Below are 57,671 nucleotides of genomic sequence, written 5' to 3'. Positions count from 1 at the left end.
TCCTGCGCCTGCAGCCTGCGCGCGCAAACGCCGACGGAAATGACCATTTCCGGCAGCCTGGGACGCATCCGACTGCCGAACCGATTTTACAAGCCCGAGCACCTGATCGTCGAAGCGATGGATGGCGCGCGTCGCGTCGTCGCCGCGCCGCACCTGGGCAATGGCTACGCGCACGAGGCCATCGAAGCGATGCGCTGCATCCGCGCCGGCCTGCTGGAAAGCCCCGTCATGCCGCACGCCGACAGCGTGGCGCTGATGCGCAACCTCGACACCATGCGCGGCCAGATCGGCCTCGTGTATCGCTCTGACCTTAACGCCGACCAAGCGTGAACAGGAACCCCATGACTTCGCACGCCTCCCGCCCCAGCCTGAAAACCGTCCTCATCGCCAGCGGCGTCGTCCTGACCCTGGCGATGGGCGTGCGCCACGGCCTGGGCTTCTGGATGCAACCGATCTCGCAAGCGAATGGCTGGACGCGCGAAACGTATTCGCTGGCGCTGGCAATGCAAAACCTGATGTGGGGCGTCTTCGGCCCGTTCGCCGGCATGGCGGCCGACCGTTTCGGCACCATGCGCGTCGTCATCATCGGCGCCATCAGCTACATGGCGGGCCTGGTGTGGATGGCGCTCGTCACGCAGCCCACCCTGTTCATCGTCGGTTCCGGCATCTTCATCGGCCTGGCGCTGGCCTGCACGGCCTTTGGCGCCATCAGCGGCATCGTTGGCCGCAGCGCGCCGCCCGAGCAGCGCTCGTGGGCCTTCGGCATCTCGTCGGCGGCCGGCTCCTTCGGCCAGTTCCTGATGATGCCGGTCGAGCAGCAATTGATTTCCGCCGTGGGCTGGCAAAACGCCTTTTACGTGCTGGCCGCGCTGGTGCTGCTGGCCATGATCCCGATGGCGTTTTATCTGCGTGAGCCGCCCGTCTCGCACGCCAGTGGCCCGCAGCAAAGCGTCGGCGCCGCCTTCAGCGAAGCCATCGCCAGCCGTTCGTTCTGGCTGCTGCTGGCAGGGTATTTCGTCTGCGGTTTCCAGCTGGTTTTCATCGGCGTGCACCTGCCGGCCTACCTGAAGGACCAGGGCTTGATGAATCCGAATGTCGCCGTCACGGCGCTGGCGCTGATCGGCCTGTTCAATATCGTCGGTTCCTACTACGCGGGCAAACTCGGTGGCAAGATCGCCAAGCGCCACCTGCTGTCGGCCATCTACGTGGCGCGCGCCGTGGTCATCACCGTGTTCCTGCTGGCGCCCTTGTCGGCGTGGTCCGTCTACCTGTTCGCCGCCGGCATGGGCCTGCTGTGGCTGTCGACCGTGCCGCTGACGAACGGCATCATCGCCGGCATCTTCGGCGTGAAGCACCTGTCGATGCTGGCGGGGATGGTGTTCTTTTCGCACCAGGTGGGCAGTTTCCTCGGTGCGTGGCTGGGCGGCTATCTGTACGAGCACCAGGGCAGTTATCACATCGTGTGGATGATCACCATCGGCCTGGGCCTGCTTGCCGCACTGATCAACCTGCCCATCGACGAGCGCGCCGTGAAGCGCGTGGCGGTGGCCGCGTAATGGCCAGCTGGCACACATGGCTGTGGCGCCTGGCTGGCGCCGCGCTGCTGGCCATCGTCTTCCTGGCCTATCTGCGGCCGGACTTCATGCTCGACCTGGCGAATCGTTTCTGGATGTGCATGTAGGTCAATGCGAGGATGGGCAAGTTGATTATTCCTTTTGGTGCGGCCGATGTCGCCGCCAGTTTTGATGCGGGCACCTTGAATCGTGGCCGCGATTATGTGCGCCGTGGCAAGGTGCTGGCCGTCACGACCGATGGCGATGAGATCAAGGGCCGGGTTAGCGGGAGTGGCCGCCAAAGCTACCGGCAAACGGTGCGCGTCAAGCCAGACAAGCGTGGTGTACATTTTGACGGCGAATGCAGCTGTCCCATGGATTACAACTGCAAGCACGTGGTGGCGCTCCTGCTGCGCTATCTGGAACTGACGCCATCGCAGCCTGCTGCCGTGCCTGAGGATGGGCTGACGCCACCTCTGCTTTCCTGGTTGCGCGGCCTGGCGCATGCCGTCGCACCCAAGCCCGTGGTCAAACGTGCAGGCGCTGCGGCGCAATCCATGTATCGCCTGGTGTATGTGCTGATGCCAAGCCCTTCGGGACGCCTGGATCTGTTGCTGTGTCGCGCGCGGCTGCGCGTCGGCGGCGCCATTGCCTCCGTGTCGGTGCTTTCCAGCCTCTACGATATCCGTCATCACCCGCCAGCTTATGTGACGGCCGCCGATCGTTACTCGGTACATCTGTTTTACCTGATGCGTGGAGGTTCCGAGTTTTCCACCGCCGTTGCCGACGTGCGCGGCGCCATCGGCGCCGAGTTGCTGCAGGATCTGCTGCAAGGGCAGCGGCTGTTTCGCGCCGCCACACGCGATGAATTGAAGGCCGGCCTGCTGACGCCGATGCAGGCGGCCGATGCGCGCCAGGCGCGCCTGGCCTGGGCCGTACAGGAAGACGACAGTGTCATCCTGCGCTGGGAGTCGGACGATGGCGCGCCGCTGGAACATGTGCTGGCGACGGAGCCGGCGCTGTTTGTTCGGGCTGGAGAGATCGGGCCGCTGAACTTGCCGGAAGGCTTGGCGGGGCTGGCGCTGAACGAATTGAATTTGCTGGTGGCCGGCGCGCCGCGCGTCGCCGGCAAGCAGCGTGCCGTACTGGCGCGTGAGCTGCTGGCGCTAGGACTGGATCGCATCGTTGCGCCGCCGCCAGCGCAGCGCAAGATTGTTCGGCGCGATATCGCGCCGCGTCCTTTCCTGCTGTTGGCCAGCATCGACAGCGATGCCGCCGCCGCGCCGCCGCACGACTTTGTCCTGCTGGCGTTCGATTATGACGGCATGCGCGCGCCGGCCGATGGCGGGTCCCGGCTGCAGCGGCATAACGCCAATGGCAACGAGATGATCGAGCGCGATATGGATGCTGAAAAAGCTGCCATGAGCGTCCTGCAAGCGCGCGGTTTTATCGCCCCCGACGCCAGCATACCGGCGCTGCGTTCGGTGGCCGGCGTTCTGCAATTGCCCAGTCAGGCTGCTTGGCTCGATTTTGCCGCGCATGGCGTGCCTGCCTTGCGCCAGCAGGGGTGGCTGATCGAATACGGTCCCGGCTATCGCTACGATCTGGTCTCGGTCGACGATTGGTATGCCGAGGTGGCGGAAGTCGGCGAAGGCGGCAATGCGTGGTTCGAGCTGGAACTGGGCATCGTCGTCAATGGACAGCGCATCCCCTTGCTGCCGGTGCTGCTGCAATGGATACGCGAGGCGCCCGACCACTTCGATCCGGCCGTGCTGGCCCTGCGCGACGATGACGAACATCTGATTGCCAGTCTGCCCGGCGGCATGCAGGTGGCACTGCCGTGGAGCCGCATCAAGCCGATTCTGCATACCTTGGGCGAGCTGTATTTCAAGGAACGGCTGGGTGCCGGCCTGCGCCTGCCGGCGCTCGATGCGGCACGCCTGGCCGAGCTGGAAGCGGCCGTGCAGATGCGCTGGACGGGCGGCGAGCGGCTACGCCAGCTGGGCGCCAGGCTGCGCGGTTTTGACGGCGTTGCGCCGCTTGCCGCGCCGAGCGGCTTGCAAGCGAGTTTGCGCCCCTACCAGGCAGAAGGCCTGGCGTGGATGCAGTTCCTGCGCGAATACCACTTTGCCGGCATCCTGGCCGACGACATGGGACTGGGGAAAACGGTACAGACCCTGTCTCACATCCTGCTGGAGAAGGAAGCGGGACGCTTGACGGCGCCGGCCCTGGTGGTTGCACCAACCAGCCTGATGGGTAACTGGCAGGATGAGGCATCCCGCTTTGCGCCTGGCTTGCGGGTGCTGCTGCTGCATGGAGCACAGCGCGCGCAGCATTTCGAACAGTTGGGCCAATACGACCTTGTGCTGACCACGTATGCGCTGCTGCCGCGTGACGAGGAGGCCTTGCGCGGCCAGCGTTTTCATCTGCTGGTGCTGGACGAATCGCAATACATCAAGAATCACCGGTCGAAGGCCGCGCAGACGGCGGGCCTGTTGCAGGCCACGCATCGCCTGTGCCTGACGGGCACGCCGTTGCAAAATCACCTGGGGGAGTTGTGGGCACAGTTTCATTTCCTGATGCCGGGCTTGCTGGGCGATGAAAAGAGCTTCAATGCCGAGTATCGCAAGCCGATAGAACAGCTGGGCGATCATGCGCGCAACGCTTTCTTGGTCCGCCGTCTCAAGCCCTTCCTGCTGCGCCGTACCAAGGACAAGGTAGCCAGGGAATTGCCGGCCAAGACAGAGATGGTGCGCGAAGTCGAACTGGCCGGCGCGCAGCGCGACCTGTACGAGACGGTGCGCCTTGCCATGGATAAGAAAGTACGCGCGGCGATTACCGCGAAAGGGCTGGCGCGTAGCCAGATCGTGATCCTCGAAGCCCTGCTCAAATTGCGCCAGGTATGTTGTGATCCGCGCCTGGTGGCGAATGCCGGCAAGAAGGGCGCCGCGCCATCGGCGAAGTTGCTGGAATTGATGGGAATGCTCGAAGCCTTGCTGGAGGAAGGGCGCAAAGTGCTGGTGTTCTCGCAATTTACCAGCATGCTGGCACTGATCGAAGCGCAGTTGCGCGAGCGCGGTATCGCCTATGCCTTGCTGACGGGCGATACCAAGGATCGCAGCGCGCAGGTCGACACCTTCCAGCAAGGTAGCGTGCCGCTATTTTTGATCAGCCTGAAAGCCGGCGGAGTTGGCTTGAACCTGACCGCTGCCGATACCGTGATCCATTACGACCCTTGGTGGAATCCTGCAGCGGAAAACCAGGCCACGGATCGCGCCTGGCGTATCGGCCAGGACAAGCCGGTGTTCGTCTACAAATTGATCGCCAAAGGCACGCTGGAGGAAAAAATCCAGGAAATGCAGCGTCGCAAGGCCGAACTGGCCGATGCCGTATTGGCCCAAGGTTCTGCGCAAGCGCTGGCGATCACGCAAGATGAGTTGCAGGCGATTTTCGCGCCCCTGAAAAGCGTTTAGACTTTTAAAAACTCTTCCTTGCCACCCAGCCAGCGCGCCAGGTGCGCTTCCACGATGGCGGCGGCGGCCGTCGTGGTGGCGTGCAGCAGATCGTGCGCCACGTCGCGCGCCTGGTCAACCAGCCACTGGTCCGTTTCCAGGTCGGCGAAGCGCAGCATGGCCTGGCCGGACTGGCGCGCGCCAAGGAATTCTCCGGGGCCGCGGATTTCCAGGTCGCGGCGGGCGATTTCAAAGCCGTCCGTCGTTTCGCGCATGGTCATCAAGCGCTGGCGCGCCACGCCGCCCAGCGGGCCCTGGTACAGCAGCAGGCAGACGCTGGCCGCCGAGCCGCGGCCCACGCGGCCGCGCAGCTGGTGCAGCTGCGACAAGCCAAAACGCTCGGCGTGCTCGATCACCATCAGCGAGGCGTTCGGCACGTCGACGCCCACCTCGATGACGGTGGTGGCCACCAGCACGTGGATATGGCCGGCGATGAAGGCGTCCATCACTTCCTGCTTTTCCGCCGGTTTCAAACGGCCGTGCACGAGGCCCACCTGCAGCGCGGGCAGGGCTTCGGCCAGCATCATGTAGGTGTCGGTGGCCGTCTGCAGCTGCAGCGCTTCCGATTCCTCGATCAGCGGGCAGACCCAGTACACTTGCCGCCCTTCCAGCGCGGCCGCGTACACGCGGGCGATGACTTCGTCGCGCCGGTTCTGGTCGATGGCGCGCGTGACGATGGGGCTGCGACCAGGCGGCAGCTCGTCGATCACGGACACTTCCAGGTCGGCGTAATACGTCATGGCCAGGGTGCGCGGGATGGGCGTGGCCGACATCATCAGCTGGTGCGGCACGGCCGCGCTGTCGCCCTTGTTGCGCAAGGTCAGGCGCTGGCCCACGCCGAAGCGGTGCTGCTCGTCGACGATCACCAGGCCCAGTCTGGCGAACAGCACGTTGTCCTGGATCAGCGCATGCGTGCCGATCACCAGCTGCGCTTCGCCCGATTCGATCAGGGCCAGCGCCGCCGTCTTTTCCTTTTTCTTCAGGCTGCCCGTCAGCCAGGCCACCTTCACGCCCAAGGGTTCCATCCAGGCGGCGATCTTGCGGAAGTGCTGCTCCGCCAAAATCTCCGTCGGCGCCATCAGCGCGGCCTGGTAGCCGCTGTCGATGGCTTGCGTGGCCGACAGGGCGGCCACCACCGTCTTGCCGCTGCCGACGTCGCCCTGCAGCAGGCGCTGCATCGGATATGGCTGGCGCAGGTCGGCGCGGATTTCCTCGAGCACGCGCGCCTGCGCGCCCGTCAGCTTGAAGGGCAGGGCGGCGCCGAAGGCCTGCGATAACGTCCCGACGATGGGCAGCGAGGCGGCGCCTTTCGAGCGGCGCGCGCGCTGGGCGCGTTTCAGCGACAGCTGCTGCGCCAGCAGTTCATCGAACTTCATGCGTACCCAGGCCGGGTGCGAGCGGTCCATCAGCGCGCTTTCATCGATGTCCTGCGGCGGATAGTGCAGCAGGTACACGGCGGCGCGGAACGGCGACAGCTGCATCTGGCGCAGCAGTTGATCGGGCAAGGTATCCTGCCAGTCGACGCGGCGCATGGCGTCGGCGATTTCGCGCCGCAGCACGTGCTGCGACAGGCCTTCGCCGGACGGGTACACGGGCGTCAGTGCCGTGGGCAGCGGCGCGCCCTCGTTGACCACCTTGTACGTCGGATGCACCATCTCGGCGCCGAAAAAACCGTGTTTGAGTTCGGCGCGCGCGCGCACCCGCGTGCCTTCGGCCAGCTGCTTGACCTGGCTGCCATAGAAATTCATGAAACGCAGCAGCAAATTGCCCGTTTCGTCGGCGATCGTCACCAGCAATTGCTTGCGTGGCTTGAAATTGACTTCGCACTTGGTGACGACGCCCTCGACCTGCCACGACTCGCCGCCGCGCAGGCAGGCGTCGCGTATCGTGTAGACCTTCGTCTCGTCTTCATAGCGCATCGGCAGGTGCAGCACCAGGTCCATATCCGTGCGCAAGCCCAGCTTGGCCAGCCGGCTTTCCGTGCTGACCACTTTTTTGGCGGCTTTCGGCTTCGCGGCCGGCTTGGCTGTGGGGGGAAGATCGGGCGTTGGATCGGGCATATCGGAGATTTTTGTGCCGCTAGCGTAAAATAGAGGGTTGTCCGGCACACCCTGTGCGTACCGCAGTCGTAGTGTTGCGGCGGATTATTGTAATGCCTGTATAGGCGCACAGTATAGTGCCAGATGTTCCATTGCGCACTCCTAATCATTTTTGACGTACTTTTGAAGCAAAACGCATGTATTCGCTTTCCGATTTCGATTTTAATTTGCCGCAAGAAAACATTGCGCAAACTCCGTTGGCCGAGCGCAGCGCCTCGCGCCTGTTGCATCTGGACGGCGAGGCCCTGCTTGACCGCCAGTTCGCCGACATCGTAGGTTTGCTGCAAGCGGGCGACCTGCTGGTGATGAACGATACGCGCGTGCTCAAGGCGCGCTTCTTTGGCGTCAAGGAAAGCGGCGGCAAGATCGAGGCGCTCGTCGAGCGCGTGCTCGACGACCGCACCGTGCTGGCCCAGGTGCGCGCCTCGAAGTCGCCGCCGCCCGGCTGCCGCATCCGCCTGGCCGACGCGTTCGACGTCACGGTCGGCCAGCGCGCCGGCGAATTCTTTACTTTGCACTTCGAGGCCGACGTGTTCGAGCTGATCGAGGCGCATGGCCGCTTGCCGCTGCCGCCGTACATCGAGCATGACGCGGATGCATTCGATGAAACGCGCTACCAGACCGTGTTCAACAAGGTGCCGGGCGCCGTCGCCGCGCCCACGGCCGGCCTGCATTTCGACCAGGCCCTGCTCGACCAGCTGAAGGCCAAGGGCGTCAACTTCGCCTATGTGACCTTGCACGTGGGCGCCGGCACCTTTCAGCCCGTGCGCACGGAAGTGCTGGCCGAACACAAGATGCATACCGAGTGGTACACCATGCCGCAGGAAACCGTCGACGCCGTGCGCGCCGCGCAACTTGCCGGGCGCGACGTGGTGGCCGTCGGCACGACCAGCCTGCGCGCGCTGGAATCGGCTTCGCAAAGCGGCCGGCTGGTGGCGGGCAGCGCGGATACGGCCCTGTTCATCACGCCCGGCTATGTCTTCAAGACGGTGACGCGCCTGATCACCAACTTCCATTTGCCGAAGTCGACCCTGCTGATGCTGGTGTCGGCCTTTGCCGGCTACGAACCGATCCGCAGCGCCTACGCGCACGCGATCGCGCAGAATTACCGTTTCTTCAGCTATGGCGACGCGATGCTGCTCACCACGCAATCGCGCGCTGCGCTGAACCTTGATACTCCCGTGAAAGAATAAGAATGCTGGAATTTACCCTCCTCAAGACCGACACGAGCGGCCTGACCAAGGCACGCCGCGGCACCTTGAAACTCAACCATGGCGTCGTGCAGACGCCGATCTTCATGCCAGTGGGCACTTACGGCTCCGTGAAAGCCATGTCGCCGCTGGAACTGAACGAGATCGACGCGCAGATTATTTTAGGCAACACGTTTCATTTGTGGTTGCGCCCTGGCAACACCGTCATGGAGAAATTCGGCGGCTTGCATGGCTTCATGGGCTGGAACAAGCCGATCCTGACGGATTCGGGCGGCTTCCAGGTGTTTTCGCTGGGCGCCATGCGCAAGATCACGGAAGAGGGCGTGCATTTCAATTCGCCCATCAACGGCGATAAATTGTTCCTCTCGCCGGAAGTATCGATGCAGGTGCAGCGCGTGCTGAATTCCGACATCGTCATGCAGTTCGACGAATGCACGCCGTACGAGATCCAAGGCCGCCCGGCCACCATCGAGGAAGCGGCCAAGTCCATGCGCATGTCCTTGCGCTGGGCACAGCGCTCGAAGGACGAGTTCCACCGCGGCGAGAACCCGAATGCGCTGTTTGGCATCGTGCAGGGCGGCATGTTCGAAATGCTGCGCGACGAGTCGCTGGCCAAGCTGGAGGAGATCGATTTCCCCGGCATCGCCATCGGCGGCCTGTCCGTCGGCGAGCCGAAGGAAGACATGATGCGCATGCTGGCCCACGTGGGCCCGCGCCTGCCGGCCAACAAGCCGCATTACCTGATGGGCGTGGGCACGCCGGAAGACCTGGTGGCGGGCGTGTCGAACGGTATCGACATGTTCGATTGCGTCATGCCGACGCGTAACGCCCGCAATGGCTGGCTGTTCACCCGTTTTGGCGACATCAAGATCAAGAACGCCAAGTACAAGGAAGACCAGGCGCCGCTGGACGACACGTGCAGCTGCTACGCCTGCCGCAACTTTTCGCGCGCCTACCTGCACCATTTGCACCGCTCCAAGGAAATCCTCGGCGCGCGCCTGAACACCATCCACAACCTGCACTACTACCTGGACCTGATGCGCCAGATGCGCGAGGCGCTGGACGAAGATCGTTTCCATGCGTTTACCCTGCAATTCCACGCGGAACGCGCACGCGGAACTTAAGAAAAGCTTAGCTTTCGCCCCGGCGGCGGCATGGCCGGAAGTTTTGTGTATTGGTGCTTGGACTGGGGCGAGAAAGCATTGCATAATGCCTTTTTAGCCCCAATTAAAGTTGCCATGGCTGCAATTCGGGTTATGACGTATAGCCAATGCTAGAATACAGCGCTATTTTTTCAAACTGATTAGAACTGGAGTCACCGTGTTTTTCATTTCCAACGCTTATGCGCAAGCCCCAACCGAAGCCCTGGGCCTCGGCGGCAACCTGACCAGCTTTCTGCCGCTGGTATTGATGTTCGTGGTCATGTATTTCCTGATGATCCGCCCACAGCAAAAACGCGCCAAAGAACAACGGGCGATGATGGACGCGCTGGCCAAGGGTGACGAAGTCGTCACCGCCGGCGGCATGCTGGGCCGTGTTTCCAAGGTAGTGGACGCTTACGTCACCATCGAAGTGGCGGCCGGCACCGAGATCACGGTGCAAAAGAGCGCCATCACCACCTTGCTGCCTAAAGGCACCCTGAAGGCACTGTAATTCCTCGCCGTCATTGCCACCGCAATGACTGACCGGGGCGGCTATCGGCCGCCCCTCGCGACGCCTCCGACGCTCAACACTGAACGCTGAATCACTATGAATCGCTATCCTGCCTGGAAATACATCATCATCGTCGTCGCCTTATTGCTGGGCGCACTCTATACGGCGCCCAATTATTTCGGTGAATCACCGGCGCTGCAAGTAACCAGCGGCAAGTCGACCGTCAAGGTGACGGGCGAGCTGATGACGCAAGTCGAGCAAATATTGACGAAAGAGAACGTCAAGTCGGAAGGCGTCACCATGGATGGCGCCGGCAACCTGGCCTCCGTGCGCGTGCGTTTCGCCGATCCCGATACCCAGTTCAAGGCGAAACTGGTGCTGGAAAAGGACCTCAATCCCGATGCCAGCGACCCCGCTTACATCGTGACGGTCAACTTGCAGGCCAATACGCCGATGTGGATGCAGAAATTGCATGCCTTGCCCATGTTCCTGGGCCTGGACTTGCGCGGCGGCGTGCACTTCCTGATGCAGGTCGATGCGAAAGCCGTACTGAACAAGAAAGTCCAGGGCGTCCAGTCCGCCGCGCGCAGCGTGTTGCGCGACAAGAATATCCGCCACGCCGGCATCGAGCGCGTGGGCGACAGCGTGCAGATCAACTTCCGCGACGCGGAAACGCGCCTGAAGGCAAAAAATGTCCTGTCCGACCAGATGACCGAGCTGGCGTTCGCCGATGCGGGCGAGGGCAGCGATTTGAAATTGAACATCACCCTGAAACCGGCCGCCCTGAAGGCAACCATCGATGAAGGCGTAAAACAGAATATCTCCACCCTGTCCAAGCGCGTCAATGAGCTGGGCGTGGCCGAGCCGCTGATCCAGCAGCAAGGTCCTGACCGCATCGTGGTGCAACTGCCTGGCGTGCAGGACGTGGCCCGCGCGAAAGCCATCATCGGCCGCACGGCGACCCTGGAAGTGCGCCTGGTCGATGAAACCATCGTGCCGGGCACGGAACTGTCGAGCGCCATCCCGTTCAACTCGGAATTGTTCACCGTCGGCAAGGGCGTCCCTGTCGTGCTGGCGAAAGACGTGATCCTGACGGGCGACTATATCTCCAGCGCCACGGCAAGCTTCGACCAGAACCAGCAAGCGGCCGTGTCGATCGACCTGAACGGCGACGGCGGACGCAAGATGCGCGAAGCGACGCGTGAAAGAGTGGGCAAGCGCATGGCCATCGTGCTGTTTGAAAAGGGCAAGCCTGAAGTGCTGTCGGTCGCGACCATCCAGCAGGAACTCGGTTCGCGCTTCCAGATCACCGGCATGGGCGGCGCGGAAAACGCGAATGAACTGGCGTTGCTGCTGCGCTCGGGCGCCCTGTCCGCACCGATGACCGTCATCGAAGAACGCACGATCGGGCCGCAATTGGGCGCGGAAAACATCGCCAAGGGCTTCCACTCGACCCTGTATGGCTTCATCGCCATCGCCATCTTCATGATCGCCTACTACATGCTGTTCGGCGCCTTCAGCGTACTGGCCCTGGCCACCAACCTGCTGCTGCTGGTCGGCTTGCTGTCGATGATCCAGGTCACGCTGACACTGCCCGGTATCGCCGCGATCGCGCTGGCGCTGGGTATGGCGATTGACGCCAACGTGCTGATCAATGAACGTATCCGCGAAGAGCTGCGCGCCGGCAATACGCCGCAAGCGGCGATCGCCGCCGGCTTCGACCGCGCCTGGGCCACGATTCTCGATTCGAACGTGACCACCCTGATCGTCGGCCTGGCGCTGCTGGCCTTCGGCAGCGGCCCGGTGCGCGGCTTCGCCGTCGTGCATTGCCTGGGCATCCTGACCTCGATGTTCTCCTCCGTCTTCGTCTCGCGCGGCGTGGTCAACCTCTGGTATGGCCGCAAGAAAAAGCTGACGACCTTGTCGATCGGCACGGTGTGGGTGCCGGGCACCAGCAAATAAGCGACGGTCCAGCCTTAGCCAATAGCGTCAACAGCGATAGCGTCCGGTGGCCCAGCCGCCGGACGCACAGAACAGAACTCAGAGGATTTCATGGAATTTTTCCGGATCAAAAAAGATATTCCCTTCATGCGCCATGCGTTGATTTTCAACGTGATTTCGGCGGTGACCTTCCTGGCGGCCGTCTTCTTCCTGGTGCACAAGGGCTTGCACCTGTCCGTGGAATTCAAGGGCGGCACCCTGATGGAGGTGAAATACCCCAAGGCGGCCAATCTTGAAGGCATACGCGGCACCCTGATCGCCATGGGCTACGAAGAGCCGGGCGTGACCAGCTTCGATACGGCGCGCGATGTGATGATCCGCCTGCCGGTGGAAAATGGCGTGACCGCCGCGAATACCTCGCAGCGCGTGTTTGACGCGCTGTGCAAGGCCGAGCAAGGCACGACCAAGGCCATCGACACCGTCACCGAAAAAGGCGAACACGTGCTCAAGAGCGCCTGCATGGACGCCGCCGGCAGCGAAGCGGTCGTCTTGCAGAAAGTCGAATTCGTCGGCCCGCAAGTGGGCGAGGAACTGGCGCAGAACGGCTTGAACGCGCTGGTGGTGGTGATTATCGGCGTGATGATCTACCTGGCCATCCGCTTCGAGTGGAAATACGCCGTGTCGGCCATTATCGCCAACTTGCATGACGTGGTCATCATCCTGGGCTTCTTCGCCTTCTTCGAGTGGGAATTCTCGCTGACGGTGCTGGCGGCCATCCTGGCGGTGCTCGGTTATTCGGTCAACGAATCGGTGGTGATCTTTGACCGTATCCGCGAAAACTTCCGCAAGCAGCGCAAGGCTTCCGTGCATGAAGTGATCGACAACGCGATCACCAGCACCATTTCGCGTACCATCATCACCCACGGTTCCACCCAGATGATGGTGCTGTCGATGCTGGTCTTCGGCGGCCAGACCCTGCACCACTTCGCGCTGGCGCTGACCATCGGTATCTGCTTCGGTATTTACTCGTCCGTGTTCGTCGCGGCCTCGATCGCCATGTGGCTGGGCGTCAAGCGCGAAGACTTGATCAAGCCGGTCAAGGAAAAAGACGAAACCGACGGCGCCGTGGTGTAAGCGCAGTTTTTTTACAGGTCGAATGAAGAACGATCACCGTTTGCGGTGGTCGTTTTTTTTATGGCGGATGACGATGAAGCGTTCTTTATGGGCAGGTGTGATGGCGGGCCAGTTGGCACAGACGGCGGCGCTGGAAGCGGCGTTTGCCGCTGAGCCGGGCATCGCCCCCGTCTCTTACCGCGACTTCCGGCAAGTGGCGGCGCAGGCCGATGGCGTGCGCCAGCGCTTTCCCGACCAGGAGGCGGCCGTCCACTGGTGGCCGGGAGCGGCACGCCTGCAGCGCTGCTACGGCATCGCCGGCGTGGACGAAGGCCCGCGTGCGGCGCGCCTGGCGCCTGACGGCTATCTGTACGTGCCGGCCCTGTCCACCCTCGTCATGGGCGACCAGGCTTTGCAGGCTTGTCCATGAGCCGCAGCGGCCGTTTGTTCCTGCTGATGGACGCCATGCGCGCCAGGCGCGTGCCCGTCACGGCGGCCCAGCTGGCCCAGCAGCTGGGAGTTTCCGAGCGCACGATTTACCGCGATATCCAGACCCTGGCCGAACTGGGCGCGCCCCTGCAAGGGGAGGCGGGCATCGGCTATGTGCTGCGCCGCGGCGCCTTCCTGCCGCCGCTGATGTTCGGCGCCGATGAGCTGGAAGCGCTGGTGCTGGGCGCGCGCTGGGTGCGCCGCCAGGGCGATGCGGGCCTGGCGCAGGCTGCCAGCAATGCCCTGGCGAAGATCGCGGCCGCCTCGCCGCGCGACCTGCGCGACAGCATGGCCGAGACCAGCTTGTGGGTGCCGCTGGGAAGCCCCGCCGATGGCACGCAGCCGGCCGACCGCTACGTGCAGCCGGTGCGCGAAGCGATCCGCTACGAACAGAAACTCACGCTCGCCTATCAGGATGAGCAGGGCAGCGCCACCTCGCGCACGGTGTGGCCGTTTGCCCTGGCGTTTTTCGAAGGCAAGCGCCTGCTGGCCGCCTGGTGCGAGCTGCGCGGCGATTACCGGCATTTCCGCATCGACCGCATCGCCGACGTGCAGCGGCACGACGAACGCTATCCCACGCGGCGCCATGTGCTGCTGGATACCTGGCGCAAGGCGCACGATATAGATCCGGAAGCGTGAGGATCGCTCCTGACAAAAACTGTCAGTGACGGCGACTACGATGGTGGCTTCCTCACTCACCGGAGTTACGCACCATGCGCCTGTACCACCACCCCATGTCCTCGAATGCCCGCCGTGCCCTGATGACGGCGATCCACCTCGGCCTGCCGCTGGAACTGGCCGAAGTCGACCTGATGAATGCGGATGACCGCCGCCGCCTGGCCGAGCTGAACCCGAACGGCAAGGTGCCCGTGCTGGCCGATGGCGCTTTCCTGCTGTGGGAATCGTGCGCCATCATGCAATACCTGGCCGAGCAGGTGCCGGGCCAGACGATTTATCCGCAGGCGCCGCAAGCCCGCGCCGACGTCAACCGCTGGCTGTTCTGGGCCGCGCAGCACTTCGCGCCCGCCATCGGCGTGCTGGCCTGGGAACGCGCCTGGAAGGGCATGACGGGCAATGGTCCGGCGAACCCGCTGGAAGAGGCGCGCGGCGAGCGCGATCTGCACGCCTGCGCCGTGGTGCTGGACGCGCATCTGGCGGAGCGCGGCTGGCTCTGCGGAGATGCCCTGACCCTGGCCGATTTCGCCGTGGCCGCGCCGCTGATGTACAGCGAGGCCGTGCGGCTGCCGCTGGCACAGTACCAGCATATCCAGGCGTGGTTCGCCCGCGTGCGGCAGCTGCGCGCCTGGCAGGAAACGGACGTGGAACTGTTGCCGGGATAATCTGTGCGCTAAGTGTGCCAGCGCACGGAGCGGGCGTGGCGCACCGCATAAGATAGGGCTGTCTCTTTCAGGACATCCCTAGCTTTGGACTTGACCCGCTTTCGAGCGGGTTTTTTTTGTCGGCGTGATTGGCGCCCGGTGTTGACAGTGGGCGCCCGCATCCGGTGGGTGGAGCATATTAATGCACGAGCACTTTCAGCAGCGACTGCACTTCATCGTCCGATTCTTCCATGATGCTCGACAGGGTCGCGTCTCCGATCACGCAGTCGATGCTGCCGGCGGCGCGGGCGGCCCGCACGGCGATGGCGGCCGGGCTTTCGTTGAGGGGCGACGAGACGGGCGCCAAATCATTCGCCAGCAGCAGGGTGTCGCCCAGCGATTCGGGCGGGATGGCGCGCAAGCCTTCCCACAGCGCACCGATGGCGCCCATCACCGCTTCCGGCACCTTCAGTTTGGTCAGCACGCCATGACCGATGGCCTGTTCGCCATGCTCGACCCAGTCCTCCGGTTCGCCATCGAGGATGCCGGGGAATTCGGCCGCGCGCGACAGCAGATAAAAGCCGCCCACTTCATGCATGATGCCGGCAAACAGGGCCGTATCGGGATCGACTTTGGTGACGCGCCGGGCCAGTACCTGCGACAGGGCCGCCACGTGGGCCGTATGCTCCCACAGCTGGTTGGCCTTCGCTTGCAGCACGGGATCGGTGATGGTGCTGCCCAGCTGGCGCACGATCAGCGATGCCACCACCGATTGCAGGGTACGCACGCCAAGCCGCTGCACGGCATTGCGCACGCTGGTGATGTCATTGCCGGAGCGGTTGAACGCGGCGGAATTGGCGATGGCCACCGTGCGCGCGGCCAGCAGCGGGTCAGCCTGCACCAGCTTGGCGGCGGCCTCGATATGGCAGTCGGGATCGGCCAGCGCCTCTTGCAGCTTGAGCGAAGCGTCCACATTGGCAGGAAAGGTCAGCTCGCCACGAGCGGCTTGTGCGGCGATGCTTTTAAAGGCGTCGAGTCTGTTCATTGAAAAAATTATACTCGCAATATTTCCCTGCGGAACTTTTTAACCGTGATCTTTTCGCAAACAGCTTGGCAAAGGGCAAGCAAGGCCCCGGAAACGAAAAAAGGCATGCCTATATTGCTGACATGCCTTTTTCTAACAGACAGCGATCGTTCAGCGCTACTACAGAGCTTCGCTAAATATCGCGTCGCAGCCTTCAACGAGCTCATCGCTGTCTTCCAGTTCATCCGTCAGGCCCAGGTCGAACAATTCCTCGACGGCGTTCATGAAGCTGTTGTGCTTGGTGGCGCCGATCAGGCGGTAGATTTCGCCGTCCTCGTTGCGCACGCCGATGATCAGTTTTTCCTGGCGTACCAGTTCCGGCGTGCTGGCGTTGAGCAGCAGGTTGCCGATGATGTGTTTATCGAAATGAGCGGGCTTTTTGCCTTCGAGCAGTGAGGTTTTCAACTTGGTTTCCTTTGTCTTGTTTGAATGTCTGTGCTTGGTGAATGGTCAGCCGTGGCCGTTGGCAATCGCCTGTTTCAAGCCTGCCAGGGTGGTTTCCAACCGCATGAAATCGTCTTCGGTATAGCCGTCGAACAGGTGCTGGCCCTGCTTTGTCAGCTTGGGGAACACGTCATGGAACACTTGTTCGCCCGCGCGGCTCAGGCGCACGTAATACGAACGCTTGTCGCGTGGACAACGTTCGCGTATTACCAGCCCCTTTTGTTCCAGCCGGTCCACCACGCCCGTCAAGGTCCCCTTGGTGATCAGGGTTTTCTGGCCCAGCTCCTTGTAGGACATGCCGCAGGTGTTGCCGAGCGTGGCAATGATGTCGAATTGTGCATGCGTCAAGCCGTACTGGCGCACGAAGTCGCTAGAAAACCGCTCGAAGCCTTGCATGCATTCGGCCAGCAGCCGGATACTTTTTAAATATCGTTCACCCATGGCAGTGATTATATCCTTCCGCTCCGCTTTTTTCCGCCGCGCCGGGACGCGCCCTTGCATCAGGGGCGCGGTGGGGCGGAAGTCCGGTATCATGTGGGCAACTCAGCCCTTGCCTTTGGTCCGCCTCGCCGATGTCCTTCGCTAATCTTTCCCGTATCGGCCTCGACAAACCGTTGCGTTTGCTGCTGGTCCATGCCGGCGATGCCGAGTCGATCACCTGGGCCGGCCTGGTGCAGCCGCTGCGCCTGTGCGCGCGGGCGCTGGGGCCCGATGCCCTGCAACTGGACGTGCGTACGCCGGAACAGGTGGCCGCGCAGGGCGGCAACTGGCATATCGCGCTGCTGGTGGCCGACGAAACGCAGGCGCCCCCGCGCGCCGAGCTGTGCCGGGCCGTGATCGAGCGCTGCCGTTCGGCGCCATTCTGGGGCGGCGTGGGCGCGGCCGTGCTGTGGCTGGCCGACGCGGGCGTCATGGATGGCGTGCGCATCGCCTTGCCGTGGGCCCTGTACGCCGATGCGGAAGCGAAGGCCGAACGGGCCATCCTGACGCCGCACCTGTTCGACGTCGATGGCCCGCACATCACCTGCTGCGGCGGCGCGGCCAGCATCGATTTTTCGCTGACCCTGATCGAGACCGTGTTTGGCGCCGACGTGCAGGCGCTCGTCAAGGAAGCGTTGTGCGTGGACAAGGTGCGCGGCAAGGAAGAGCGCCAGCGCGTGGCCCTGCAGGCGCGCTTCGGCGTGCTGCAGCCGAAATTGTCCGAAGCGGTGACCTTGATGGAAGCCAATATCGAGGAGCCCTTGTCGACGGACGACATCGCCAGCCTGGTGGGCTTGTCGCGGCGCCAGCTCGAACGGCTGTTCAAGCAATACCTGGGCAGCCTGCCCTCGCGCTACTACCTGGAGCTGCGCCTGCAGCGCTCCAGGCAACTATTGCTTGATACACATTATTCCATCGTGCAAGTGGGCCTGATGTGCGGCTTTTCCTCCGGCTCGCACTTTTCCACGGCGTTTGGCACCCTGTTTGGCAATACTCCGCGCGAAGAGCGGCAGCGCAAGCTGATGCCGCCAGCCTAGCCCGGCGTCAAGGCAGCTGTGATGAATTGTGAAAATCCTTGTCGCAGATTCAAAAGAGTTTTAGCATCCCGCTTTTTATAATGCAGTACACACGTAGCTGTCGTAGCTGCGGAGTACCTAACATATTGATGGGGAAATGCTATGAATGCCAAGCTTGATTCGACCGTAACGGCTCGTCCAGTCACCCGGGAAACCTTTGACCAGGTCCTCGTTCCTACCTACGCCCCTGCAGCCATGGTGCCCGTGCGCGGTTCCGGACTGGATCTGTGGGACCAAGCAGGCAAGCATTACCTCGATTTCACCTCCGGCATCGCCGTCAACAGCCTGGGCCACTGCCATCCGGTGCTGGTCGACGTGCTGACCAGGCAAATCAATAATTTGTGGCATTTGGGCAACGGCTACACCAACGAGCCTGTCCTGCGCCTGGCGCTGGCCCTGACGGAAGCGACCTTCGCCGACCGCGCCTTCTTCTGCAACTCGGGCGCGGAAGCCAACGAAGCGGCCCTGAAACTGGCGCGCAAATACGCGCACGCCAAGTTCGGCGCGCACAAGTCGCGCATCATCTCGTGCTTCAGCTCCTTCCACGGCCGCACCTTGTTTACGGTGTCCGTCGGCGGCCAGGCCAAGTACACGGAAGGCTTCGAGCCGCTGCCGCCGTCGATCGACCACATCGCCTACAACGACATCGAAGCGGCGCGCGCCGCCATCGGCGATGACGTGTGCGCCGTGATCGTCGAGCCGGTACAGGGCGAAGGCGGCGTGGTGCCGGGCAATCCGGAGTTCCTCAAGGAACTGCGCGCCCTGTGCGACAAGACGGGCGCCCTGTTGATTTTCGACGAAGTCCAGTGCGGCATGGGCCGCACTGGCGCGTTGTTCGCCTACATGGGCTATGGCGTCACGCCGGACATCCTGACGGCCGCCAAGGCGCTGGGCAACGGCTACCCGATCGGCGCCATGCTGACCACCAATGAACTGGCGCAAACCCTGGCCGTCGGCACCCACGGCACCACCTACGGCGGCAACCCGCTGGCCGCCACCGTGGCCCTGAGCGTGCTGGAAACGATCAACACGCCGGCCTTCCTGGCGCGCGTGAAAGAAGCGAGCATCAATACCATCGCCATGCTGCAAGGCTTGATCACGGATTACCCGCAAGTGTTCTCCGTGGTGCGCGGCAGCGGTTTGCTGCTGGGCCTGGTCGTCAGCGACGCCTACAAGGGCCGCGCGAAGGACATCCAGAAAGCGGCCGAAGCGCAAGGCTTGATGGTGCTGATCGCCGGCATGGACGTGGTGCGCCTGGCGCCGGCCCTGATCGTCTCGGACGAACAGATTGCCGAAGCGGGCCGTTTGCTGCGCGCCGCCATCGACGGCATGCTGAAAGCCTGAGGCTAGCCTCGCTCCCCGTTTGATCACCGGCCCGCCGCCTTGCCGCGGGCCGGCTTGGTTCTACCCCAGCATAGTCAGCATTGAAGGAGTACCCATGTATGTTGTCCGTCCGGTAGAAATTGCGGATATTGCAGCCCTCGAAGCGCTGGCCGCGGTAACCATGCCGGGTGTCCATACCCTGCCGAGGACGCGCGAAAAAATCGCCGCCTCCGTCGAGCGCTCCATCGCCTCGTTTGCCGCCCATGTCGACATCCCCAGCGAAGAGTCGTATCTCTTCGTGCTTGAATCCCTGCTCGACAAGAGCATCTTCGGTACGGCCGCCATCTTCGCCTCGGCCGGCTCGAACGGCACCTATTTTTCCTTTCGCAACGACGTCATCCAGCAAGTCTCGCGTGACCTGAACATCAGCCACAGCGTGCATGCGCTGACCCTGTGTTCCGAGCTGACGGCGTACTCGCAGCTCTCCGGTTTCTATGTGCGCAACATGGAGCAGGCGGGTCTGGAAGCGGCCCTGCTGTCGCGCGCGCGGCTGCTGTTCGCCGTGCTGGCGCCGCACCGCTTCGGCGACCGTTTCTTCGTGCCGCTGGCCGGCATCACGGACGCCAACGGCCAGTCGCCCTTCTGGGATGCGCTGGGCCGCAAGTTCTTCCAGATGGATTTCCTCGATGCCGAAAAAGTCATCGGCGGCGCCCGCAACCGCACCCTGATCGTCGAACTGATGCCGCACTACCCCGTGTACGTGCCGCTGCTGCCGGGCGACGCGCAGGCTGCCATGGGCCAGATCCACCCGAGCGGCGAACTGGCTTTCAATTTGCTGACGGAAGAAGGCTTTGAAGCCGACGATTACATCGACATCTTCGATGGTGGCCCCATTTTGCAGGCGCACAAGCATGCGCTGCGCTCGTTTACGGGCTCGCTCACACGTCGCGTCGTCGCCGGCGTCACGCCTAGCCGCACCGGCCTGAAAGTGCATTATGCGGTCGCTTCGGGCGCGGAGCGCAACTTCCGCGCCGTCACCTTCACCTGCGATGCGCTCGAAGCGCAGGACACCGTCGGCTTGCCACCAGAGCTGCTCGAAGCGCTGGCCGTGGCCGAAGGCGACAGCGTCATTTGCGTGCGCATCTAACCGAGAGAACATTATGCTAGTAGTACGCGCCATCAACGCTTCTGACCTGGACGCCCTGTACGGCCTGGCCAGCCAGGTCGGCACCGGCATGACCACCCTCAAGCCGGACATGAAAATGCTGGGCGACCGCCTGGCCATCGCCTGCGCTTCGTTCGCCGAAACCATCGCGCCCGAAAAGCGCGACTACATGTTCGTCATGGAAGATACGGATACCGGCCGCCTGGCTGGCGTGTGCGCCATCAAGGGCGCCGTGGGCCTGGAAGAACCGTTCTATAACTACCGTATCGGCACCCTCGTCCATTCGAGCCGGGAGCTCGACGTGTTTACGCGCATGGAAACCTTGTACCTGTCGAACGACCTGACGGGCAGCACGGAACTGTGCTCGCTGTTTTTGCACCCCGATTACCGTAGCGGCAACAACGGCAAGCTGCTGTCGAAAAGCCGCTTCCTGTTCATCGCCCAGTTCCCGCACCTGTTCACGGAAAAGCTGATCGCCGAAATGCGCGGCTACCAGGCGCCGGACGGCAGCTCGCCGTTCTACGAAGGCCTGGGCCGGCACTTCTTCAAGATGGATTTCCACCACGTCGACGACTTGACGAGCCTGGGAAAAAAATCCTTCATCGCCGAACTGATGCCGCGCCAGCCCATGTACGTGGCCTACCTGCCCGACGAGGCACAGGAAGTCATCGGCAAGGTGCATCTGAGCACGGCGCCCGCGCGCCGCCTGCTGGAACAGGAAGGCCTGCACTTCGAAGGCTATGTCGACATTTTCGACGCCGGTCCCGTGCTGCAGGCGCGCGTCTCCGAGTTGCGCGCCATGCGCGACAGCATGCCGGCCGTGCTCGACGCCGAGGCTGCGCCTGACCCGTGCGGCGACGCCGTCCAGGCCGAGCCTTACCTGGTATCGAACACCGACCTGCAAGATTTCCGCATGATTGTCACGAGCGCCAATCCGCACAGCGGCAAGATCGCGCTCGACGACGCCGAACTGCATCTGCTGCGCTGCCATCACGGCGACACCGTGCGCACCTTGTCACTCAACCCGAGGAAGCATCCCCATGTCTAACGTATTTCATTCGTCTACCGCAGCATCGAACTTCATCAACGGCGCCTGGCTGCCGGGTACGGGCCGCGAACTGGTCACCATCGACCCGTCGAACGGCAAGCAGACCTGGGCCAGCCTGGAAGCGACGGAGCACGAAGTCGAACAGGCTTGCCAGGCCGCCCGCGCCGCCTTTGAAGCGTGGGCCGAGACGCCCGTCGAGGAACGCATCGCCATCTGCGTGCGCTTTCGCGAACTGCTCAAGGAACATGCGGAAGCGCTGGCGCTCCTGATCTCGGAAGAAGTGGGCAAACCGCTGTGGGAGTCGCGCACGGAAGTGGCCACCATGGCCAACAAGATCGATATCTCGGTGCAGTCCTACCACGCGCGCACGGGTGTCACGCAAAGCAAGATCGCCGACGGCGACGCCGTGCTGCGCCACCGTCCGCATGGCGTGTTCGGCGTCTTTGGCCCCTACAATTTCCCTGGCCACCTGCCGAATGGCCACATCGTGCCGGCCCTGATCGCCGGTAACACCATCGTCTTCAAGCCCAGCGAATATGCGCCGCGCACGGCCATCAAGACCGTGCAGCTGTGGCAGCAGGCGGGCTTGCCGAATGGCGTCGTCAACCTCGTCAACGGCGGGCGCGACACGGGCGTGGCGCTGGGCGCCAATCCCCGCCTCGACGGCGTGTTGTTTACGGGTTCCTGCCAGACGGGCATCAGCCTGCACCGCCAGTTCGGCGGCCAGCCGGGCAAGATGCTGGCGCTGGAAATGGGCGGCAACAACGCCCTCGTCGTGTGGGATGTGAAGGACGTGGATGCGGCCGTGCACCACGCGATCTTCTCCGCCTTCGTCTCGGCCGGCCAGCGCTGCACCTGCGCGCGCCGCCTGGTGGTGCAGGATAATGCCGCGGGTTCTGCCTTCGTGGCGCGACTGGTGGAAGTGGCCGCGAAACTGGGCATCGGCGCCTCCGACGCGCAGCCGCAGCCCTTCATGGGTCCAGTGGTGTCGAGCGCCGTGGCCGCGCGCCTGGTGCAGGCGCAGGCGGACATGGTCGCCAGGGGCGGCACCACCCTGCTGCAGATGCGCCAGTTGAATCCCGAAGCGGGCTTTGTCACGGCCGGCATCGTCGACGTCACCGATGCCGCCGGCATCCCCGACGAGGAATGGTTCGGCCCCCTGCTGCAAGTGATCCGCGTGGCCGATTTCGATGCGGCCCTGAAGGTCGCCAACGCCACGGAATTCGGCCTGGCCGCCGCGCTCCTGTCCGACGATCCGGCCCTGTGGCAAACCTTCCAGGTACGCGCGCGCGCCGGCATCATCAACTGGAACCGTCCGACCACGGGCGCGGCCAGCACGGCGCCGTTCGGCGGCATCGGCAAGTCGGGCAACCACCGTCCGAGCGCCTATTACGCGGCCGACTACTGCGCCTACCCGGTCGCCTCGATCGAGAACAGCGCATTGGAAATGCCGGCCAAGTTGTCGCCCGGCCTGAATTTTTAAGGAATCCTCATGCACAGCACGCGCGAATACAATTTTGACGGCCTGGTCGGGCCATCGCATAACTATGCCGGACTGTCGTTCGGCAACGTGGCCTCGTTCAGCAATGTGAAAAGCGCCTCGAACCCGAAGCAGGCCGCCTTGCAGGGCCTGGCCAAGATGCGCGCGCTGGCCGCGCGCGGCTTTGCGCAAGCCTTGCTGCCGCCGCAGGACCGGCCGAACTTCCGCCTGCTGCGTTCCATCGGTTTCACGGGCACGGACGCCGAAGTGCTGGCGCGCGCCTACAAGGAGTCGCCCGTCATCCTGGCCTGCGCCTACTCCGCCTCGCCCATGTGGACGGCGAATGCCGCCACGGTCAGCCCGTCGGCCGATACGCAGGACGGCCGCGTGCATTTCACGGCCGCCAACCTGAATAACAAGCTGCACCGCGCCTTCGAGCACGCGCAGTCGGCGCGCAGCCTGCGCGCCATTTTCAGCGACGGCCAGCACTTCGCCGTGCATGACGCGCTGCCGTCGACGCCCGCCTTTGGCGACGAGGGCGCGGCCAACCATACGCGTCTGGGCGCGCACCACGGCGCGCCATCGGTCGAGATGTTCGTGTATGGTCGGGTGGAGTTCGATCCTTCCGCGCCGTCGCCGAAGCGCTATCCCGCGCGCCAGACCCTGGAAGCGTCGCAAGCCGTGGCGCGCCTGCATGGCCTCGATGCGAAACGCACCGTGTACGTGCAGCAGAATCCGGACGTGATCGACCAGGGCGTGTTCCATAACGACGTCATCGCCGTCGGCAATGGCAATGTGCTGTTCTATCACGAGCAGGCGTTTGCCGATGAAGAGGAAAGCCTGTCGCAGTTGCGCCGCGCCGTCGCCGCCACGGGCGCGCAACTGGACGCGCTGCGCGTGGACACGGGCCAGGTTCCGATCGCGGACGCCGTCAGCAGCTATTTGTTCAACAGCCAGCTGTTGACGAAAGAGGGCGGCAAGATGGCGCTGGTGATCCCGCAGGAATGCCAGGAAAACCGCGCCGTATCGCGCTACCTGGAAGGCCTGGTGGCGGGCGGTGGCCCCATCGATGAACTGATTCATTTCGACCTGCGCCAGAGCATGCGCAACGGCGGCGGGCCCGCCTGTCTGCGCTTGCGCGTGGCCCTGACGGAAAACGAGGCGCGCGCCATGCACCAGGGCGTGATCATGACGGAAACGCTGTACCATCGGCTGGTGCAGTGGGTGGAAAAGCACTACCGCGACCATCTGGAGCCGGCCGACCTGGCCGACCCGCAGCTGGCGCTGGAAGTGCACGCGGCGCTTGAAGAATTGACGATCATCCTCAACTTGCCGGGATTGTACGACTTGTAGGCGATAGAAAATACACAGAAAAAATCCGAGACAGACTATCCGCAACACAGAATTGGACGGGCGACCCCCGTCTCTTGACACCGCTGCCGCCCAGCCACAAGCCCGAACGACAGCGTTGGACATTCACATTACCGTAATGGAGATGCAAGATGAATCACACGCCACAAGATTTGCGTACACAAACGCTGGAGCTGATTAACGCGGCTGGCAATGCGGGCAAGGCGGCAGCGCCCGTCGTGCAGCTGGTGCAGGCATGGCTAGACTCGCTCGATGCCGAAGACCTGGCCGACATCGCGCCCGGCAGCCTGGCGCCCGTGCTGGTCGACGGTTTCACGCAAGCGGCCAAGCGTACCGGCAACGGCTGCCAGATCGCCACCCTGCGTTATGCGGATGGCCGTGGCGGCATGGCGAGCGCCTTGCTGATCCTGAACGAAGACATGCCTTACCTGGTCGACTCCATCGTCATGGCCATGCGCCGCCAGCACCTGGCCGTGCGCGGCGTGATGAATACCGTGCTGCCGGTGCGCCGCGCCGCTGACGGCAGCGTCGAAGCGGTGCGCCAGCCGGGCGACCCTCTCGAATCGTATGTGCTGGTGCTGCTCGACGAAGAGCTGGCGCCGGAAGCCCTGGCCGCGCTGGTCGCCGCCCTGGAGGCGGTCGCGCGCGACGCCGCCATCGTGCGCCGAGATGCCGCCGCCATGAGCGAGCGCCTGGCCACCGTCGCCACGGCCGCAGCGCAGCATGGCGAAGAAGGCGCGGAAGTGGCCGCCTTCCTGGAATGGGCCCGCAACGGCGGCTTTGAAGTGTTCGGCTACGCCTACTACCGCGTCAAGCCGGGCGTGCGCGAACTCGAACGCGACATCCCGAGCCGCGTCGGCGTGCTGCAGGATACGGCGCACCCGGTCTACGGCACCTGCCTGGCGAATATCCCCGGCGACTTCGACACCCTGGCCAAGCGCGACTCGGCGCTGTCCATCGTCAAGGCCGACGTGGCCGGTACCTTGCACCGCGACCAGCAGCTCGATTTCATCGGCGTGCGCGACATGGATGCGCAAGGCGCGATCCTGGGCGAGCATTGCTTCGTCGGCCTGTTCACCCGCGCCGGCAATTCCACCCCGCTGGCGGCGCTGCCGTTCGCGCGCGGCCGCGTGGCCAAGGTATTGAGCCTGGCCGGCGTGCGCCAGCAAGGCTTCCGCGCCGAGAAATTCCGCGAAATCCTCGAATCGTTGCCGCGCACGGAAGCGCTGGAAGCGGACCTCGACTGGCTGGCGCAAGTGTGCGGCGCCGTCGTCTCGCTGTACAAGCAGCCGCGCACCAAGGTCTTCGCGCGCCGCGACGTGTATGCGCGCCACCTGAACGTGCTGGTCTACCTGCCGCGCGAGCGCTACAGCGCCAGCGTGGCGTCGAGCCTGGCAAAAGCCCTGCAAGCCAGTTCCGGCGCCACGCATGTGAGCACGCAGACCCTGGTGGCCGACGGCCCGCTGGCGCGCGTCTACCTGATCGCCCACGCCGCGCGCTATCCGCTGGACCTGGAAACGGATATCGAACAGCCGCTGCTGGGCGTGCTCGATGGCTGGCATAACGGCTTTGCCGCCGTGGCCGACGCCGTGCCCGACGTGGCCCTGCGCACCAGCCTGCGCAAGCTCTGCGCCACTTTGCCGCTCGATTACGTGGCCGCCACCGCGCCGGCCGTCGCCTTCCGCGACCTCGACACCATCCTGCGCAACACCGACCCATCGCACGTGGCCGTGCGCATCGAGACGGGCGTTGTGACCACCATCCGCCTGTACTCGGCCAACAAGGTGCCGCCGCTGTCGACCATCCTGCCGGCCCTGCACAATGCGGGCGTGGCCATCGACCGCGAACAGGCGTATTCGGTGTCGCTGTCCGACGGCACGCGCTATTTCGTCACCAGCCTGACGGTCGATGCCGACAGCGCGGCGAAACTGGCGCAGCCATCCGTCGTCGCCGTGGCGCAGGAACTGTTTGCGGCCCTGTTCAACGACACGGCCGAAGATGGGCGCCTGAATGGCCTCGTCATCGAAGGCGGCCTGTCGACGCGTGAAGTGCAGCTGGTGCGCGCCTACACCAGCTACTGGCGCCAGACGGGCAGCCGCTTCTCGGTGCGCTACATCGCCGAAAGCCTGCGCAAGCAGCCGGCCCAGGTCAAGGCCCTGGTCGAAGCCTTCCTGCAGCGCTTCGATCCGTCGCTGTCCGACGCGCAGCACGCGGCCGCCCTGGAGGCGATTGCCGCCATCAAGGCTGGCCTGCCATCGGTGAACCATGCCGATACCGAGGAAATCCTCGGCGCGCTGGCGGACCTGATGGCTGCCACCCTGCGCACCAGCTACTTCCAGAACAAGCAACAAGGCGACAAGATCATTTTCAAGTTCGACACCAGCAGCCTGGCGCTGGTGCCGGAACCGCGTCCGTACCGCGAGATTTTCGTCTTCTCGCGCCGCTTTGAAGGCGTGCACCTGCGCGGCGGCCCTGTCGCCCGTGGCGGCTTGCGCTGGTCGGACCGCATGGAAGACTACCGCACCGAAGTACTGGGCCTGGTCAAGGCGCAGATGGTCAAAAACGCCGTCATCGTGCCGGCCGGCGCGAAGGGTGGTTTCGTCTGCAAGATGATGCCGAAGGACGCCGTGCGCGAAACCATCGCGGCCGAAGGCGAAGCCGTCTACCGCCTGTTCATTTCCAGCCTGCTGGAAGTGACGGACAACCGCTCGCTGGGCAATATCGTCCCGCCAGTCGACACCGTGTGCTTCGACGATGCCGACCCGTATCTGGTGGTCGCCGCCGACAAGGGCACGGCCACGTTCTCGGACATCGCCAACGGCATCGCCGTGCAGCGCGGCTTCTGGCTGGGTGACGCGTTCGCCTCGGGCGGCTCGAACGGCTACGACCACAAGAAACTGGGCATCACCGCCAAGGGCGCTTTCGAAGCCGTGAAGCGCCACTTCTATGAAATGGACCACGACCTCAATACCACCCCGATCACCATGGTGGGCGTGGGCGACATGTCGGGCGACGTGTTCGGCAACGGCGTGCTGCTGTCGCGCCAGTTGAAACTGGTGGCCGCCTTCGACCACCGCCACATCTTCCTCGATCCGACACCGGACGTCGCCGTGTCGTTCGACGAACGCGCGCGCCTGTTCGCCTTGCCGCGCTCCTCGTGGGACGACTACAACAAGGACTTGATCTCGGCAGGCGGCGGCGTGTATCCGCGTTCAAGCCGCACGATCGAGCTGTCGCCGCAGATCCGCGCCGCCCTCGATATCGCGGAAACCTCGCTGCCACCGGAAGAACTGATGCACCGCATCCTGAAGTCGCCCGTGGACCTGTTCTACAACGGCGGCATCGGCACCTACATCAAGGCGTCGACGGAAACGCACGCACAGGTGAAGGACCGCGCGAATGACCATATCCGCGTCAGCGGCAATGAGCTGCGCGTGAAGGTCGTGGCCGAAGGGGGGAATCTGGGTGCGACGCAGGCCGGCCGCATCGAGTTCGCGCTGGCGGGCGGACGCATCTTCACCGATGCAATCGACAACTCGGCCGGCGTGGATTGCTCGGACCATGAAGTGAACGTGAAAATCTGGCTGGACGTGGAGGTCAACGCCGGCAAGCTGACGGAAGCGGAACGCAACCGCGAACTGTATGCGATGACGGACGACGTCGAGCGCCTGGTCTTGCGCGACAACACGCAGCAGACGCATTTGCTGGTACGCGAGTTGCAGGCGCAAGGCGAGAGCGCCGTGCAGGATGGCTATGCCGCCCTGATCGCCAGCCTGGAAGAAGAGGGCGCCCTGTCGCGCGAACTGGAGCAACTGCCGTCGGTGGCCGAACTGGCGCGCAGGAAGAGCGACGGTCGTGGCCTGACCACGCCGGAACTGGCGGTGGTGATCGCCAATGTGAAGAACCGCTTCAAGCGCATCCTGTCCGCGCTGCCGTTGACCGATGAAACGTGGGCCGAGCCAGTTCTGAAACCGTACTTCCCGTCCTTGCTGGTGGAAACCCGTTCGGCGCTCGACCACCCGCTGGCCAACGCCATCCTGGCGACCGTGCTGGCCAATGAAGTGATCAACCGCTGCGGCCCGCTGATGATCCGCAACCTGGCGGCGGAGCATGGCGTGGACGAGTCGGCCGTGATCCTGGCCTGGGGCCAGGCCTGGGTGGCGCTGAACCTGGCGCCCGTGTTCGACGCGCTCGATGCGGATGCCTTGAGCATTCCACGCGAAGTGTCGATCAAGGTCGACGCGCAAACGCGCGTGCTGCAGCAGACGATGATCGCCGGCGTCCTGTCGGTACCGGCCGAGCAGTTGCGCGGCGCCGGCCTGGCCGAACTGACTCGTCTGTTTGGCGCGGAATCGAAGCGCGAGCTGCTGCAAGCCGTCGGCATCAAGTCGGAAGCGGCGCTGGTGCCTGGCTTGACGCCGGCCTTCGTGCAGGCGTGGGATGCGGTCGACGCGCTGGAAGTGGTGGCCGGCTTCCTGTTCCCGGCCCTGTCCGTGCCGCGTCCTGCCTCGATGGACCTGGCCGCCTTCCTGCAAGTGGGCCTGGCCCTGCGCAGCCAGGCGGGCATCGACACGCTGGAGCGTGGCCTGAAGCTGGCCGCGCAAGGCAAGTCGCAGGAACAGTTGCGCAACTACGCGCAGCAAGCGCTGCGCCGCACGCAACAGCGTCTGCTGACGCAGGTGCTGGCGCGCGCCGAGCAAGGCAATGCGGGCCAGGCCGTCGATGCGGTGACGGGCGCGCTGGGTCTGTCGGCCTATGTGGCGGCGACGGAACTGGAGCAAGCCATGCTGGACGTGTGGACCTTGTCGGAAGCGGTGAATAAAATCACGGCGAAAACCCCAGCGGAAGCGGCGGTGTAATGACGCAAGAAGCAACACAGGTAGTGCAGGGTGCTGGCGGCTTGCCGCCAGCCGTGCAGGCGCTGGCGCAGGCCGATTTCAGCGGCGTGGCGCAGCTGTTCGCCAACGCCGGTTTCACGGTGGCCTTGCCGGCGCCGGGCATGCTGCAAGTGGTCAAGCCGCAAGCCGATGCGGGCCGCGCCAGCGTGGCCGTCTCGGTGGGCGTGCATGGCGACGAGACGGGGCCGATCGAAGTGCTGGCGCACCTGCTCGACGCGCTGTCGCGCGATGCGTCGGCCCTGGCCGTCGACCTGCTCGTTTGCGTGGGCAATGTCGATGCGATCCGGGCCGGCAAGCGTTTCATCGACGCCGACCTGAATCGCATGTTCCGCCCCGTGCGGGGGAGCCTGGCGCAAGCGGCGGAAAGCGCGCGCGCCGATGAAATGATCGCCGCCACGGCAGCGTTCTTTGACGCGGCGGGCCCCGTGCGCTGGCACCTGGATTTGCACACGGCCATCCGGCCTTCCGTGTACCCCACGTTTGCCATCGTGCCCGACCTGGTGGCCGACGACGCCAAGGCGCAGCTGATCGCCTGGCTGGGCCAGGCGGCCATCGGCGCCATCATCATGAACCCGCAGTCGGCCGGCACGTATAGTTACTATTCGGCCGAGCATTTCGGCGCGGCCGCCAGCACGGTGGAACTGGGCCGCGTGGGCACCCTGGGACAGAACGATTTGTCCTTGTTCGACGACGTGTCGCGGGCGCTGGACGGCTTGCTGCGCGGCTTGCCCGCGCAAGCCGTCAAGGCGCAACCGCACGTGTTCAAGGTGGCGCAGGAAATCATCAAGCACAGCGACGAATTCCGCATGGCGTTCGACCGCAGCACGCAGAATTTCACCTCCTTGCCGCAGCATGCCGTGATCGCCAGCGATGGCGACCACGTCTACACGGTGCGGCACGCGGAAGAGCTGGTGGTGTTTCCGAACCCGGACGTGCGCGTGGGCTTGCGCGCGGGCTTGATGGTGGTGCGTACCGCCTGAGCGTTCAGCCATCACGCAGCATCAGGCGCCAGCCGGGGAAACCCGCCTGGCGTTTTTTTGCTTAAAAAGATGCCGCACAGAAATAATTATCCATTAAGCAATCAGTTGATTTAAAATATTTGCCCTTTGCAATTTTTTGGACCGATCATGTTGAAACGCCTGCTGACAGCCCTGCTGTGCCTGACCCTCTCCGGCCTGACGGCTGCCGCCCCTGCCGAAGAGAAGGCCGCCGCGCCGGAAATGACGGCCGAGCAATTCCTCGCCCAGTTGCACCTGCAGCGCGGCAAGATCACTTTGCCGGGCGGCATCGCCACCCTGGATTTGCCCGCCAACTTCCGTTATCTGTCGCCGGCGGACGCCGAACGCGTGCTGGTCGATGCCTGGGGCAACCCGCCGGGCATGGAATCGCTGGGCATGATCGTGCCCGCCAGGACCAGCGTGCTCGAGCGCGACAGCTGGGGCGTGGTGGTGACGTATGAAAAGGAAGGACATATCAAGGATGACGATGCGGACAGCATCAAGTACGACGAATTGCTCAAGGATATGCAGGCGTCCGTGCTGGAAAACAATGCGGAGCGCAAGAAGCAGGGCTATCCCGGCATCCATTTGATGGGCTGGGCGGAAAAACCCAGCTATGCCAAGGATACGCACAAGCTGTACTGGGCCAAGGATCTGATGGTCGATGGCGGCGAGCACTCGCTGAACTACAACGTGCGCGTGCTGGGCCGCGAAGGCGTGCTGAACCTGAACGCGATCGCCAGCATGCAGCAGATCGAGGCGATCAAGAAAGAGATGCAGCAAGTGACGGCATTCACGGAGTTTACCGACGGTAACCGCTACACGGATTTCGACAGCAAGACGGATAAGGTGGCCGAATATGGCCTGGCGGCGCTGGTGGCGGGCGGCGTGGCCAGCAAGCTGGGCCTGTTTGGCAAACTGCTGGCGCTGCTGCTGGCCTTCAAGAAAGTGCTGATCCTGGCCGTCGTGGGTGCCGGTGCTGCCATCGTCAAGTTCTTCGGCGGCAAGCGCAAGGATAAGCAGGCGCCGCAGCCGCAGCCAGTACTGCAGCCGGAAGCGGCGGAACAGCCCGGCCAGGCGCCGGACGGCAAGGTGAACCTGGACAAGTAAGGGCAACTGTGCCGCTCGGTGCGCTGGTGCACGGGAGTGGCATGGCGCGCGCTGCCGGAAGACGGCGCCTCGGGTACACTGGCTCATCGATCACTATCAGGAGTCCGCCATGTCCGTGTCCATGTATCAGGCAACCATTCCCGTCTTCGTTCGCGGCTTGCGGGTCGTCTCGGCCCTGCTGGAAAAAGCGCAAGCCCATGTGGAGGAGGATGGCATCGTGCCCGAGATTTTACTGGGCGCGCAGCTGGCGCCCGACATGCTGGACTTGACGGCGCAGGTGCAGCGCGCCAGCGACACGTCGAAGATGTCGGTCGAACGCCTGAGCGGCGTGCCGGCGCCGAAGTTCGAGGATAACGAAGCGTCGTTCGAACAACTGCAGGAGCGCATCGCCAGCACCATCGCCTACATCGACAGCGTCAACGCGGGCCAGATGGCGGGCAGCGCGCAGAAGGAAGTCGTGCTGAACTGGACCGACGAAGGCAAGAAATTCTCGGGCGACAATTACCTGCTCAGCTTTGCCTTGCCGAATTTTTATTTCCACGTCTCCATGGTCCACGCCATCCTCAGAAACAATGGCGTGGCCGTGGGCAAGCTCGATTATCTTGGCCCGTACGATTAACGCTGGGGCGGCTGCTGGACCTGGTTCTGCACCGCATTGCCCAGCATGCCGCCGCCGATCACGCCGGCCACCGTCGCCAGCGCCTTGCCGCGGCCGCCACCGACCTGATTGCCGATCAAGCCGCCGATGACGGCGCCCGTACCGATGCCCACGTAGTTCGGTTGTGCCGGCGCCGGTGCAGGCACTGGCTGCGGCTGGCGCACGGGTTCGCGGTAGGCGCTCTCGCGGTAGCCATCGTCATTGTAGGCGGGGCGCGCTTGCGCCACTTGCGTGTGGTGCACGACGCGCTTGTGCACGACGGGTGCTGGCGCCGGAGCGGGAGCCGCTTGCGCGACGACGGGCGCGGTGAGCGGGGCAGCCACGGGCGCCGCCAGGGCCGCGGCGTTCGCCGGCGTCATGGCGGCCACATCGGCAGGGATGGCTGGCGTGGCGGGTACGTTCGCCCGCGAATTGGGCAGGATGCCGGCGATGGACGCCGCGCCGACCAGGCACAGGACGGTCACGGAAATGGCGGCGCCTGCCATCAAGGGGTGGATGCGGCTGGCGGTAGTCGTCGTGTTCATGTGTTCTCCTGGGGTGGTCATGCGGGTGTTGTTGATGTGTCCAGATTAGCGTCCTCGCCTGCGCAAGGCTAGCCCTTGCGCTGTATCAAACGTAAGCAGGTGTAAGCCGCGCTTTCCAAAGCACAGTAGAATCGGTGCTTGTCCTTTTCCGGAGTCCGCCATGAGCCAGTTATTCACGCCATTTGCCCTTGGCCCATTGCAGGTGGCCAACCGCATCGCCATCGCGCCCATGTGCCAGTACTCGGCCGACAACGGCAACGCCACCGACTGGCACATGATCCACCTGGGCCACCTGGCCCTGTCCGGCGCGGGCTTGCTGATGACGGAGGCGACGGCCGTCTCGCCCGAGGGACGCATCTCGGCCGAAGACCTGGGCCTGTGGTCGGACGCGAACCAGACTGCGCTGGCTGGCGTGGTGCAGGCGATCCGGCGCCATGCGCCGATTGCGCTGGTGGTGCAGCTCGGTCACGCGGGACGCAAGGCGTCGAGCCGCGCACCGTGGCAGGGCGGCGCCTGCGTGCACCTGGCCGACGGCGGCTGGCAAACGGTGGCGCCATCGGCCATCGCCCACGCGCCCGGCGAAACCGTGCCGATCGCCCTCGACGAGATGGGGCTGCTGCAAATCAAGGCGGCCTTCGTGGCGGCCGCGCAGCGCGTGCATGCGCTCGGCATCGAAGGCATCGAACTGCATGCGGCGCACGGCTATCTGCTGCACCAGTTCCTGTCTCCCCTGTCGAATCAGCGCACCGATGCGTATGGCGGCAGCCTGGACAACCGCATGCGTTTTCCGCTGGAAGTCTATGAAGCCGTGCGCGCCGCCGTGCCGGCCACGGTGGCCGTCGGCGTGCGCATTTCCGCCACCGACTGGGTCGAGGGCGGCTGGGAAATCGAGCAAAGCGTGCGCTTCGCACAGGAACTCAAGCAGCTGGGTGCCGACTTCATCCACGTCTCCAGCGGCGGGATTTCGCCGCAGCAGCAGATTCCCGTGGGACCCGGCTACCAGGTGGCGTTTGCCGAACGCATCAAGCGCGACAGCGGCTTGCCCACCATCAGCGTGGGCTTGATCACGGAGGCGCAGCAGGCGGAAGACATCATCGCCAACGGCCAGTCCGACATGGTGGCGCTGGCGCGCGCCATCCTGTTCGACCCGCGCTGGCCCTGGCATGCGGCGGCCCAGCTGGGCGCGCAAGTGTCGGCGCCACCGCAGTACTGGCGCTCGCAGCCACGCGAGTACAAGCACCTGTTCGGCGACACGACGCTGGGCCAGCGCTAACAGGCTTGCTCTGCTACACTGACGCCTCTTCCCCATTTCTCCAGGACGCTTCGACATGCGCCATTGATACTGCCGTGCCGTGCACGGCCTCGCCCATCCCGCCACAGCGCCTTGCGCCGCGCGGGTTCGCCAGCCTTGCTCAAGGAGTATCCATGCCCGCCTTACTACAACTCGACCGTCTTTCCTGTGTGCTGCCCGATGGCCGCGCCCTGTTTTCCGATTTACAATTTTCCTTTGCCCCGCAACGTATCGGCCTCGTCGGCGATAACGGCGCGGGCAAGAGCGTGCTGGCGCGCCTGCTGGCGGGCCAGGAGCAGCCGTCCTCAGGCGCCGTGCGTTGCGACGGCAGCCTGCATTACGTGGCGCAGGAGCTCGACCCGGTGCGCTATCCCACGGTGGCGGCGCTTGCCGGCATGGCGGAGGTGCTGGCCGCGCTGGCGCGCATCGGCGCCGGCAGCGTCGACGGGGCCGACTACGCCGTGGTGGGCGAACGCTGGGATGCCCACGTCCGCCTGCGCCAGGCGCTCGATGCGCTCGATTTGCATCATGTGGACGCCGACACGCGGACGGCTGGCCTGAGCGGTGGCGAGCGCCAGCGCATCGCCCTGCAAGGGGCTTGGCTGTCGCAGGCGGACTGGCTGGTGCTCGATGAGCCGAGCAACCACCTTGATGCCCATCAACGTGCACGCCTGGTGGCGCAGATGGCGCGCTGGAATGGCGGCCTGCTGCTGGTCAGCCATGACCGCGGCTTGCTGGCGCACGTCGATGCCATCGTCGCGCTGTCGCCGCAGGGCTTGCGCAGCTATGGCGGCAATTACGCGATGTATGCGCTGCAGCGCGCGCAGGAACAAGCGGGGTTTGCCGCGGCCCTGCAGGCGGAAAAGGCCGGCGCCAGGCGCGAACAGCGCGAGGCGCAGCAACAGGCCGAACGCCAGCAGCGTCGTGTCGGACGTGGCGAGCGCGAGGGCCGCGAAGGCAATCAAAGCAAGCTGCTGCTCGACGCGCGCAAAGAGAAGAGCCAGGCCAGCCAGGGCAAGCTGCGCGTGCGCGCGCAAGAGGCGCAGCAGGCGCGCCAGCAACGGGTGATGGAGGCCGGCGCCCGCTGCGCGCCCGAGGCCGAACGGCTGCTGCTGGCGCCCGAGAGTGGCGTGCCGAACGGCAAGCTCATCCTGGAACTGCGTGACGTGGTCTTGCCGCATGGCCAGGCGCAACCATTGAACCTGGTGCTGAGCGGGCCGCGCCGCCTGGCCGTGACGGGTGACAATGGCAGCGGCAAGTCGACCCTGCTGCGCGTGATCGCCGGACAGCTGGCGCCCGCCAGCGGCGCGCTACGCTGCCACGCGCGGGTGGCCTGGCTGGACCAGCATGCGGGATTGCAAGACGGCGAGTGGAGCGCCGTGCAACGCTTGCAGGCACGCCATAGCACCATGGAGGAAGGGGCTTTGCGCACGCGGCTGGCGCTGCTGGGCATCGCCGGCGCGCGCGCCACCATGCCCAGCCGTTTGCTGAGCGGGGGCGAGCGCATGAAGGTGGCGCTGGCGGCCGAACTGTATGCGCAGGCGCCGCCGCAACTGTTGCTGCTCGACGAACCCGACAATCACCTGGATCTGGCCAGCCTGCAGGCGCTCGAGCAGATGCTGCTGCAATATCAGGGGGCGTTACTTGTGGTTTCGCACGACCCCGCATTTTTGCAGGCGATAAACCTTGACCCGGAGGGCTTGACATTGCACAAGTGACAATTTAATGAAAAAAGTCACGCTCGATGCCTGTAGAGCATGCTTCATGAACCGATGCTGAATTTTGTTTGATTGTCGGTATAATCCACTGAATAACCGGGCCTATTTGTGAACTAAAACTGCTGGTTCACCAATATGATGACGTTTAATCTGGCACTGTTGTCGGTCACTGCCGCGCTGCCAGGGCGTCATCCTCCGTGCCCTGCCGTGCATGAATTTTGGTTTCGCTTATATTGTTTTCTTGGAGAAATAGCATGTCGTTTTACGAAAAACTCAAAGCCCTCAACATTGAACTGCCAGTCGTTGCCGCGCCAGCTGCCGCCTACGTGATGCATGCCCGCACGGGCAACACCGTCTTCCTGTCCGGCCACCTGGCCAAGAAGGATGGCAAGGTCTGGGTCGGTCAACTGGGCAAGGACGTCACCACGGAAGAAGGCAAGATCGCCGCGCGCGGCATCGCCATCGAACTGATCGCCACCCTGCAAGACGCCTGCGGCGGCGACTTGAACAAGGTCAAGCGCATCGTCAAGGTCATGAGCCTGGTCAACTCCACTTCCACATTCACGGAACAGCACCTGGTGACCAATGGCGCTTCGGAACTGTTCGTCGAAGTCTTCGGCGACAGCGGCAAGCACGCCCGCTCCGCCTTTGGCGTGGCGCAAATCCCGCTGGGCGCTTGCGTCGAGATCGAGCTGATCGCCGAACTGGCCTGACGAACTAGCCTGATGAGCTGAGCATGCCGGCGATTGCCGCCGGCTCGCCTTTTCCTCCTTTCCAGCAAGAGCGGAACCGCCATTGGGGTGGAGGGATCGGTGTATTCAAGAAAAAACGGAGACACGTAATGAAAACGAGTGAACAAGGCTTGCACCGCGGCCTGGGCGAGCGGCAGATCCGCCTGATGGCGCTGGGCGCCGCGATTGGCGTGGGCCTGTTTTTGGGTTCCGGCAACGCCATCAAGATGGCCGGTCCCGGCATCATGCTGTCCTACATCATCGGTGGCGCGGTCATCTTCATGATCATGCGCGCGCTGGGCGAAATGGCCGTGCACAATCCCGTGGCCGGCTCCTTCAGCCGCTACGCCCAGGATTACCTGGGACCCCTGCAAGGCTACCTGACGGGCTGGAACTACTGGTTCCTGTGGCTGGTCACCTGCGTGGCGGAAATTACCGCCGTCGCCATCTACATGGGCATCTGGTTCCCCGACGTGCCGCGCTGGATCTGGGCCCTGGCCGCCCTCGGCTCCATGGGCGCCATCAACCTGCTGGCCGTGAAAGCCTACGGCGAGTTCGAGTTCTGGTTCGCCCTGATCAAGGTGGTCACCATCATCCTGATGATCGTCGGCGGCACGGGCATGATCATCTTCGGTCTCGGCAACGGCGGCGTGGCCGTCGGCATCTCGAACCTGTGGACGCATGGCGGCTTCTTCCCGAATGGCGCGCAGGGCGTGCTGATGTCCTTGCAGATGGTGATGTTTGCCTACCTGGGCGTGGAAATGATCGGCCTGACGGCCGGCGAAGCGGCGAACCCGAAGAAATCGATTCCCGACGCCATCAATTCCGTGTTCTGGCGCATCCTGATTTTCTATGTCGGCGCGCTGTTCGTCATCCTGTCGATCTACCCATGGAATGAAATCGGCACCACCGGCAGCCCGTTCGTCATGACGTTCGAACGCCTGGGCATCAAGACGGCCGCCGGCATCATCAACTTCGTCGTGCTGACGGCGGCCTTGTCGTCGTGCAATGGCGGTATCTTCAGCACCGGTCGCATGCTGTACAACCTGGCGCTGCAAGGCCAGGCGCCGAAGGCGTTTGCGGAAACGACGGCCAGCGGCGTGCCGCGCCGCGCCATCCTGGTGTCCGTCGTGGCGTTGCTGCTGGGCGTGCTGCTGAACTACATGGTGCCGGAAAAAGTGTTTATCTGGGTCACGTCGATCTCCACCTTCGGCGCCGTCTGGACCTGGGGCGTGATCCTGGTCACGCAGATCCAGTTCCGCAAGACCTTGACGCCGCTGGAAATCAAGAACCTGGCCTTCCGCATGCCGTTCGCGCCCTACGGTTCCTGGATTTCGCTGGCGTTCCTGGCGCTGGTGATCGGCCTGATGGCGTATTTCCCCGATACGCGCATCGCCCTGATGGTGGGACCGGCCTGGCTGATCCTGCTGACGGTGCTGTATTACGCACTGGGCCTGGCGCCGAAAGAGCGCCGCGACGACGTGCCGCAAGGCTACGAGGCAGGCTGGCCAACGGCCGACGTGCCACACGTCAAGAAGTAATCCAGCGTCGTCGAGCTGAGTCAACAGCGCGCCCCTGCCCCTGCAGCGGCGCGCTTTTTCTTTCATATTGGCAATTCCATGCCCCGCTAGCGCCCATGCGCATTTCGCGGCGCACGCCTGGCGTTGTTTCCTTGCATCAAAGTTCTGTTTAGCTGAGCCGATGAAAGCCCTATAATCGCTTAGTTTTGAAAATGGACGCGATCTTTCCGGTTTTTTCCAGGTGGGGCCGGAGCGCTATTTGTTTTTACCCGTCATGCGAAAATACGTGTGCCTCATAAAGGAAGTCTAGTGAGCCAAACCCTGGTCCAGAAAATTTGCCGCACCAAGCCGATCGATACCACGGTCGAATATGGTGAAGGCCTCAGCAGCAGCGGCTTGAGCCGATCCATCGGCCTGTTTTCCCTCACCATGATCGGCGTGGGCGCCACCATCGGCACGGGCATTTTCTTTACCATGGTCGAAGCCGTCCCCAAGGCGGGCCCGTCGGTTGTCCTGTCTTTCCTGATCGCCGCCATCACGGCCGGCCTGACGGCCTTGTGCTATGCGGAGCTGTCGTTCCGCATTCCCGCCTCCGGCTCCTCGTATTCGTTCGCCTACGCCACCGTGGGCGAGTTCCTTGCCTTCATCATGGCCGCCTGCCTGCTGCTCGAATACGGCTTGGCGGGCAGTGCCGTGGCCATTGGCTGGTCGTCCTACCTGAACAACTTCCTGGAAAATGCCTTCGGCTGGCACATCCCCGAGATGCTGCGCACGCCGATGATCGTTTCCGGACCGCATGGCATGGAATTTCATGCCGGCCACATCAACCTGCCGCCGATCTTTTTGATCTGCATGTGCGGCTTCCTGCTGCTGCGCGGCGCCAAGGAATCGGCCCTGATGAACGCCATCATGGTCATCATCAAGCTGGCGATCCTCGTGTTTTTCATCGTCATCGCGTTTTCCGGCTTCAATGCCGACAATTTCTTCCCCTTCTTTAATACCGACAACAGCAAGGGCTTTGCCGGCATGACGGGCGTCACGGCGGCGGCCGGCACCGTGTTCTTCTCCTTCATCGGCCTCGATACGGTGGCGACGGCGGGAGATGAAGTGAAAAATCCCACGCGCAATGTGCCGCGCGGCATCCTCGGCGCCTTGCTCATCGTCACCGTGTTTTATCTGCTGGTGGCCGTGGCGGCCCTGGGCGCGCAACAGGCGAAATTGTTCGAAGGCCAGGAAGCGGGCCTGGCGGTGATCCTGCAAAACGTCACGGGCAAGACCTGGCCCGCGCTGGTGCTGTCGGCCGGCGCCGTCATTTCCGTCTTCAGCGTCACCCTGGTGACGATCTATGGCCAGACGCGCATCCTGTTTGCCGTCAGCCGCGACGGCCTGATCCCGAAATCGTTCCAGAAGATCCACCCGCGCACCCTGGTACCGGTCAGCAATACCATCATCGTTTGCCTGGTGGTGGCCGTGGTGGCGGGCTCCGTCGATGCCACTTACCTGTGGGATATGGTCAGCATTGGTACCCTGACGGCCTTCATGGTGGTCTCGATCGCCGTGCCGGTGCTGCGCCACAAGCAGGGCGCCAACCGCATCGAAGGTTTCAGCGTGCCGTTCGGGCCGTACGTGATTCCTGGCCTCAGCGTGCTCGCTTGCCTGTACATCATGCGCGATTTGCCGCATACGACCTTTGTCGTGTTCAGTGTGTGGATGGCGGTGACGGTGGCCATTTATTTCCTGTACAGCATGCGGCATTCGCACCTGGGCAAGCAGGCCCGCTGATGCAGTCTGTTCCATCCGAAACCGCCGCGCTTGCCGGCGGTTTTTTTTATTTCTAACCGGAATTTACATGATGAAAATAACTGATCTGGCCGCTTGCGGCTTGCTGGCAAGCAGCCTTCTGGGCACCCTGGCACAGGCCGCTCCTGTCACCGATCCGGCCTTGCGCGATTACCGTGCCGTCGCCCTGTCGGCCAATGGCCAGCGCATCGCCGCCATCGAATCGAGCAAGGCGGGCGAGCAGCCGCAGCGTCCGCACGCGGCCATCGTCGTGCGCGACGCTGCCAACGGCGCCATCGTGCAGCAATTCGATCCGTGCGCCGTTTGTTCCTACGACAAGCCCAGCTGGTCGCCCGATGGCAGGCAGCTGGCCTTCGTCGGCTACGACGCCAAGGCGGGCACGGCGCAGCTATACCTGGCCACCCTGTCGCAGGCGCAAGCGCAGATGTTGACCAGTATCAAGGGCGTGGCCAGCACGGCGCGCTGGTCGCCCGATGGCAAGCAGCTGGCCCTGCTGGCGACGGTGGGCGCGCGCAAGCTGGCCGGCGCCGTGGAGGCGGGCGCACGCCAGGTGGGGGAGGTGGGCAGCGAAGACGATGCCCAGCGCATCGCCGTCGTGCCTGTCAGCGGCGGAGAGTTGCGCTTGTTGTCGCCGGTGGACACCTATGTGTATGAATACAGCTGGACGCCCGATGGCCGCGGCTTTGTTGCCACCAGCGCGCAAGGTAATGGCGACAGCAACTGGTGGGTCGCCAAGCTCAGCCATATCGATGCGGCCACGGGCGCCCTGCGCGTGATCGCGTCACCGGCCATGCAGCTGAACCTGCCTTCCGTCTCGCCAGACGGCAAGACGGTGGCCTTCATCGGCGGCCTGATGAGCGATTTCGGCTCCATCGGCGGCGATATTTACACCGTAGCGCTGGCTGGCGGCACGCCGCGCAATCTCACACCCGACTATCGCGGCACCTTCAATGGCGTCGTCTGGCGCGGCGCCGGCTTGCTGGCGACGGCCCTGATCGATTCGCAGCTGGCGCTGGTGCCCGTCGATGCGCAAAGCGGCCCCGGCCAACCTGTGCCGCTCGGAGAACTGAGCAGCAGCGGCAGCGATGGCCGCCTGTCGTTCAGCGCCGATGGCCGGCAAGCGGCGGCCGCACAGGAAGATTTTACGCACGCCAGTTATCTGGTGGCGGGGCCCGTGGGCCAGCTGAAAAAGATCACGCGCGACAATGACGGCTTTGCGCCGCAGCTGACGGTGCAAAACGTGGGCTGGACCAACGAGCAATACAAGGTGCAAGGCTGGCTGCTGGGGCCGTTGAAAACGGATGCCGGCAAGCGCTACCCGATGATCGTCAACGTGCATGGCGGCCCCGGCGCGGCCGCCTCGCCCCGTTACGTGGCGGCGAGCACCCTGATCCATGAACTGACGCAAAAGGGCTATTTCGTCTTCCTGCCGAATCCGCGCGGCAGCTTTGGCCAGGGCCAGGCATTTACCCGCGCCAACATGGCCGACTTCGGCGGCGGCGACTGGCGCGACATTCTCGCGGGCATCGATGCGGTGCAAGCAGTGGCGCCTGTCGACGGCCAGCGCCTGGGCCTGATCGGCCACTCGTACGGCGGCTTCATGACCATGTGGGGCGTCACGCACAGCGACCGCTTCAAGGCGGCCGTGGCGGGCGCGGGAGTATCGAACTGGATCAGCTATTACGGCCAGAACGGCATCAACCAGTGGATGATCCCGTTCTTTGGCGCCTCCGCGTATGACAAGCCGGAAGTCTACCGCCGTGCCTCGCCCATCGAATCGATCAAGGCGGCCAAGACGCCGACCCTGATCTATGTGGGCGAGCGCGACGTGGAAACGCCGGCCGCCCAGTCGCTGGAATTCTGGCACGGCTTGCGCGCCATGGGCGTGCCGTCCAGCCTGTTCATCTACGACGGCGAAGGCCATTCCTTCCGCAAGCCCGAGCACCAGCGCGACTTGCAGAAGCGCACCGTTGCTTGGTTCGAACAGTATCTGAAGTAAATCCCAGGGGTGTGGCTTAGCGTGGCGAAATAATGTGCACGATCGCCGCGCTATGTATGACGATCTTGTCCGCATCCGCCTGCAACAGCCTGATGCGGCGCTGCACCAGCGGCCAGCCCGACCAGGCCACGTCGCTGACGGGCGGTGCGGGCGGGGGCGCCAGCGGGGCGCTGATGGCGGCCTTGTTGTCGAGTTGTTCCAGCGCGCGCGACAGGGTCAAACACACTTGCGTATGGCTGTGGCCGAGCAAGGCGTTGACGGGCGCGACAGGCAGCTGGCTGGCATGGCGACCGAGGATAGAGCGCAGCGCCGCCACGTGGGCGACCAATAAATAATTTTGCACGATGAACAGGTTGATGTCTTCCACGGCCCGCTGCTTGCTGGCCGGTTCATCGAGCATGCGCACCAGCGCCGAACTGAGCGCGGCCAGGCTGTCCATCAGGCGCTTGCGTTCGATGCGGTAGGCGAAGTCATCGAAGCATTTCCCCTGCAGCAGCGCGAAGCTGGCCTGCATATAGCTGAGATTCACATTCAGCACCTGGCGCACGAGGCGAGGCAGGCTCTGGTATTCCCAGTTGGCCAGTACGAAGCTGAACACGGTCGCCACAAACGCGCCGATCAGGGTGTCGATCAGGCGCTCGCTGACGAGGTTCGGATTGCTGGGCGCCACCAGGTGCATTTGCAGCAAGATCATCAGGCTCACGGCGATGGCCGTGTAGCGGTAGCGCAAATAGATGAAGGTGGGCGTGGCCACGATGGAGAGAAATAAAATGGCCATCAGCACGATATTGCTGTGCACGAAGCGGATCACGATGGCCGTGACCACGCAGCCGATGATGGTGCCGATGATGCGGTCGGCGCGGCGCTGGCGCGTCATGCTGAAGGTGGGGCGCAGGATGATGACGATGGTCAATACGATCCAGTAGCTGTGCGCGGCATACGGCAGCCAGTGGCCGATCAGCAATCCGACGGAAATGGCCATCGACACGCGCAGCGCGAAGCGGAACACGGGCGAGTCCAGGCGCAGGTTAGCCAGCAGGGTCTTCAGTTCGTATTTCTGCTGCGACAGGAATGGCGCCATGTCCGCGCCGCTCCAGAACGGCACGTTGTCGTAGACTTTTTGCGTCGCCAGGTGCAGTTCACCGATCATCTTCAGAATCGCGCGGATCTTGTTGCGCTGCGCGCGCAAGGTCGCCAGCGCTTCCTGCGCGCCGTCGCCTTTTGCGTTCAGGCGGGCAATTTCCGCTTCGATATCGGCCCATTCCTTGTCATAGTTGATCTGCGCATACGAGGCGCGCTTGCGCGTGACGGCGTAGGCGACAGACTCGATGTCGCGCGCCGCCTTGTAAGCCAGGTCGTGCAAGGATTTCAAGACGTCGGAGTCGGCCAGGTGCTGGCGCAGCAGCGCGTAATCCGTGTGCGTGGAAAGGATCAGTTCATACAGATCCAGCATGCACACGTGCACCTGCACGACGATGGCGTCCTTGCTGTTCTTGTGGCTGCGCAAGATCAAGTCGCGCGACGCCTGCTGGCGGTCGGCCAGGATGCTTTGATGGCGCACCAGCTTGTTGAACTGCTCCGTCAAATTAAAACGCGTGTCGTAGAAATCGGCCTTGATGTCGATGTAGGCGGCCAGTTCGAACAGGGCTTCGGCCAGCACTTGCTGTTTGATGCGGTGGCGCAAGACCCAGGCGATGGCCATGGCATAGGCCAGATAAATCAAGCCCCCCAGCATGAACAGGCCCGCGTGGTGGAACGATTGCTGCCACGTCATCTGGTGCTCCATCGACATGGTCATGATGAACAGGGCGGCCAGTTGCAGGGGCATGGATTTCTTGCCGTACACCACCATCATGCTGGCGAGAAAGCTGACGAGGACCAGCACCGTCATCAACAGCCACTGCACCGGGCCGCACAGACTGATGAGTAAGGTGACGGCGCTGCACAGCAGCACGGAAGCGAGCATTTCATTGAACTTGTGGCGCAGGGGGCTGGGCATGTCCATCAGGGTCGTGCACAAGGCGCCGATGCACACCGTCATGGCGGTGGCGCTGTCGCTGATTTCCTGGACCAGCAAGGCTAGGCCGACGAGCCCGATGGCCACGCGCAAGCCCAGGTAAAAATAATGGCTGTAAATAAAGGTGCGCAGGTTCAGTGCGTAGTGCATGGGATTACCTTGTGGGCAGGGCACAGAAAGAGGCGCCGCACCGGGATCTCCGATGCGGCGCCAGGATGTTGTAGTCGCTACAGCCTTGCTTTACATCAGGGCGATCACTGGATAGCGCCGCCATTCCGGCTCGGCAAAGCGCTGGCAGTGTGCAAAGATGAAGTCCAGCACGGCTTCCTGATTGCTCAGCAAGGCCGGATTGGCCGCTTTCCAGTCGGCGAATTTGGCCGCCAGCGCCGGCTCGTCGCGCAGCAGCTCGGAGGCCATATCCTCGAACACATAATCGGAATACGCTTCCTTCTTTTCCAGCACGCTGTTGAAGAAGCCCCAGCGGAAGAAGCTGTCGTGCGCCTGCGGTTCCAGGGTTTCCACGGCATAACGCGCGTTGTCCTGGTCCAGGCTGACGACATAATCGCCCGCCTGCACGGTGAATTCGCCCGTGCGCGCTTCCAGTTCCACCGTGTCGTGGAACATGTGGCCTTCGTAGGCGGTGGCGCGCGTGCCGACATCGGTGATGTGGTAGTAGCGCGCCGTTAGCGTCTGTTCGGTGGTGATGCGGTGCATTTCGACGCCGTTCCAGCGCAGGCGCTCGATCACTTCGCACCAGGCCTGCGGCACGATGTAGGCTTTTGGCGCGGCGACGGTGACGTCGGCGTCGAAGCGGTTGTAATACGCGATATCGCGTTCCCACGGCTGCGAACGGTCGTAGGACAGGCGCTGGTAGTTGCCCAGGATACTAGGCGTGTACTGCGCCGCGTAGCCCTTGAAGGGGAAGGTCGAGGCTTGCTCTTCGTTCATGGCCCAGTGGATCGGCCATGCGGCTTGCGTGCGTCCCGCCGCCTTGGCCTGTGCGCGCAATTGCTGGATCTGTTCGCCGTGTTCGACGGTAAACGCCATGGTGATGTCGAGCAGGGCGCGCATGGAGGCGTAGCGGTCGGCAAACGGTTTCAGCATGTGCGTTTCTGGCATGAAGCCGATGACGTGATGCAAGGCCGCAAACCCGGTCGAGAAACGGGGTACTTCGAGGAATTCGGCGATGCCGTGGTCGGGGCTATCCTTGACGGGATTGACGTACGGGCAGGTAGGCCAGCCAGCGCTTTCCATTTGCGCAAAGATGTGCGGCAGCATGGTGTCTTGCAGGAAGGGGCCCAAGCCATTGCCCAGCTTATCCGTCTGCGTGTGAATCAGGGTCATCGTGTACGGGTAGTCGGCGCCGTTCGACGTGTGGGTGTCGACCATCACGTCCGGGTCCCAGCTGGCCAGCAGGCGGTTGAACACTTGCGCGTTCAGGCTGTCGCACTTGATGAAATCGCGGTTCAGGTCCAGGTGGCGGCTGTTGCCGCGGAAACCGAATTGCTCCGGGCCATCCTGGTTCACGCGCGACGTATTGGCGCGGTTCAGGCTGCCATCGACGTTGTAGATCGGAATGAACAGCAGCACGGTGCCGCCCAGCGCCGCCAGGCGCGCAGAATCCGTGCAGAGGTCGCGCACGATGGCCATGCAGGCGTCGATGCCTTCCGGTTCGCCCGGGTGGATGCCGTTGTTGTTGAAGAACACGGTGCGGCCCGCGCGCTTGATTTGCTCGCGGTCGAACACGCCGTCGGCGCTGACGACGCCAGCATGGATGGGCACGCCCGAATCGGACAGGCCGATCTGTTCGAAATGCAGCACCTGCGGGTAGCGTGCGGCGAGATCCTTGTAGAAGGTGATGCATTCCAGCCAGGTCGTGGTCTGGTTGTGGTTACCGAGTTCGTAGGTCGTGCGCAAGTCTGGTGGCATAGCGGTCTGAGTCTGGGAGGGGGAAGGCGCGCTGGGTAAGTACGCCCGCTAGGGGCCAATTGTAGCACCGGCGCCGTGGGCTTGATGTGCAGCAGCAGGCAAGTGCCGCACTTGTGTTATGAATACGTTTCACGCGCAAGGATGGAGGCGGCATGGGCAAGGCGGCGATGGCGGCGCTGGTGTGGTGGGCTGGCATGGCGGCACAGGCGGCGCCATTGCGCTTGCCAGCAGGCAAGGAGCCCGTGGCGCAGGGCGGCTCCGTCACGGCCGCCGCGCGGGGCGCGCTGATACGCTACCGGGGCTGGCTGCTGGCACTCGATGGCGCGGTGCCGGAAGAGCGGCCCGACCTTTTGCTGGCGTCGGCCGATGCGCGCGAGGCGCCACAGCTGCGGATCGGCGCCACGCAGCGCGGCTTGCCACTGTGGTCAGCCTCCGAGCTCGTCAAGGGAAGCACGCACCTGCGCATCACGGCGCTGCCGGGGCCGGATGAGATTCCCGCGCTGCTGCTGGACTTTGGCGATGGCGACTACCGCATCGTGATTCCCGCCGCCCCCATCGAGCGGCAAGCCTATCCCATACTGGCGCGGCGCTTTCCCGGCGCGGACCTGGCCTTGCTGCTGCAGGACGGCCGGCGCGTGATGCTGCCGCTGGGAAGTGGCCGGGCGCAGGTGTTTGGCGCGGAGCAAGCCGTGCCCTACCGCTTTGCCAAGGTAAGAAAACGCTAGGCGAAAAAAAGCCACTCCCGCAGGAGTGGCTCAGGGAACAACCGCCCGTTGCCGGGCTTATTAGTTGTTGTTATCCGCGAATTACTCGGCGCCCATTTCTTTCAGCAGGTTGTCTGCGTGGTCGATGTGTTTCATGTTCCACAGCATGTAGCGCAGGTCGACCTGGATCGAACGGGTATTGGCCTTGTTGTAGTCCCAATCGGAAATGATCGAGTCCAGCGTACCATCGAATGCCAGGCCGATGAATTCGCCCTTGGCGTTCAGGGCAGCCGAACCGGAGTTGCCGCCGGTGATGTCCAGGGTGGCCAGGTAGTCGACCGGCACGGTTTTCAGCTTGGGATCGACGAATTTACCGAAGTCCTTGGCTTTGATCGCGGCCAGTTGATTCGCCGGTGCGTTGAACTCGCCCTGGCCCGTGGCTTTGGCGGCGACGCCATTGACGGTGGTGAAGGCGGTCCAGGTGGTGCCGTCGGCGCCATGGTCACGGCCGGCCACTTTGCCGAACGTCACGCGCAGGGTGCTGTTGGCGTCAGGATAGACGGCTTGGCCCTTGCTCTTCATGAAGGCGATCTTTGCTTTCATGTAGTTGGCGTAGGCTTGCTGGATCTTGCCGGCCAGTTCTTCGTCTTCCGCTTCGTTTTTCAGCGAATCCGGGTACATGGCGACGGCGGCCTGGATGAAGCTGTCATTGCTGGCCTGGAATTCGGCTGGCGTGCGTTTCAGCCATGCTGCGCGCTCGGCTTTGTCGGCCAGCTTGCTGCCCGCATACAGTTTGTCCAGGGCGGCCGACAGGTCGGCTGGCGACATGCCGTCCTTGATGCCGATGGCGGCGTCGAAGCTGGCGCGGCGTTGGGCTGCCGGTTGCGCGGCGTACTTGGTCAGGCTGTTCAGCACCAGCGCCTTGTCGACTTTTTCATCGTAGGTGCGCTCGACCGAGGTGATGCCCGCTTCCAGGCGCGGCAAATCGCGCGTCTGGTAGCCGGACTTGCGTTCCGTGTCGGCCTTGGTGCCTTCGTTCGACAAACGGTACAGGCTGCGTGCCGTGCTCAGCAGGCGCGGCTGTGCGTAGCTGAGGAAGAAATCGCGCTTGGTGTCGGCATCGCGCTCGGCGATCAGCTTTTCCACTTGCTCGATATCGCCGGCAAATTCGGCCTTGCGTGCTGGCGTGGCGTTGACCCAGGCCTTCAGTGCTTCGTGTTCCGTCGTCTTGCGCGCCAGGAAGTCGCTGCCGGCGTACGAGTCCAGCATGCCTTGGCGGTTCTTGTAGTAATTGTTCACGCCAGCGACCTGACCCGCGTATTTCAGGGCCACGTCCTTGTTGTCCTTGGTTTCGCGCGCGATGATGGCCAGGGTTTCGCCCGACGCTTTCACGAAGGCCGGGTAGTTCCAGTCAAACGTGTAGGCCACTTCCGATGGCAGGCGGTGACGGTTGGTGCGGCCAGGGTAGCCCAGGACCATCACGAAATCGCCTTCCTTCAAGCCATCCTTGGCCAGTTTCAGCACGTGTTTTGGCTGGTAAGGCACGTTGTCCTTGCTGAAGTCGGCAGCCTTGCCATCCTTGCTCACGTAGGCGCGGTAGAAGCCGTAGTCGCCCGTGTGGCGCGGCCACATCCAGTTGTCGGTGTCGCCGCCGAACTTGCCCACGCCCGCTGGTGGCGCGTGCACGAGACGCACGTCGCGGATTTCCAGTTGCTTGATCAGGTAGAACTCCAGGCCGCCGTAGTAGGCCGACACGGTGCAGCGGAAACCGGCTTCTTTTTCGCATTCGGCGACCAGTTTCTTCTGGTTTTTCTCGATCGCGTCGATGCGTGCCTTGCCTTGCAGCTTGGCCACGTCGGCGGTGATGATCTTGTCGCTGACATTGGTCACGGCCGAGGTAACGAAGATGCGGCTGCCTGGGGCGGCCGGCAATTCTTCAGCGAACGTCTTGGCCAGGAAGCCGTTGGCCAGCAAATCGCGCTCCTTGGTCGAATTGACCGCCACGCTGTTGTAGACGCAATGGTGGTTGGTGGCAACGAGGCCTTGCGGCGAGACGAACGAGGCCGAGCAGCCGCCCAGGCTGACGATGGCGCCCATCGGGAATTCGGTCAGTTTGGTCAGGTTGGTCGGATCGAGTTTCAGTCCGGCCGCTTTCAGTTCCTTGGCTACTTGTGGCAGCTGTTGGGGCATCCACATGCCTTCGTCGGCGTGTGCGAAGTTGCTCAGGATGGCGAGCGCGATGAGAGATTTTTTCATTCGAGTTCTGTTCTTTTACATTGTAGGGAAGTCGGAATCAGCGGAGTACCCGCTGATTGTGCAGCGGGCGACATAGAGTATCCGTATCGAACTCGCACTAGTCAATCACATTTTCCGGGCTGCATGTTCGCGCGCACTTATTTTAAAGGCAGGATTTGCGCTGGTGTCGGGGCTGGAGCCGGCTGCCAAGGCGCATTTTTCCGTGCGACGGCTGTGGTATTGTCCATACAATTATCCTGCCGGCAATAAAAAATGGCCGGGCGCTTGCCCGGCCCGGCCACTTGCTCGGCGCTGCTTTTTTCCTGCCTAGCGTATTTTGCCGCGGCGCAAAAGATTCACGATGCCCAGCAGGATCACGGCGCCCAGGAACGAGACCAGCAGCGAAGACAGGCTGAAATTGTCGCTATTGATGGTGCCCGTGCCGAACAGGGGCGCCAGCAGCCAGCCGCCCAGGAAGGCGCCCACGATACCGACGACGATATTGAGGAAGATGCCCTGCTGTGCATTGGTTTTCATGACCATGCTGGCCAGCCAGCCGATGATGCCGCCAATAACGATCCAGATAATGAAATTCATGTAGTCCTCCGCGCGATGGGTGAGTGGGGTGCCATGTCAGAACAACATCATGCCAACGGATAGTGATGCCGCACGATAGAAAAGTCCAGCGGATTTGCGCTGCGCATGCAAAAGCCCGCCTGGCTGCGGGGCAGCGAGGCGGGCTGGTCATGCGGCAAGGCTGTGTTTAGTCGGCCTTGATGGCTTCGACCTGGATGGCCAGCTTGACTTCCGGCGAGAACGCCGGCATGCCGTAGTTCAGGCCAAAGTCGCTGCGCTTGAATTGCGCCGTGGCGTCGGCGCCGCACACTTCACGCTTGTAGCGCGGGTGCATGATGCACTTGAACTTGCTCACGTTCAGCTTGACGGGCTTGGTCACGCCCAGCAGGGTCAGTTCGCCATCGACTTCCACCAGTTGCTCGCCGTTGAACTTGAGCGATGTGCTCTTGTAGGTGATCTGCGGGAATTTCTCGACGTTGAACATGTCCGCTTTTTTCGCGTGCGTATTCATGGCGTCGAGGCCGAAGTCGATCGAGTCGGCATCGATGACCAGGTCCAGGCTGCCGCTCTTGGCGGCGCGGTCCAGGGCGACCGTCCCCTTGGTCTTGTTGAACTTGCCGCGCCACACCGACATGCCCATGTGATCGGCTTCAAAACTGGGGAAAGTGTGCGTCGGATCGAGGTTGTAGGTATCGGTGGCGGCCATGGCCGAACCCGCGCCGGCGGCTGCCAGCACGGCGATCATCAAGTGCGAAAATTTCATGCAGGTCCTAAAGGGTTGTGGGGTTGTTTTTGCTAACGTCTGAAAAACGTTCAGGACAAGGCGCCTTGCCGAAGGCAGTACGCACGTACGACGAGGCAAGAGCAACGCAGTCATGGACGTTTTCTCAGGCGTTACTGAGCCGAAACATGGAACTTGATCGTAACCTCGTCGGCAACCATGCTCGTGTCCTTCCACTCGCCTTCGCCGATGTTGTAGGTCAGGCGCTTGATCGGCAGGGCGCCGTCGAACGCATATTTGCCGCCGTCGGCTTTCACCGCCAGGGGGAAGGTCACGTCGGTGGTCTTGCCTTTGATGCTCAGCTTGCCGCTGACCGTCAGCTTGCCCGCGCCGGCGGCCTTGATGCTGCTCGAGACAAAGGTGGCTTTCGGGAACTGGGCCGAGTTGAACCATTCTTTCTTGGCCACTTCCTTGTTGTACTCGGGGTCGCCGATATCGATGCTGGCCGTGTCGATTTCCACCGACGCTTTCGAGGCGTCCGGCGAGGCCGGGTTGTAATCGATGGCGATATTGAATTTCTTGAACTTCGCTTCCACGGGCACGTTCATTTGCTTGAACACGGCCGACACGCTGGTCTTGGCGGAATCGACTTTCAGCAAGGTGGCGGCGGTGGCGGCCACGGACAGGCCCAGCAGGGAAGCGAGGACGATGCGTTGGGTGGTTTTCATCTTATTTTTCCTGGAGTTTCAGTGAGCAAGGGTGAAATCGGTGTTACGGCAGCATGCGTTTAAGCACGCCATCTTTGTCGATAAATTGATGCTTGAGCGCCGCCAGCACATGGGCGGCCACGGCGGCGGCCATCGTCATGTTCAGAACATAATGAATCTCTTTTAAAAGTGGCTTAAGTTCCGGGTTCGGCGCCATGATGACGGGCAGCTGGAACAGGCCCAGGTAGACCACCGGCACGCCGGCGGCCAAGGTGTACAGGTAGCCGGAGACGGGCACGGCGAAGATCAGGATGTACAGCAGCACGTGCATGGCGTCGGCCGCCTTTTTTTGCCAGGCGACCATGCTGGCCGGATGCGGCGGCGGCACGTTGGCCTTGCGCCACAGCAGGCGGATGGCGGCGATGGCCAGCACGGTCACGCCCAGCCATTTATGCCACGAGAAATATTTGAGCTTGGTGGGCGTCAGACCGGGAATGTCGGTCATGACCAGGCCCATGACGAAGGCGCTGATGATCAGCAGGGCGGTCAGCCAGTGCAGGATGATGGCGGTGGTGGTGTAGCGTTGCATCGACGGCTTTCTTGAAAGTAGTACGCATTAGGACTAATTCGACCTAATATACCAAAGAAAAGCAAATTGCGCTGCGTGCTGCAGATTCTACAAGAAAGATTGCCGGAAAAACCGCGGGGCGGGCAGCATTTGTGTGCTGGCCGCCCCGCGGGAGGGGGACCGGTGGATCCCCAGGTGGAAACTGCTTAGATGGCTTTGGCCAATTGCGCCGCGATACCGATGTAGTTGCCCGGCGTCATGGTCAAGAGCACGTCCTTGGCATCTTGCGGAATGGCCAGGCCATTGACGAAGGTTTGCAGCGCTTCTTTCGAGATGCCTTTGCCGCGCGTCAACTCTTTCAGTTGCTCGTACGGGTTTTCGATGCCATAGCGGCGCATCACGGTTTGCACGGGCTCGGCCAGCACTTCCCACGTCGCGTCCAGGTCTTGCGCCAGGCGCGCAGGGTTCACTTCCAGCTTGTTCAGGCCGCGCAGGCAGCTGTCATAGGCCAGCAGGGTGTAGCCCAGGCCCACGCCGATGTTGCGCAGCACGGTCGAATCGGTCAGGTCGCGCTGCATGCGCGAGACGGGCAGTTTTTCCGACAGGTGTTTCAGCACGGCGTTGGCCAGGCCCAGGTTGCCTTCCGAGTTTTCGAAGTCGATCGGGTTGACCTTGTGCGGCATGGTCGACGAACCGATTTCGCCCGCTTTCAGTTTCTGCTTGAAGTAGCCCAGCGAGACATACGTCCAGATGTCGCGGTTCAGGTCCAGCAGGATGGTGTTGGCGCGCGCGAAGGCGTCGAACAGCTCGGCCATGTAATCGTGCGGTTCGATCTGGATGGTGTACGGGTTGAACACCAGGCCCAGGCGCTGTTCGATGACGGCCTTGGAGAATGCGGGCCAGTCGAAGCCTGGGTAGGCCGACAGGTGGGCGTTGTAGTTGCCGACGGCGCCATTCATCTTGCCGAGGATTTCCACTTGCTCAATGCGTTTCACGGCGCGCTGCAAACGGGCCACGACGTTGGCGAATTCCTTGCCCAGGGTGGTCGGGCTGGCCGTCTGGCCGTGCGTGCGCGACAGCATCGGCACGTCGGCGTTGTCGTGCGCGATCTGCGTCAGCTTGGCCACCAAGCCTTGCAGGGCCGGCAGCATCACGCCATCGCGCGCGGCCTTGAGCATCATGCCGTGCGAGGTGTTGTTGATGTCTTCCGAGGTGCAGGCGAAATGGATGAATTCCGATGCCGCCACCAGTTCCGGCACGTCCGCCACTTGTTCCTTCAGCCAGTACTCGACGGCCTTGACGTCATGGTTGGTGACCGCTTCGATGGCCTTGATGCGGGCCGCGTCGGCTTCCGAAAAGTCGGCCGCCATCTTGTCGAGCAGGGCGTTCGCTTCTGCCGAGAAAGGCTTGATTTCGACGAAACCGGCTTGCGACAGCGCTTGCAGCCAGGAGATTTCCACTTTCACGCGGTGGTGCATGAAACCGGCTTCGGACAGGATCGGGCGCAGCAGATCGGTCTTGCTGGCGTAGCGGCCATCGAGCGGAGACAGGGCCGACAGCGTGGAATACGGAGTAGTAGAAGTCATGAGAGCGGACGCAAGTTAAAGAAACGGTTGGCGTGTGGCGCGCGGGGAGGGTAGGGCTATTGCAATACAGCAACACTGACGGCGCCACAGTAAAGGGCGATTTTACCACCGCTGGCCGCCGGCCAGCCGTCCATCGGCCGCCGGTACGCCGCTTTGGGGCCGAATCCGGCGCCGATGCGGCGTGCCTGCCACACCCGAGAGAGCGTCGGGCGCGCGCCGCCAAACACGGCTGCCGCCGATGCTATACTGCTTGCTGCTCCCTTACCTTAAAGTACCTATGAAACTGATCGGTTCCCTCGCCAGCCCGTATGTCCGCAAAGCCCGTATCGTGCTGGCGGAAAAAAAGCTCGACTATGTCTTCGAGCTGGAAAACGTGTGGGTGCCGGAAACCCGCATCGCGCAGGCCAATCCCCTGGGCAAGGTGCCCTGCCTGGTGATGGAGGATGGCAGCGCGCTCATCGACTCGAGAGTCATCGTCGAATACCTCGACACGCTCACGCCCGTGTGCAAGCTGCTGCCGGCCGGCGGCAATGGCCGCGAGCGGGCCGATATCAAGAACTGGGAAGCGCTGGCCGACGGCATCCTCGACGCGGGCGTGCTGGTGCGCCTGGAGCGCACGCAGCGTCCGCCCGAGCAGCAAAGCGCGGCCTGGATCGCGCGCCAGCTCGACAAAGTCACCCTGGGCCTGGCGGCGCTGGAAACGCGCTTGGGCGAGAGCGCGTATTGCGCCGGCAAGAACTACACCTTGGCCGACGTGGCCGTGGGCTGCGCGCTGGGCTGGCTCAGCTTCCGCTTCCCGGAAATCGACTGGCGCGCGGACCATCCGGCGCTGGCGCGCCTGTTCGACAAGCTGTCCGAGCGGCCATCGTTCAAGGACACCGCGCCGCAGTGAGCGTACGATGACCGGGACTGATTCGAAGGCGCAGCAACGCCTGCAGATGGCCGATATCGCGCGCCTGGCCGGCGTGTCGACGTCCACCGTGTCGCGCGCGCTGAGCGGCAGTTCGCTGGTCAACGAAGAGACGCGCGCGCGCGTCATCGCGCTGGCCCGTTCGCTCAAGTATTCCATCAATATCGGCGCGCAAAACCTGCGCCTGAAACAGAACCGCACGGTGGGCGTGGTGGTGCCGTATGACGCGGCCACGCGCCAGCACCTGTCCGATCCGTTTTTCCTCAGCATGCTGGGCAGCCTGGCCGATGCGCTGACGGAGCAGGGCTTCGACATGCTCATTTCGCGCGTGGATGCCGAGACGCTCGACGCGGCCGCCCAGTCCTTCGATAGCGGCCGCGTGATCGGCATCATCCTGATCGGCCAGTGGCGCCACCATGAACAACTGAACCAGCTGGCCGCGCGCCAGGTGCCCATCGTCGTGTGGGGCGCGCAATTGCCGCAGCAGCTGTATTGCACCGTTGGTGGCGACAACGTCGCCGGCGGCCGGCTGGCCACGGAACACCTGCTGGCGGCGGGACGCCGGCGCATCGCCTTCTTTGGCGACGCCAAGCTGCCCGAAGTGGCGCAGCGCCACCAGGGTTATGCGCAGGCGCTGGCCGCGCAGGGCCTGGCGCCCGACCCGCAACTGTACGTGGCCGGCTCCTTCCTGCCGCAGGGCGGCGCGACGGACGTGCAGGAACTGCTGGACCGCCACATCCCGTTCGACGCCATCTTTGCCTGCAGCGACTTGCTGGCCATGAGCGCCATCAGCGCCCTGCGCGCGCGCGGCGTGGTCGTGCCGGAGCAGGTGGCCGTAGTCGGCTACGACGATATCGAACTGGCCGCGTATTTCCATCCGCCCTTGACCACCGTGCGCCAGCCGATCCGCGCGGCAGGGCGCGCGCTGGTGGCCTCGCTGCTGGCGCTGGTCGATGGCGCGCCTGCGCCATCGCAGCAATTGCCAACCGAGCTGATCGTGCGCGCCTCGGGCCGCTAAAACGCGGTTGCAACCGATTGCAATAATTTCAGAATTTCCCGCTAATTTCTATGCTGCATGGCAGCATGAAAACCCCTGCTCTCGCATTAAAATCCGCCTGTTTCGCTCTTTCCTGCCCCTGGTGTTCGCTTAAAAACAACAACATTCCTATGTTGCAGCGCTCGATTGCAATCGATTGCAATAAATTCTTATTCGATGAATAATGGCGTACCGGCTCAGCCAGCGCGCCACGGCATGCAGCGGCCAGGACACATAACAAGCGGATACCTCGATGTATCGGCATACAACACTGGAGACAAGATGAAGACACGTACTGCTCGACGCGGCTGCATGGCCGCCGCCGTCACCCTGGCCCTGCTGCAATGGGGCGCCGCCCAGGCGCAATCGGCCGCCGCCCCCGCCGATGGCCTGAACCTGGAACGCATCGTGGTCACGGGTACCACCGGCGGCACGTCCAAGATGAAGTCGAGCAATTCCGTCAGCAGCATGGAGCTCGACACCATCCTGCACAACGCGCCGACCAGCGCCGCCGAAGTCCTGCGCTCGGTGCCGGGCTTGCGGGCCGAGTCCTCGGGCGGCGAAGGCAATGCCAACATCACCGTGCGCGGCCTGCCCATTTCCGCCGGCGGCGCGCGCTATGTGCAGATCCAGGAAGATGGCTTGCCGGTGCTGCAGTTCGGCGACTTCAACTTCACCACGCCCGACAGCTTCGTCAAGATCGATTCCACGCTCGACCACCTGGAGGTGGTGCGCGGCGGTTCGGCCTCCACCCTGGCCACCAACTCGCCGGGCGGCATCATCAATTTCATCAGCAAGAATGGCAAGGAGAAGGGCGGCAGCGTGGCCATCAGCCGCGGCCTGGGCTACGACCAGACGCGCGTGGACTTCGATTACGGCGCGCCGATTTCCGCGCGCACGCACTTTTTCATCGGCGGCTCCTGGCGCACGGGCGAAGGCATCCGCCACAGTGGCGTCAACAGCGAAAAGGGCGGCCAGATCCGCGGCAATGTCACGCATGAATTCGACAGCGGCTTCGTGCGCCTGTCGTTCAAGCACCTCGATGACCAGTCGCCCACAGCCCTGCCGGTGCCGGTCAGCGTGCGCAATGGCCGCATCACGGAAATCGCCGGCATCGACCCGCGCAAGGCCAGCTTCTATTCGCCGTACTGGGTGCCCGACATGGTGCTGAACAAGGACAACCAGCGCGTGGCCACGAATGTCAACGACGGCTTGCACGTCAAGAGCGACACCGTGGGCCTGGAAGCGTCGTTCAAGCTGGGGCAGGGCTGGAGCGCGAGCGAAAATTTCCGCTACGCCGACAATTCTGGCCGCTTCATCGGCGTCTTCCCGTCGAATAACGGCAGCGACGGCAGCTATGTGTTTGCCAGCGGCCCGAACCGGGGCAAACCGTACACCGGCCGCGCGTTTTCCGCCGTGGTGTTCAACACCTCGATCGACGACGCCAGCAATACCCTGAGCGACACCAAGCTGGCCAGGACGTTTGTTGTGGGCAGCGGCAAGCTGACCACGACGGCCGGCCTGTACCTGTCGCAGCAAAAGCTGGGGCTGACATGGAACTTCAACGAATACCTGATGCAGGCCACGGGCGACCAGCCGGCGCTGCTGCAGACGGCCAGCGGCACGCCCGGCTACATCGGCCCGGCTTTCGGCGCCTGCTGCTCGCGCGCCGTCGACATGGAATACCGCACGACGTCGCCGTACCTGAACCTGGCCTGGGAAAGCGGCGCGCTGAACCTCGACGGTGGCCTGCGGCGAGACCGCCAGCATGCCAGCGGCACGGCCAATATCGCCACCGGCGCGCAGGCGTATCTGCCATCGACGGTGCAGCGGGTCGATTACACCGTGGGCCACACCTCGTACTCGCTGGGCGCGAACTACAAGCTGCAAGCGAATCTGGCCGTGTTTGCCCGCGTCAGCGAAGGCGTGGCTTTCAATGCCGACCGCATCCTGTTCGGCACGCCGTTGGATGGCAGCGTGCCGGTGGCGATCAACACCGTGCGCCAGCTCGAAGGCGGCGTGAAATGGCGGCAAGGCCCCCTGAGCACCTTCGTCACCGTGTTCCAGGCCAGGACGAAGGAAAGCAATTACGAAGCGACGACCCAGCTGCGCACGGCCAACAACTATGAAGCCAAGGGCGTGGAACTGGAAGCGGCCTACAGCGCCGGCGACTTCCGCATCAACGGCGGATTGACATTCACGGATGCCGAGATCACGGGCACGGCGCCAGCCGACGTGGCGCTGATCGGCAATACGCCGCGGCGCCAGGCGCGCGTCGTGTACCAGCTCGCTCCCACCTATGAATGGGGACCGGCCACCCTGGGCGCCAGCCTGGTCGGCACGGGCAAGTCGTGGGGCGACGATGCGCACACGATCACCTTGCCGGCGTACCAGGTGCTCAACGCCTTCGTCAATTACCAGCTCACGCCGCAGATGCAGGTGGCGCTGACGGCGAACAATCTGCTCAACAAGATCGGCTATACGGAAGTCGAGGGCGATGGCCATGCGGCCCGCTCGATCACGGGGCGCGCCGTCAAGGTCAGCCTGAAATACGCATTTTAAGAACGGATAGGATTCATGATGTCGATACGCAGTCCCCTGGCGCGCCTGCTGGCGCCGCTCCCCACGCATTTGCGCGACGATGCGGCGCGCCGCTACGCGCGCCAGGAGGCGGTCTTGCTCGACCGCCTGGGCAGCCTGTATGGCCAGCGGCCGGACTTCCTGCCCTGGCTGGGCGACCTGATGGAAAGCGTGGGGCGCCTGCATGCGGCGCGCGCGCCGGCGCTGCTGCGCCAGGATGCGCAGCGCGAGGCAGAGCCGGACTGGTTTGCCAGCCAGTCCATGCTGGGCTACAGCGCCTACGTGCAGCGCTTCGGCGGCAATCTGCAGGGCGTGGCGGCACGCATAGCCCACCTGCGCGAACTGGGCGTGACGTACCTGCATTTGCTGCCGTTTTTGCGTGCGCGCGCCGGCGAAAGCGATGGCGGCTTTGCCGTCGCCAGCTTCGAGGAAGTCGACCCCGCGCTGGGCAGCAATGCCGACTTGCTGGCATTGACGGCGCAGCTGCGCGCGGC

General features: G+C 63.5%; 46 protein-coding genes (2 of these 46 cut by a window edge). 33 read left to right on the top strand and 13 right to left on the bottom strand.

All coding sequences use genetic code 11. The features are described 5' to 3' along the window. The 4 genes in view from J0O65_RS02035 to J0O65_RS02025 are tightly spaced (at most 27 nt apart) and all read left to right on the top strand, a layout consistent with a single transcriptional unit that may run on beyond the window. Window positions 1-330: the 3' portion of a Gfo/Idh/MocA family protein gene (locus J0O65_RS02035; protein ID WP_215403584.1), read on the top strand. It extends 672 nt beyond the left edge of the window; 330 of the gene's 1,002 nt are visible here — the last part of the coding sequence; its start codon lies beyond the left edge, outside the window; it ends in the stop codon at window positions 328-330. 11 nt (window positions 331-341) lie between these two features. Further along, window positions 342-1,556 carry an MFS transporter gene (locus tag J0O65_RS02030; protein ID WP_215403582.1) on the top strand — a complete coding sequence of 405 codons (1,215 nt, stop codon included), beginning with the start codon at window positions 342-344 and terminating at the stop codon, window positions 1,554-1,556. Next, entirely contained in the window at window positions 1,556-1,681 is a 126-nt protein-coding gene (locus tag J0O65_RS28095) for a hypothetical protein (protein ID WP_285896770.1), read from the top strand. Before J0O65_RS02030 ends, J0O65_RS28095 begins: the two co-directional genes overlap by 1 nt. A gap of 27 nt (window positions 1,682-1,708) precedes the next feature. Next, window positions 1,709-5,026 (top strand): DEAD/DEAH box helicase, encoded by a 3,318-nt coding sequence (locus J0O65_RS02025; RefSeq protein ID WP_502793530.1) that lies wholly within the window; start codon window positions 1,709-1,711, stop codon window positions 5,024-5,026. Here J0O65_RS02025 and recG read toward each other — a convergent pair. Further along, window positions 5,023-7,125, bottom strand: coding sequence for an ATP-dependent DNA helicase RecG (gene recG, locus J0O65_RS02020; protein WP_215403578.1), 2,103 nt, complete (start codon window positions 7,123-7,125; stop codon window positions 5,023-5,025). The two genes, J0O65_RS02025 and recG, sit on opposite strands and share 4 nt — an antisense overlap. 176 nt (window positions 7,126-7,301) lie before the next feature. On the opposite strand from recG, the gene queA reads away from it, so the two are divergent. The 8 genes from queA to J0O65_RS01980 all read left to right on the top strand — a co-directional run bounded on the left by queA (window position 7,302) and on the right by J0O65_RS01980 (window position 14,911). Then, window positions 7,302-8,357: a tRNA preQ1(34) S-adenosylmethionine ribosyltransferase-isomerase QueA gene (queA, locus tag J0O65_RS02015; RefSeq protein ID WP_215403576.1), complete on the top strand. Its 1,056-nt coding sequence runs from the start codon at window positions 7,302-7,304 to the stop codon at window positions 8,355-8,357. Window positions 8,358-8,359: 2 nt separating this feature from the next. Beyond that, the gene (gene tgt, locus J0O65_RS02010) at window positions 8,360-9,499 is read left to right on the top strand and encodes a tRNA guanosine(34) transglycosylase Tgt (protein WP_215403574.1); all 1,140 of its coding nucleotides are present in this window, start codon (window positions 8,360-8,362) and stop codon (window positions 9,497-9,499) included. 196 nt (window positions 9,500-9,695) lie between these two features. Further along, on the top strand, window positions 9,696-10,028 hold the full coding sequence (gene yajC, locus J0O65_RS02005) for a preprotein translocase subunit YajC (protein WP_215403572.1): 333 nt from the start codon (window positions 9,696-9,698) through the stop codon (window positions 10,026-10,028). A 96-nt stretch (window positions 10,029-10,124) separates the two neighbouring features. Beyond that, entirely contained in the window at window positions 10,125-11,990 is a 1,866-nt protein-coding gene (secD, locus tag J0O65_RS02000; RefSeq protein ID WP_215403570.1) for a protein translocase subunit SecD, read from the top strand. 90 nt (window positions 11,991-12,080) lie between these two features. Then, window positions 12,081-13,103 (top strand): protein translocase subunit SecF, encoded by a 1,023-nt coding sequence (gene secF, locus J0O65_RS01995; RefSeq protein ID WP_215403568.1) that lies wholly within the window; start codon window positions 12,081-12,083, stop codon window positions 13,101-13,103. A gap of 73 nt (window positions 13,104-13,176) precedes the next feature. Beyond that, window positions 13,177-13,512, top strand: a complete 336-nt coding sequence (locus tag J0O65_RS01990) for a hypothetical protein (RefSeq protein WP_215403566.1) — start codon at window positions 13,177-13,179, stop codon at window positions 13,510-13,512. After that, window positions 13,509-14,210, top strand: coding sequence for a helix-turn-helix transcriptional regulator (locus J0O65_RS01985; protein WP_215403564.1), 702 nt, complete (start codon window positions 13,509-13,511; stop codon window positions 14,208-14,210). The genes J0O65_RS01990 and J0O65_RS01985 overlap by 4 nt, the downstream gene beginning before the upstream one ends. A gap of 74 nt (window positions 14,211-14,284) precedes the next feature. Then, window positions 14,285-14,911, top strand: coding sequence for a glutathione S-transferase family protein (locus J0O65_RS01980; protein ID WP_215403562.1), 627 nt, complete (start codon window positions 14,285-14,287; stop codon window positions 14,909-14,911). A gap of 178 nt (window positions 14,912-15,089) precedes the next feature. Here J0O65_RS01980 and J0O65_RS01975 read toward each other — a convergent pair whose 3' ends face one another. From J0O65_RS01975 to J0O65_RS01965, 3 genes are all read right to left on the bottom strand, one after another. After that, the gene (locus J0O65_RS01975; RefSeq protein ID WP_215403559.1) at window positions 15,090-15,935 is read right to left on the bottom strand and encodes an HDOD domain-containing protein; all 846 of its coding nucleotides are present in this window, start codon (window positions 15,933-15,935) and stop codon (window positions 15,090-15,092) included. Between the two features lie 159 nt (window positions 15,936-16,094). Continuing rightward, a complete protein-coding gene (locus J0O65_RS01970; protein ID WP_215403557.1) occupies window positions 16,095-16,379 on the bottom strand; it encodes a hypothetical protein in 285 nt (94 codons plus the stop codon). Between the two features lie 45 nt (window positions 16,380-16,424). Continuing rightward, window positions 16,425-16,859 carry a MarR family winged helix-turn-helix transcriptional regulator gene (locus J0O65_RS01965; RefSeq protein WP_215403555.1) on the bottom strand — a complete coding sequence of 145 codons (435 nt, stop codon included), beginning with the start codon at window positions 16,857-16,859 and terminating at the stop codon, window positions 16,425-16,427. 131 nt (window positions 16,860-16,990) lie between these two features. On the opposite strand from J0O65_RS01965, the gene J0O65_RS01960 reads away from it, so the two are divergent. The 10 genes from J0O65_RS01960 (at window position 16,991) to J0O65_RS01915 (ending at window position 31,986) form a co-directional block, all read left to right on the top strand. Beyond that, window positions 16,991-17,935, top strand: a complete 945-nt coding sequence (locus J0O65_RS01960) for a GlxA family transcriptional regulator (RefSeq protein ID WP_215403553.1) — start codon at window positions 16,991-16,993, stop codon at window positions 17,933-17,935. A 141-nt stretch (window positions 17,936-18,076) separates the two neighbouring features. Further along, window positions 18,077-19,318, top strand: a complete 1,242-nt coding sequence (gene astC / locus J0O65_RS01955) for an acetylornithine/succinylornithine family transaminase (RefSeq protein ID WP_215403551.1) — start codon at window positions 18,077-18,079, stop codon at window positions 19,316-19,318. Window positions 19,319-19,412: 94 nt separating this feature from the next. Next, window positions 19,413-20,444, top strand: coding sequence for an arginine N-succinyltransferase (locus J0O65_RS01950; protein ID WP_215403549.1), 1,032 nt, complete (start codon window positions 19,413-19,415; stop codon window positions 20,442-20,444). 13 nt (window positions 20,445-20,457) lie between these two features. Beyond that, a complete protein-coding gene (astA, locus tag J0O65_RS01945) occupies window positions 20,458-21,510 on the top strand; it encodes an arginine N-succinyltransferase (protein ID WP_215403547.1) in 1,053 nt (350 codons plus the stop codon). Further along, on the top strand, window positions 21,503-22,993 hold the full coding sequence (gene astD / locus J0O65_RS01940; RefSeq protein ID WP_215403538.1) for a succinylglutamate-semialdehyde dehydrogenase: 1,491 nt from the start codon (window positions 21,503-21,505) through the stop codon (window positions 22,991-22,993). Before astA ends, astD begins: the two co-directional genes overlap by 8 nt. A gap of 9 nt (window positions 22,994-23,002) precedes the next feature. Next, entirely contained in the window at window positions 23,003-24,343 is a 1,341-nt protein-coding gene (astB, locus tag J0O65_RS01935) for an N-succinylarginine dihydrolase (protein ID WP_215403536.1), read from the top strand. A gap of 149 nt (window positions 24,344-24,492) precedes the next feature. Next, a complete protein-coding gene (locus J0O65_RS01930) occupies window positions 24,493-29,220 on the top strand; it encodes an NAD-glutamate dehydrogenase domain-containing protein (protein ID WP_215403534.1) in 4,728 nt (1,575 codons plus the stop codon). Beyond that, on the top strand, window positions 29,220-30,239 hold the full coding sequence (locus tag J0O65_RS01925; RefSeq protein ID WP_215403532.1) for a succinylglutamate desuccinylase: 1,020 nt from the start codon (window positions 29,220-29,222) through the stop codon (window positions 30,237-30,239). The genes J0O65_RS01930 and J0O65_RS01925 overlap by 1 nt, the downstream gene beginning before the upstream one ends. Before the next feature lie 147 nt (window positions 30,240-30,386). Continuing rightward, entirely contained in the window at window positions 30,387-31,367 is a 981-nt protein-coding gene (locus tag J0O65_RS01920) for a DUF2167 domain-containing protein (protein ID WP_251373231.1), read from the top strand. Between the two features lie 109 nt (window positions 31,368-31,476). Next, entirely contained in the window at window positions 31,477-31,986 is a 510-nt protein-coding gene (locus J0O65_RS01915; protein ID WP_215403530.1) for a DUF1993 domain-containing protein, read from the top strand. Here the strand turns inward: J0O65_RS01915 and J0O65_RS01910 are convergent. Continuing rightward, window positions 31,983-32,549, bottom strand: coding sequence for a glycine zipper 2TM domain-containing protein (locus J0O65_RS01910; RefSeq protein WP_215403528.1), 567 nt, complete (start codon window positions 32,547-32,549; stop codon window positions 31,983-31,985). The genes J0O65_RS01915 and J0O65_RS01910 overlap by 4 nt on opposite strands. A gap of 160 nt (window positions 32,550-32,709) precedes the next feature. On the opposite strand from J0O65_RS01910, the gene J0O65_RS01905 reads away from it, so the two are divergent. The 6 genes from J0O65_RS01905 (at window position 32,710) to J0O65_RS01880 (ending at window position 41,608) form a co-directional block, all read left to right on the top strand. Then, on the top strand, window positions 32,710-33,822 hold the full coding sequence (locus J0O65_RS01905; RefSeq protein ID WP_215403526.1) for an NADH:flavin oxidoreductase/NADH oxidase: 1,113 nt from the start codon (window positions 32,710-32,712) through the stop codon (window positions 33,820-33,822). A gap of 152 nt (window positions 33,823-33,974) precedes the next feature. Next, window positions 33,975-35,558: an ABC-F family ATP-binding cassette domain-containing protein gene (locus J0O65_RS01900; RefSeq protein WP_215403524.1), complete on the top strand. Its 1,584-nt coding sequence runs from the start codon at window positions 33,975-33,977 to the stop codon at window positions 35,556-35,558. Window positions 35,559-35,812: 254 nt separating this feature from the next. Continuing rightward, the gene (locus J0O65_RS01895) at window positions 35,813-36,271 is read left to right on the top strand and encodes a RidA family protein (RefSeq protein WP_070254760.1); all 459 of its coding nucleotides are present in this window, start codon (window positions 35,813-35,815) and stop codon (window positions 36,269-36,271) included. Window positions 36,272-36,399: 128 nt separating this feature from the next. After that, on the top strand, window positions 36,400-37,830 hold the full coding sequence (locus J0O65_RS01890) for an amino acid permease (protein ID WP_215403522.1): 1,431 nt from the start codon (window positions 36,400-36,402) through the stop codon (window positions 37,828-37,830). A 288-nt stretch (window positions 37,831-38,118) separates the two neighbouring features. After that, window positions 38,119-39,591 carry an amino acid permease gene (locus tag J0O65_RS01885; RefSeq protein ID WP_215403520.1) on the top strand — a complete coding sequence of 491 codons (1,473 nt, stop codon included), beginning with the start codon at window positions 38,119-38,121 and terminating at the stop codon, window positions 39,589-39,591. Window positions 39,592-39,658: 67 nt separating this feature from the next. Continuing rightward, window positions 39,659-41,608 (top strand): S9 family peptidase, encoded by a 1,950-nt coding sequence (locus tag J0O65_RS01880; RefSeq protein ID WP_251373229.1) that lies wholly within the window; start codon window positions 39,659-39,661, stop codon window positions 41,606-41,608. A 16-nt stretch (window positions 41,609-41,624) separates the two neighbouring features. Here J0O65_RS01880 and J0O65_RS01875 read toward each other — a convergent pair whose 3' ends face one another. Continuing rightward, window positions 41,625-43,775 carry an FUSC family protein gene (locus tag J0O65_RS01875; RefSeq protein WP_215403519.1) on the bottom strand — a complete coding sequence of 717 codons (2,151 nt, stop codon included), beginning with the start codon at window positions 43,773-43,775 and terminating at the stop codon, window positions 41,625-41,627. A gap of 90 nt (window positions 43,776-43,865) precedes the next feature. After that, window positions 43,866-45,554, bottom strand: a complete 1,689-nt coding sequence (locus J0O65_RS01870; protein ID WP_215403517.1) for a M14 family zinc carboxypeptidase — start codon at window positions 45,552-45,554, stop codon at window positions 43,866-43,868. A gap of 152 nt (window positions 45,555-45,706) precedes the next feature. On the opposite strand from J0O65_RS01870, the gene J0O65_RS01865 reads away from it, so the two are divergent. After that, a complete protein-coding gene (locus J0O65_RS01865; protein ID WP_215403515.1) occupies window positions 45,707-46,279 on the top strand; it encodes a hypothetical protein in 573 nt (190 codons plus the stop codon). A gap of 81 nt (window positions 46,280-46,360) precedes the next feature. Here the strand turns inward: J0O65_RS01865 and J0O65_RS01860 are convergent, their stop codons facing one another. The 6 genes from J0O65_RS01860 to purB form a co-directional block, all read right to left on the bottom strand. After that, window positions 46,361-48,514: a S46 family peptidase gene (locus J0O65_RS01860; protein WP_215403513.1), complete on the bottom strand. Its 2,154-nt coding sequence runs from the start codon at window positions 48,512-48,514 to the stop codon at window positions 46,361-46,363. 306 nt (window positions 48,515-48,820) lie between these two features. Continuing rightward, complete coding sequence (locus J0O65_RS01855) at window positions 48,821-49,090, bottom strand: GlsB/YeaQ/YmgE family stress response membrane protein (protein WP_215403511.1); 270 nt, start codon at window positions 49,088-49,090, stop codon at window positions 48,821-48,823. 166 nt (window positions 49,091-49,256) lie between these two features. Continuing rightward, window positions 49,257-49,832, bottom strand: coding sequence for a YceI family protein (locus J0O65_RS01850; RefSeq protein WP_215403510.1), 576 nt, complete (start codon window positions 49,830-49,832; stop codon window positions 49,257-49,259). 131 nt (window positions 49,833-49,963) lie between these two features. Next, window positions 49,964-50,518, bottom strand: a complete 555-nt coding sequence (locus J0O65_RS01845) for a YceI family protein (RefSeq protein ID WP_215403507.1) — start codon at window positions 50,516-50,518, stop codon at window positions 49,964-49,966. Window positions 50,519-50,561: 43 nt separating this feature from the next. Beyond that, entirely contained in the window at window positions 50,562-51,086 is a 525-nt protein-coding gene (locus tag J0O65_RS01840; RefSeq protein WP_152250655.1) for a cytochrome b, read from the bottom strand. 185 nt (window positions 51,087-51,271) lie between these two features. Beyond that, entirely contained in the window at window positions 51,272-52,651 is a 1,380-nt protein-coding gene (gene purB / locus J0O65_RS01835) for an adenylosuccinate lyase (RefSeq protein ID WP_215403505.1), read from the bottom strand. A 277-nt stretch (window positions 52,652-52,928) separates the two neighbouring features. On the opposite strand from purB, the gene J0O65_RS01830 reads away from it, so the two are divergent. The 4 genes from J0O65_RS01830 to J0O65_RS01815 all read left to right on the top strand — a co-directional run. After that, the gene (locus tag J0O65_RS01830) at window positions 52,929-53,543 is read left to right on the top strand and encodes a glutathione S-transferase N-terminal domain-containing protein (RefSeq protein ID WP_215403503.1); all 615 of its coding nucleotides are present in this window, start codon (window positions 52,929-52,931) and stop codon (window positions 53,541-53,543) included. A gap of 7 nt (window positions 53,544-53,550) precedes the next feature. Beyond that, window positions 53,551-54,579: a LacI family DNA-binding transcriptional regulator gene (locus J0O65_RS01825; RefSeq protein ID WP_251373227.1), complete on the top strand. Its 1,029-nt coding sequence runs from the start codon at window positions 53,551-53,553 to the stop codon at window positions 54,577-54,579. A 300-nt stretch (window positions 54,580-54,879) separates the two neighbouring features. Then, window positions 54,880-57,159 (top strand): TonB-dependent receptor, encoded by a 2,280-nt coding sequence (locus J0O65_RS01820; protein ID WP_215403501.1) that lies wholly within the window; start codon window positions 54,880-54,882, stop codon window positions 57,157-57,159. A gap of 15 nt (window positions 57,160-57,174) precedes the next feature. Then, window positions 57,175-57,671 carry the start of an alpha-amylase family glycosyl hydrolase gene (locus tag J0O65_RS01815; protein WP_251373225.1) on the top strand. The gene runs 1,384 nt beyond the window's last position, so 497 of the gene's 1,881 nt are visible here — the first part of the coding sequence; it begins with the start codon at window positions 57,175-57,177; its stop codon lies off the right edge, out of view.

The organism is Janthinobacterium sp. JC611 (genome assembly GCF_018682595.1).
GTDB lineage: Bacteria > Pseudomonadota > Gammaproteobacteria > Burkholderiales > Burkholderiaceae_D > Janthinobacterium.
This window is presented reverse-complemented; position numbering and strand designations above follow the sequence as displayed.

Excerpts from the sequence above, each read along its gene's own strand:
- J0O65_RS02030 (WP_215403582.1), top strand. The coding sequence starts at position 342 with ATGACTTCGCACGCCTCCCGCCCCAGCCTGAAAACCGTCCTCATCGCC.
- J0O65_RS28095 (WP_285896770.1), top strand. The coding sequence starts at position 1,556 with ATGGCCAGCTGGCACACATGGCTGTGGCGCCTGGCTGGCGCCGCGCTG.
- recG (WP_215403578.1), bottom strand. The coding sequence starts at position 7,125 with ATGCCCGATCCAACGCCCGATCTTCCCCCCACAGCCAAGCCGGCCGCG.
- queA (WP_215403576.1), top strand. The coding sequence starts at position 7,302 with ATGTATTCGCTTTCCGATTTCGATTTTAATTTGCCGCAAGAAAACATT.
- tgt (WP_215403574.1), top strand. The coding sequence starts at position 8,360 with ATGCTGGAATTTACCCTCCTCAAGACCGACACGAGCGGCCTGACCAAG.
- secD (WP_215403570.1), top strand. The coding sequence starts at position 10,125 with ATGAATCGCTATCCTGCCTGGAAATACATCATCATCGTCGTCGCCTTA.
- secF (WP_215403568.1), top strand. The coding sequence starts at position 12,081 with ATGGAATTTTTCCGGATCAAAAAAGATATTCCCTTCATGCGCCATGCG.
- J0O65_RS01990 (WP_215403566.1), top strand. The coding sequence starts at position 13,177 with ATGAAGCGTTCTTTATGGGCAGGTGTGATGGCGGGCCAGTTGGCACAG.
- J0O65_RS01985 (WP_215403564.1), top strand. The coding sequence starts at position 13,509 with ATGAGCCGCAGCGGCCGTTTGTTCCTGCTGATGGACGCCATGCGCGCC.
- J0O65_RS01980 (WP_215403562.1), top strand. The coding sequence starts at position 14,285 with ATGCGCCTGTACCACCACCCCATGTCCTCGAATGCCCGCCGTGCCCTG.
- J0O65_RS01975 (WP_215403559.1), bottom strand. The coding sequence starts at position 15,935 with ATGAACAGACTCGACGCCTTTAAAAGCATCGCCGCACAAGCCGCTCGT.
- J0O65_RS01965 (WP_215403555.1), bottom strand. The coding sequence starts at position 16,859 with ATGGGTGAACGATATTTAAAAAGTATCCGGCTGCTGGCCGAATGCATG.
- J0O65_RS01960 (WP_215403553.1), top strand. The coding sequence starts at position 16,991 with ATGTCCTTCGCTAATCTTTCCCGTATCGGCCTCGACAAACCGTTGCGT.
- astC (WP_215403551.1), top strand. The coding sequence starts at position 18,077 with ATGAATGCCAAGCTTGATTCGACCGTAACGGCTCGTCCAGTCACCCGG.
- J0O65_RS01950 (WP_215403549.1), top strand. The coding sequence starts at position 19,413 with ATGTATGTTGTCCGTCCGGTAGAAATTGCGGATATTGCAGCCCTCGAA.
- astA (WP_215403547.1), top strand. The coding sequence starts at position 20,458 with ATGCTAGTAGTACGCGCCATCAACGCTTCTGACCTGGACGCCCTGTAC.
- astD (WP_215403538.1), top strand. The coding sequence starts at position 21,503 with ATGTCTAACGTATTTCATTCGTCTACCGCAGCATCGAACTTCATCAAC.
- astB (WP_215403536.1), top strand. The coding sequence starts at position 23,003 with ATGCACAGCACGCGCGAATACAATTTTGACGGCCTGGTCGGGCCATCG.
- J0O65_RS01930 (WP_215403534.1), top strand. The coding sequence starts at position 24,493 with ATGAATCACACGCCACAAGATTTGCGTACACAAACGCTGGAGCTGATT.
- J0O65_RS01925 (WP_215403532.1), top strand. The coding sequence starts at position 29,220 with ATGACGCAAGAAGCAACACAGGTAGTGCAGGGTGCTGGCGGCTTGCCG.
- J0O65_RS01920 (WP_251373231.1), top strand. The coding sequence starts at position 30,387 with ATGTTGAAACGCCTGCTGACAGCCCTGCTGTGCCTGACCCTCTCCGGC.
- J0O65_RS01915 (WP_215403530.1), top strand. The coding sequence starts at position 31,477 with ATGTCCGTGTCCATGTATCAGGCAACCATTCCCGTCTTCGTTCGCGGC.
- J0O65_RS01910 (WP_215403528.1), bottom strand. The coding sequence starts at position 32,549 with ATGAACACGACGACTACCGCCAGCCGCATCCACCCCTTGATGGCAGGC.
- J0O65_RS01905 (WP_215403526.1), top strand. The coding sequence starts at position 32,710 with ATGAGCCAGTTATTCACGCCATTTGCCCTTGGCCCATTGCAGGTGGCC.
- J0O65_RS01900 (WP_215403524.1), top strand. The coding sequence starts at position 33,975 with ATGCCCGCCTTACTACAACTCGACCGTCTTTCCTGTGTGCTGCCCGAT.
- J0O65_RS01895 (WP_070254760.1), top strand. The coding sequence starts at position 35,813 with ATGTCGTTTTACGAAAAACTCAAAGCCCTCAACATTGAACTGCCAGTC.
- J0O65_RS01890 (WP_215403522.1), top strand. The coding sequence starts at position 36,400 with ATGAAAACGAGTGAACAAGGCTTGCACCGCGGCCTGGGCGAGCGGCAG.
- J0O65_RS01880 (WP_251373229.1), top strand. The coding sequence starts at position 39,659 with ATGATGAAAATAACTGATCTGGCCGCTTGCGGCTTGCTGGCAAGCAGC.
- J0O65_RS01875 (WP_215403519.1), bottom strand. The coding sequence starts at position 43,775 with ATGCACTACGCACTGAACCTGCGCACCTTTATTTACAGCCATTATTTT.
- J0O65_RS01870 (WP_215403517.1), bottom strand. The coding sequence starts at position 45,554 with ATGCCACCAGACTTGCGCACGACCTACGAACTCGGTAACCACAACCAG.
- J0O65_RS01865 (WP_215403515.1), top strand. The coding sequence starts at position 45,707 with ATGGGCAAGGCGGCGATGGCGGCGCTGGTGTGGTGGGCTGGCATGGCG.
- J0O65_RS01860 (WP_215403513.1), bottom strand. The coding sequence starts at position 48,514 with ATGAAAAAATCTCTCATCGCGCTCGCCATCCTGAGCAACTTCGCACAC.
- J0O65_RS01855 (WP_215403511.1), bottom strand. The coding sequence starts at position 49,090 with ATGAATTTCATTATCTGGATCGTTATTGGCGGCATCATCGGCTGGCTG.
- J0O65_RS01850 (WP_215403510.1), bottom strand. The coding sequence starts at position 49,832 with ATGAAATTTTCGCACTTGATGATCGCCGTGCTGGCAGCCGCCGGCGCG.
- J0O65_RS01845 (WP_215403507.1), bottom strand. The coding sequence starts at position 50,518 with ATGAAAACCACCCAACGCATCGTCCTCGCTTCCCTGCTGGGCCTGTCC.
- J0O65_RS01840 (WP_152250655.1), bottom strand. The coding sequence starts at position 51,086 with ATGCAACGCTACACCACCACCGCCATCATCCTGCACTGGCTGACCGCC.
- purB (WP_215403505.1), bottom strand. The coding sequence starts at position 52,651 with ATGACTTCTACTACTCCGTATTCCACGCTGTCGGCCCTGTCTCCGCTC.
- J0O65_RS01830 (WP_215403503.1), top strand. The coding sequence starts at position 52,929 with ATGAAACTGATCGGTTCCCTCGCCAGCCCGTATGTCCGCAAAGCCCGT.
- J0O65_RS01825 (WP_251373227.1), top strand. The coding sequence starts at position 53,551 with ATGACCGGGACTGATTCGAAGGCGCAGCAACGCCTGCAGATGGCCGAT.
- J0O65_RS01820 (WP_215403501.1), top strand. The coding sequence starts at position 54,880 with ATGAAGACACGTACTGCTCGACGCGGCTGCATGGCCGCCGCCGTCACC.